At 62.2% G+C, this 53153-nt stretch carries 65 protein-coding genes (1 of these 65 running past the window's edge); 31 read left to right on the top strand and 34 right to left on the bottom strand.

The window, feature by feature from the left end:
* Nucleotides 1–32, top strand: the final stretch of a protein-coding gene (locus AC1DX6_RS21565; protein ID WP_477317026.1) for a DoxX family protein. The gene continues 391 nt to the left of window position 1, outside the view; 32 of the gene's 423 nt are visible here — the last part of the coding sequence; its start codon lies off the left edge, out of view; the stop codon is at nucleotides 30–32.
* On the opposite strand, the gene ppx is transcribed toward AC1DX6_RS21565, so the two are convergent.
* The gene (ppx, locus tag AC1DX6_RS21560) at nucleotides 25–1557 is read right to left on the bottom strand and encodes an exopolyphosphatase (protein ID WP_477317024.1); all 1533 of its coding nucleotides are present in this window, start codon (nucleotides 1555–1557) and stop codon (nucleotides 25–27) included. The two genes, AC1DX6_RS21565 and ppx, sit on opposite strands and share 8 nt — an antisense overlap.
* Nucleotides 1557–3758, bottom strand: coding sequence for an RNA degradosome polyphosphate kinase (locus AC1DX6_RS21555; protein WP_477317022.1), 2202 nt, complete (start codon nucleotides 3756–3758; stop codon nucleotides 1557–1559). Before AC1DX6_RS21555 ends, ppx begins: the two co-directional genes overlap by 1 nt.
* Nucleotides 3759–3902: 144 nt before the next feature.
* Between AC1DX6_RS21555 and AC1DX6_RS21550 the strand changes: the two genes are divergently transcribed.
* Together AC1DX6_RS21550 and AC1DX6_RS21545 are read left to right on the top strand one after the other, a co-directional pair.
* Nucleotides 3903–4148: a zinc-finger domain-containing protein gene (locus AC1DX6_RS21550; RefSeq protein ID WP_477317020.1), complete on the top strand. Its 246-nt coding sequence runs from the start codon at nucleotides 3903–3905 to the stop codon at nucleotides 4146–4148.
* A 19-nt stretch (nucleotides 4149–4167) separates the two neighbouring features.
* Entirely contained in the window at nucleotides 4168–5397 is a 1230-nt protein-coding gene (locus AC1DX6_RS21545; RefSeq protein ID WP_477317018.1) for an FAD-dependent monooxygenase, read from the top strand.
* Here AC1DX6_RS21545 and AC1DX6_RS21540 read toward each other — a convergent pair whose 3' ends face one another.
* The 7 genes from AC1DX6_RS21540 to AC1DX6_RS21510 form a co-directional block, all read right to left on the bottom strand.
* The gene (locus tag AC1DX6_RS21540) at nucleotides 5398–6066 is read right to left on the bottom strand and encodes a TIGR02117 family protein (RefSeq protein ID WP_477317016.1); all 669 of its coding nucleotides are present in this window, start codon (nucleotides 6064–6066) and stop codon (nucleotides 5398–5400) included.
* A 112-nt stretch (nucleotides 6067–6178) separates the two neighbouring features.
* Nucleotides 6179–6928, bottom strand: coding sequence for an amino acid ABC transporter ATP-binding protein (locus AC1DX6_RS21535; protein ID WP_031240865.1), 750 nt, complete (start codon nucleotides 6926–6928; stop codon nucleotides 6179–6181).
* 75 nt (nucleotides 6929–7003) lie between these two features.
* The gene (locus AC1DX6_RS21530; protein ID WP_477317014.1) at nucleotides 7004–8167 is read right to left on the bottom strand and encodes an amino acid ABC transporter permease; all 1164 of its coding nucleotides are present in this window, start codon (nucleotides 8165–8167) and stop codon (nucleotides 7004–7006) included.
* 4 nt (nucleotides 8168–8171) lie between these two features.
* Nucleotides 8172–9359, bottom strand: coding sequence for an amino acid ABC transporter permease (locus tag AC1DX6_RS21525; RefSeq protein ID WP_477317012.1), 1188 nt, complete (start codon nucleotides 9357–9359; stop codon nucleotides 8172–8174).
* Between the two features lie 64 nt (nucleotides 9360–9423).
* Entirely contained in the window at nucleotides 9424–10452 is a 1029-nt protein-coding gene (locus AC1DX6_RS21520) for an amino acid ABC transporter substrate-binding protein (RefSeq protein WP_477317010.1), read from the bottom strand.
* 379 nt (nucleotides 10453–10831) lie between these two features.
* Nucleotides 10832–11689, bottom strand: a complete 858-nt coding sequence (locus tag AC1DX6_RS21515; RefSeq protein ID WP_477317008.1) for a DUF2182 domain-containing protein — start codon at nucleotides 11687–11689, stop codon at nucleotides 10832–10834.
* A gap of 9 nt (nucleotides 11690–11698) precedes the next feature.
* Nucleotides 11699–12334 (bottom strand): DUF1326 domain-containing protein, encoded by a 636-nt coding sequence (locus AC1DX6_RS21510; RefSeq protein WP_477317006.1) that lies wholly within the window; start codon nucleotides 12332–12334, stop codon nucleotides 11699–11701.
* A gap of 368 nt (nucleotides 12335–12702) precedes the next feature.
* On the opposite strand from AC1DX6_RS21510, the gene AC1DX6_RS21505 reads away from it, so the two are divergent.
* The 5 genes from AC1DX6_RS21505 (at nucleotide 12703) to AC1DX6_RS21485 (ending at nucleotide 16944) form a co-directional block, all read left to right on the top strand.
* On the top strand, nucleotides 12703–13875 hold the full coding sequence (locus AC1DX6_RS21505) for a cystathionine beta-lyase (RefSeq protein ID WP_477317004.1): 1173 nt from the start codon (nucleotides 12703–12705) through the stop codon (nucleotides 13873–13875).
* Nucleotides 13876–14111: 236 nt separating this feature from the next.
* Nucleotides 14112–15200: an HPP family protein gene (locus AC1DX6_RS21500; protein WP_477317002.1), complete on the top strand. Its 1089-nt coding sequence runs from the start codon at nucleotides 14112–14114 to the stop codon at nucleotides 15198–15200.
* Between the two features lie 106 nt (nucleotides 15201–15306).
* Entirely contained in the window at nucleotides 15307–15981 is a 675-nt protein-coding gene (locus AC1DX6_RS21495) for an RNA polymerase sigma factor (protein WP_477317000.1), read from the top strand.
* 116 nt (nucleotides 15982–16097) lie between these two features.
* Nucleotides 16098–16625: a DUF4142 domain-containing protein gene (locus tag AC1DX6_RS21490; protein ID WP_477316998.1), complete on the top strand. Its 528-nt coding sequence runs from the start codon at nucleotides 16098–16100 to the stop codon at nucleotides 16623–16625.
* A 10-nt stretch (nucleotides 16626–16635) separates the two neighbouring features.
* Nucleotides 16636–16944 carry a cupredoxin domain-containing protein gene (locus tag AC1DX6_RS21485; protein WP_477316996.1) on the top strand — a complete coding sequence of 103 codons (309 nt, stop codon included), beginning with the start codon at nucleotides 16636–16638 and terminating at the stop codon, nucleotides 16942–16944.
* Here AC1DX6_RS21485 and AC1DX6_RS21480 read toward each other — a convergent pair.
* Complete coding sequence (locus AC1DX6_RS21480) at nucleotides 16905–17804, bottom strand: crotonase/enoyl-CoA hydratase family protein (protein WP_477316994.1); 900 nt, start codon at nucleotides 17802–17804, stop codon at nucleotides 16905–16907. The genes AC1DX6_RS21485 and AC1DX6_RS21480 overlap by 40 nt on opposite strands.
* Nucleotides 17805–17885: 81 nt before the next feature.
* Between AC1DX6_RS21480 and AC1DX6_RS21475 the strand changes: the two genes are divergently transcribed.
* The gene (locus AC1DX6_RS21475; protein ID WP_477316992.1) at nucleotides 17886–18470 is read left to right on the top strand and encodes a TetR/AcrR family transcriptional regulator; all 585 of its coding nucleotides are present in this window, start codon (nucleotides 17886–17888) and stop codon (nucleotides 18468–18470) included.
* Between the two features lie 13 nt (nucleotides 18471–18483).
* Here the strand turns inward: AC1DX6_RS21475 and AC1DX6_RS21470 are convergent, their stop codons facing one another.
* A complete protein-coding gene (locus AC1DX6_RS21470) occupies nucleotides 18484–19710 on the bottom strand; it encodes an anion transporter (protein ID WP_477316990.1) in 1227 nt (408 codons plus the stop codon).
* 591 nt (nucleotides 19711–20301) lie between these two features.
* Here AC1DX6_RS21470 and AC1DX6_RS21465 point away from each other — a divergent pair.
* Nucleotides 20302–21372: a sensor histidine kinase gene (locus AC1DX6_RS21465; RefSeq protein WP_477316988.1), complete on the top strand. Its 1071-nt coding sequence runs from the start codon at nucleotides 20302–20304 to the stop codon at nucleotides 21370–21372.
* A 32-nt stretch (nucleotides 21373–21404) separates the two neighbouring features.
* On the opposite strand, the gene AC1DX6_RS21460 is transcribed toward AC1DX6_RS21465, so the two are convergent.
* The 5 genes from AC1DX6_RS21460 to AC1DX6_RS21440 form a co-directional block, all read right to left on the bottom strand.
* Complete coding sequence (locus tag AC1DX6_RS21460) at nucleotides 21405–21848, bottom strand: pyridoxamine 5'-phosphate oxidase family protein (protein ID WP_477316986.1); 444 nt, start codon at nucleotides 21846–21848, stop codon at nucleotides 21405–21407.
* A gap of 97 nt (nucleotides 21849–21945) precedes the next feature.
* The gene (locus AC1DX6_RS21455) at nucleotides 21946–22119 is read right to left on the bottom strand and encodes a hypothetical protein (RefSeq protein ID WP_477316984.1); all 174 of its coding nucleotides are present in this window, start codon (nucleotides 22117–22119) and stop codon (nucleotides 21946–21948) included.
* Nucleotides 22120–22340: 221 nt separating this feature from the next.
* Nucleotides 22341–23738: a PAS domain S-box protein gene (locus AC1DX6_RS21450; RefSeq protein WP_477316982.1), complete on the bottom strand. Its 1398-nt coding sequence runs from the start codon at nucleotides 23736–23738 to the stop codon at nucleotides 22341–22343.
* Nucleotides 23739–23855: 117 nt separating this feature from the next.
* Nucleotides 23856–24020, bottom strand: coding sequence for a DUF3309 family protein (locus tag AC1DX6_RS21445; protein ID WP_258602338.1), 165 nt, complete (start codon nucleotides 24018–24020; stop codon nucleotides 23856–23858).
* 306 nt (nucleotides 24021–24326) lie between these two features.
* On the bottom strand, nucleotides 24327–24875 hold the full coding sequence (locus AC1DX6_RS21440; RefSeq protein ID WP_477316980.1) for a hypothetical protein: 549 nt from the start codon (nucleotides 24873–24875) through the stop codon (nucleotides 24327–24329).
* Nucleotides 24876–25081: 206 nt separating this feature from the next.
* Between AC1DX6_RS21440 and AC1DX6_RS21435 the strand changes: the two genes are divergently transcribed.
* The 5 genes from AC1DX6_RS21435 to AC1DX6_RS21415 all read left to right on the top strand — a co-directional run bounded on the left by AC1DX6_RS21435 (nucleotide 25082) and on the right by AC1DX6_RS21415 (nucleotide 26930).
* Nucleotides 25082–25249: a Thivi_2564 family membrane protein gene (locus tag AC1DX6_RS21435; protein WP_477242494.1), complete on the top strand. Its 168-nt coding sequence runs from the start codon at nucleotides 25082–25084 to the stop codon at nucleotides 25247–25249.
* Nucleotides 25250–25310: 61 nt separating this feature from the next.
* Nucleotides 25311–25652: a hypothetical protein gene (locus AC1DX6_RS21430; RefSeq protein ID WP_477316978.1), complete on the top strand. Its 342-nt coding sequence runs from the start codon at nucleotides 25311–25313 to the stop codon at nucleotides 25650–25652.
* 109 nt (nucleotides 25653–25761) lie between these two features.
* Nucleotides 25762–25941: a DUF3606 domain-containing protein gene (locus tag AC1DX6_RS21425; RefSeq protein ID WP_477316976.1), complete on the top strand. Its 180-nt coding sequence runs from the start codon at nucleotides 25762–25764 to the stop codon at nucleotides 25939–25941.
* 39 nt (nucleotides 25942–25980) lie between these two features.
* The gene (locus tag AC1DX6_RS21420; RefSeq protein WP_477316974.1) at nucleotides 25981–26274 is read left to right on the top strand and encodes a hypothetical protein; all 294 of its coding nucleotides are present in this window, start codon (nucleotides 25981–25983) and stop codon (nucleotides 26272–26274) included.
* A gap of 188 nt (nucleotides 26275–26462) precedes the next feature.
* Nucleotides 26463–26930, top strand: coding sequence for a GFA family protein (locus AC1DX6_RS21415; RefSeq protein ID WP_477316972.1), 468 nt, complete (start codon nucleotides 26463–26465; stop codon nucleotides 26928–26930).
* A 331-nt stretch (nucleotides 26931–27261) separates the two neighbouring features.
* Here AC1DX6_RS21415 and waaF read toward each other — a convergent pair whose 3' ends face one another.
* The 7 genes from waaF to AC1DX6_RS21380 all read right to left on the bottom strand — a co-directional run bounded on the left by waaF (nucleotide 27262) and on the right by AC1DX6_RS21380 (nucleotide 31211).
* Nucleotides 27262–28380, bottom strand: coding sequence for a lipopolysaccharide heptosyltransferase II (gene waaF, locus AC1DX6_RS21410; RefSeq protein ID WP_477316970.1), 1119 nt, complete (start codon nucleotides 28378–28380; stop codon nucleotides 27262–27264).
* 481 nt (nucleotides 28381–28861) lie between these two features.
* The gene (msrA, locus tag AC1DX6_RS21405) at nucleotides 28862–29380 is read right to left on the bottom strand and encodes a peptide-methionine (S)-S-oxide reductase MsrA (RefSeq protein WP_477316968.1); all 519 of its coding nucleotides are present in this window, start codon (nucleotides 29378–29380) and stop codon (nucleotides 28862–28864) included.
* Nucleotides 29381–29452: 72 nt separating this feature from the next.
* On the bottom strand, nucleotides 29453–29776 hold the full coding sequence (locus AC1DX6_RS21400) for a hypothetical protein (RefSeq protein WP_477317164.1): 324 nt from the start codon (nucleotides 29774–29776) through the stop codon (nucleotides 29453–29455).
* Entirely contained in the window at nucleotides 29776–29979 is a 204-nt protein-coding gene (locus AC1DX6_RS21395; protein WP_477316966.1) for a hypothetical protein, read from the bottom strand. Before AC1DX6_RS21395 ends, AC1DX6_RS21400 begins: the two co-directional genes overlap by 1 nt.
* Nucleotides 29964–30203 carry an ABC transporter permease gene (locus tag AC1DX6_RS21390; RefSeq protein ID WP_477316964.1) on the bottom strand — a complete coding sequence of 80 codons (240 nt, stop codon included), beginning with the start codon at nucleotides 30201–30203 and terminating at the stop codon, nucleotides 29964–29966. The genes AC1DX6_RS21395 and AC1DX6_RS21390 overlap by 16 nt, the downstream gene beginning before the upstream one ends.
* 118 nt (nucleotides 30204–30321) lie before the next feature.
* Nucleotides 30322–30525 (bottom strand): hypothetical protein, encoded by a 204-nt coding sequence (locus tag AC1DX6_RS21385; protein ID WP_477316962.1) that lies wholly within the window; start codon nucleotides 30523–30525, stop codon nucleotides 30322–30324.
* A complete protein-coding gene (locus AC1DX6_RS21380) occupies nucleotides 30522–31211 on the bottom strand; it encodes a glycoside hydrolase family 108 protein (RefSeq protein ID WP_477316960.1) in 690 nt (229 codons plus the stop codon). The genes AC1DX6_RS21385 and AC1DX6_RS21380 overlap by 4 nt, the downstream gene beginning before the upstream one ends.
* A 776-nt stretch (nucleotides 31212–31987) precedes the next feature.
* On the opposite strand from AC1DX6_RS21380, the gene AC1DX6_RS21375 reads away from it, so the two are divergent.
* From AC1DX6_RS21375 to AC1DX6_RS21365, 3 genes are all read left to right on the top strand, one after another.
* Nucleotides 31988–32647, top strand: coding sequence for an FkbM family methyltransferase (locus AC1DX6_RS21375; protein ID WP_477316958.1), 660 nt, complete (start codon nucleotides 31988–31990; stop codon nucleotides 32645–32647).
* 61 nt (nucleotides 32648–32708) lie between these two features.
* The gene (locus tag AC1DX6_RS21370; RefSeq protein ID WP_477316956.1) at nucleotides 32709–33692 is read left to right on the top strand and encodes a glycosyltransferase family 8 protein; all 984 of its coding nucleotides are present in this window, start codon (nucleotides 32709–32711) and stop codon (nucleotides 33690–33692) included.
* Between the two features lie 88 nt (nucleotides 33693–33780).
* On the top strand, nucleotides 33781–34356 hold the full coding sequence (locus AC1DX6_RS21365) for a CatB-related O-acetyltransferase (RefSeq protein WP_477316954.1): 576 nt from the start codon (nucleotides 33781–33783) through the stop codon (nucleotides 34354–34356).
* Nucleotides 34357–34421: 65 nt separating this feature from the next.
* Here the strand turns inward: AC1DX6_RS21365 and AC1DX6_RS21360 are convergent, their stop codons facing one another.
* Nucleotides 34422–36137, bottom strand: coding sequence for a hypothetical protein (locus tag AC1DX6_RS21360; RefSeq protein WP_477316952.1), 1716 nt, complete (start codon nucleotides 36135–36137; stop codon nucleotides 34422–34424).
* Nucleotides 36138–36349: 212 nt separating this feature from the next.
* On the opposite strand from AC1DX6_RS21360, the gene AC1DX6_RS21355 reads away from it, so the two are divergent.
* The 3 genes from AC1DX6_RS21355 (at nucleotide 36350) to AC1DX6_RS21345 (ending at nucleotide 39291) form a co-directional block, all read left to right on the top strand.
* Nucleotides 36350–36736 carry an ester cyclase gene (locus tag AC1DX6_RS21355; protein ID WP_477317162.1) on the top strand — a complete coding sequence of 129 codons (387 nt, stop codon included), beginning with the start codon at nucleotides 36350–36352 and terminating at the stop codon, nucleotides 36734–36736.
* 541 nt (nucleotides 36737–37277) lie between these two features.
* A complete protein-coding gene (locus AC1DX6_RS21350) occupies nucleotides 37278–38177 on the top strand; it encodes an ankyrin repeat domain-containing protein (protein WP_477316950.1) in 900 nt (299 codons plus the stop codon).
* A gap of 289 nt (nucleotides 38178–38466) precedes the next feature.
* Nucleotides 38467–39291 carry a HEAT repeat domain-containing protein gene (locus tag AC1DX6_RS21345; RefSeq protein WP_477316948.1) on the top strand — a complete coding sequence of 275 codons (825 nt, stop codon included), beginning with the start codon at nucleotides 38467–38469 and terminating at the stop codon, nucleotides 39289–39291.
* A 251-nt stretch (nucleotides 39292–39542) separates the two neighbouring features.
* Here AC1DX6_RS21345 and AC1DX6_RS21340 read toward each other — a convergent pair whose 3' ends face one another.
* The 3 genes from AC1DX6_RS21340 to AC1DX6_RS21330 form a co-directional block, all read right to left on the bottom strand.
* Nucleotides 39543–40094 (bottom strand): terminase large subunit domain-containing protein, encoded by a 552-nt coding sequence (locus AC1DX6_RS21340; protein ID WP_477316946.1) that lies wholly within the window; start codon nucleotides 40092–40094, stop codon nucleotides 39543–39545.
* A 79-nt stretch (nucleotides 40095–40173) separates the two neighbouring features.
* On the bottom strand, nucleotides 40174–40467 hold the full coding sequence (locus tag AC1DX6_RS21335) for a hypothetical protein (RefSeq protein WP_477316944.1): 294 nt from the start codon (nucleotides 40465–40467) through the stop codon (nucleotides 40174–40176).
* 61 nt (nucleotides 40468–40528) lie between these two features.
* Nucleotides 40529–40957 (bottom strand): hypothetical protein, encoded by a 429-nt coding sequence (locus AC1DX6_RS21330; protein ID WP_477316942.1) that lies wholly within the window; start codon nucleotides 40955–40957, stop codon nucleotides 40529–40531.
* Between the two features lie 618 nt (nucleotides 40958–41575).
* On the opposite strand from AC1DX6_RS21330, the gene AC1DX6_RS21325 reads away from it, so the two are divergent.
* The 4 genes from AC1DX6_RS21325 to AC1DX6_RS21310 all read left to right on the top strand — a co-directional run bounded on the left by AC1DX6_RS21325 (nucleotide 41576) and on the right by AC1DX6_RS21310 (nucleotide 43043).
* Nucleotides 41576–42022: a Ros/MucR family transcriptional regulator gene (locus AC1DX6_RS21325; protein ID WP_477316940.1), complete on the top strand. Its 447-nt coding sequence runs from the start codon at nucleotides 41576–41578 to the stop codon at nucleotides 42020–42022.
* A 45-nt stretch (nucleotides 42023–42067) separates the two neighbouring features.
* Nucleotides 42068–42262, top strand: a complete 195-nt coding sequence (locus AC1DX6_RS21320) for a hypothetical protein (protein ID WP_477242444.1) — start codon at nucleotides 42068–42070, stop codon at nucleotides 42260–42262.
* A 111-nt stretch (nucleotides 42263–42373) separates the two neighbouring features.
* The gene (locus AC1DX6_RS21315; RefSeq protein WP_477316938.1) at nucleotides 42374–42643 is read left to right on the top strand and encodes a hypothetical protein; all 270 of its coding nucleotides are present in this window, start codon (nucleotides 42374–42376) and stop codon (nucleotides 42641–42643) included.
* A gap of 94 nt (nucleotides 42644–42737) precedes the next feature.
* The gene (locus AC1DX6_RS21310) at nucleotides 42738–43043 is read left to right on the top strand and encodes a hypothetical protein (RefSeq protein ID WP_477316936.1); all 306 of its coding nucleotides are present in this window, start codon (nucleotides 42738–42740) and stop codon (nucleotides 43041–43043) included.
* 86 nt (nucleotides 43044–43129) lie between these two features.
* Here the strand turns inward: AC1DX6_RS21310 and AC1DX6_RS21305 are convergent, their stop codons facing one another.
* Together AC1DX6_RS21305 and AC1DX6_RS21300 are read right to left on the bottom strand one after the other, a co-directional pair.
* Nucleotides 43130–43552 (bottom strand): DoxX family protein, encoded by a 423-nt coding sequence (locus AC1DX6_RS21305; protein WP_477316934.1) that lies wholly within the window; start codon nucleotides 43550–43552, stop codon nucleotides 43130–43132.
* Between the two features lie 316 nt (nucleotides 43553–43868).
* A complete protein-coding gene (locus tag AC1DX6_RS21300; RefSeq protein ID WP_477316932.1) occupies nucleotides 43869–44618 on the bottom strand; it encodes a tryptophan 2,3-dioxygenase family protein in 750 nt (249 codons plus the stop codon).
* Between the two features lie 149 nt (nucleotides 44619–44767).
* Here AC1DX6_RS21300 and AC1DX6_RS21295 point away from each other — a divergent pair, with 149 nt between their 5' ends.
* Complete coding sequence (locus AC1DX6_RS21295; protein ID WP_258602394.1) at nucleotides 44768–45238, top strand: Lrp/AsnC family transcriptional regulator; 471 nt, start codon at nucleotides 44768–44770, stop codon at nucleotides 45236–45238.
* A gap of 483 nt (nucleotides 45239–45721) precedes the next feature.
* Entirely contained in the window at nucleotides 45722–46174 is a 453-nt protein-coding gene (locus tag AC1DX6_RS21290) for a hypothetical protein (protein WP_477316930.1), read from the top strand.
* A gap of 164 nt (nucleotides 46175–46338) precedes the next feature.
* Here the strand turns inward: AC1DX6_RS21290 and AC1DX6_RS21285 are convergent, their stop codons facing one another.
* From AC1DX6_RS21285 to AC1DX6_RS21275, 3 genes are read right to left on the bottom strand one after another with little or no spacing between them, the layout of a single operon-like run.
* Nucleotides 46339–47508: an SdrD B-like domain-containing protein gene (locus AC1DX6_RS21285; protein ID WP_477316928.1), complete on the bottom strand. Its 1170-nt coding sequence runs from the start codon at nucleotides 47506–47508 to the stop codon at nucleotides 46339–46341.
* Nucleotides 47505–48410 (bottom strand): HTTM domain-containing protein, encoded by a 906-nt coding sequence (locus AC1DX6_RS21280; protein WP_477316926.1) that lies wholly within the window; start codon nucleotides 48408–48410, stop codon nucleotides 47505–47507. The genes AC1DX6_RS21285 and AC1DX6_RS21280 overlap by 4 nt, the downstream gene beginning before the upstream one ends.
* Nucleotides 48394–48753: a hypothetical protein gene (locus AC1DX6_RS21275; protein ID WP_477316924.1), complete on the bottom strand. Its 360-nt coding sequence runs from the start codon at nucleotides 48751–48753 to the stop codon at nucleotides 48394–48396. The genes AC1DX6_RS21280 and AC1DX6_RS21275 overlap by 17 nt, the downstream gene beginning before the upstream one ends.
* A gap of 700 nt (nucleotides 48754–49453) precedes the next feature.
* On the opposite strand from AC1DX6_RS21275, the gene AC1DX6_RS21270 reads away from it, so the two are divergent.
* The gene (locus AC1DX6_RS21270) at nucleotides 49454–49798 is read left to right on the top strand and encodes a DUF4238 domain-containing protein (RefSeq protein WP_477316922.1); all 345 of its coding nucleotides are present in this window, start codon (nucleotides 49454–49456) and stop codon (nucleotides 49796–49798) included.
* 69 nt (nucleotides 49799–49867) lie between these two features.
* Nucleotides 49868–50434 (top strand): DUF4238 domain-containing protein, encoded by a 567-nt coding sequence (locus AC1DX6_RS21265; protein WP_477317160.1) that lies wholly within the window; start codon nucleotides 49868–49870, stop codon nucleotides 50432–50434.
* A 10-nt stretch (nucleotides 50435–50444) separates the two neighbouring features.
* On the opposite strand, the gene AC1DX6_RS21260 is transcribed toward AC1DX6_RS21265, so the two are convergent.
* Nucleotides 50445–50918 (bottom strand): Lrp/AsnC family transcriptional regulator, encoded by a 474-nt coding sequence (locus tag AC1DX6_RS21260; protein ID WP_477316920.1) that lies wholly within the window; start codon nucleotides 50916–50918, stop codon nucleotides 50445–50447.
* A 113-nt stretch (nucleotides 50919–51031) separates the two neighbouring features.
* Here AC1DX6_RS21260 and AC1DX6_RS21255 point away from each other — a divergent pair, with 113 nt between their 5' ends.
* Together AC1DX6_RS21255 and AC1DX6_RS21250 are read left to right on the top strand one after the other, a co-directional pair.
* Nucleotides 51032–51598, top strand: coding sequence for an RBBP9/YdeN family alpha/beta hydrolase (locus tag AC1DX6_RS21255; RefSeq protein ID WP_477316918.1), 567 nt, complete (start codon nucleotides 51032–51034; stop codon nucleotides 51596–51598).
* A gap of 86 nt (nucleotides 51599–51684) precedes the next feature.
* Nucleotides 51685–52050, top strand: a complete 366-nt coding sequence (locus AC1DX6_RS21250) for a VOC family protein (protein ID WP_477316916.1) — start codon at nucleotides 51685–51687, stop codon at nucleotides 52048–52050.
* 14 nt (nucleotides 52051–52064) lie between these two features.
* On the opposite strand, the gene AC1DX6_RS21245 is transcribed toward AC1DX6_RS21250, so the two are convergent.
* Entirely contained in the window at nucleotides 52065–53027 is a 963-nt protein-coding gene (locus AC1DX6_RS21245) for a prohibitin family protein (protein ID WP_477316914.1), read from the bottom strand.
* Nucleotides 53028–53153: the final 126 nt, after the last annotated feature.

Raw genomic sequence — 53153 nt, 5'->3', positions numbered from 1 at the left:
GGACCTTCGGGATCGGGTCTGAGGCTACTTGACCGAAATGCTCGGCCCGCCCTCGACCGCCAGCACCAGCCGGCGGTTGGTGATTTTCGCCAGCTGCGCCAGCCGGCCTGCGGGCCGCTCGCCGTAGAGATCGACCAGCGCCGCGGGCAGCACCAGCGCCAGCGCGCCATTGGGGCGGGGTTCCCATTTCAGCCTGGGCATGATGCCCGGCATCGCCGCCGTCAGCAGGTAGACGACGCGCAGCAGCGCCGCCAGCAGGCGCGCGCGCTCGAGATAGCGCGGCGTTGCCAGCCCGCGGATTTCGGGCGCGGCTTCGTTGAACACGCCCTCGTGGCGAAACAGGCCGACAAGCGCCAGGAAGGCGCGGCCGGGGTGATCGACGCCGATGAAAGAGGCGTGAGCGATGATGTTGAGCGACTGCTTGCCGCGATATTCGGGGTGTGCGCGCCAGCCGATGTCGGCGAGCAGACAGGCGGCCTGGCGATAGCGGACTTCGTCCTCGGTTTCGTCGATGCCGAAGGCGGCGAAAGCCTTTCCCGTCCATTCGACAAGCTCATGCGCGTGGGTGACCGAGCGCGAGCGCAGCTGGGCCAGTTCCTCCGCCGCGGAAATCAGTGGATCGGCCTTCTGCTCGGCTTCATCAAGCAGCGAATAGAGAAAGCCCTCGCGCACGCCGAGCGCCGAGACGATGATCTTCGACGGCTGCATCGCCGCCATGATTTCCTGCAGCACGATGGCACCATACGGCAGCAACGAGCGGCGGTTCTTGGAGACGCCCTCGATACCCTTGACCTTCTCGATCTCGCCCCTCGCCACCTGCTTGAGGAAATTCGAGGCACTTTCGGCCGGGATTTCGTAGTGGTGCATGACGCCGAGCGGATAGTTGCTCATTTCCATGTGCAGCCGGGCGAGATTTCGCCAGGTGCCACCAACCGAATAAAAGGCCCTGCCCTGCCCGCCCTTCAACAGCTTTGCCCGCGCCAGTTCCTCGCGCGCGATCTTTGCCGCCTGGGCGAGCGAATTCTTGGCCATGTCCTGCAGGCGCAGGCCGCCAAGCGGCAGCGTGATGCCGTCGCCGATCGCCTCGCCGTTGACGTCGATCAGTTCAAGGCTGCCACCGCCGAGATCGCCGGCAATGCCGTTGGCCGGATGGAAACCGGAAATGACGCCGAGCGCCGAATAGTGCGCTTCCTGGCGGCCGCTCAGCACCCGGATCTCGGTCTTGAGCACATCCTCGGCACGGTGGATGAAGTCGGGCCCGTTGACCGCCTCGCGCGCGGCGGCGGTTGCCAGCACATACATGTGCTCGGCGCCGGCCTGGTCCGAAAGGGCGCGGAAACGCCGGAATTCCTCCATCGAGCGCGTTACCGCCTCGGGATCGAGCTTTCCGGTCGAAACGATGCCGCGGCCGAGGCCGGCCAGCATCTTCTCGTTGAACAGCGTGGTCGGCGACCGCGCCAGTCCCTCATAGATGACTAGGCGGATCGAGTTCGATCCGATGTCGATGATGGACAGCGGTCGGCGGCCCTGAAGCCGGCCCTGGGACGTTGCAATCATCAGCCGGACGCTGCGGCGTTTTTCTTGCGGCGCTTGAACTGCGCGATGCGCTTGGGCGCATGCGACTTCAGCGCATCGCCCCGTCCGGACAGGCTCGGATTGGTCATGAAATATTCCTGCGCGTTGAACGGTTCCTCACCCTCCTCCAGCATCACACGCCGGGAGGTTCCGTCAGCCAATACGTCGAAACTTTGCTGGTTGTCCATGATGTTGCCCAGCATGATCTGGCCAAGGATCTGTTCATGCACAGTTGGATTGGTGATCGGCACCATAGTCTCGACGCGGCGGTCGAGATTGCGCGGCATCAGGTCGGCCGAGGCGATGTAGACGATCGCCTCGTCGGACGGCAGGCCGTGACCGTTGCCGAAGCAAAAGATGCGGCTGTGTTCGAGGAAACGTCCGACGATCGACTTGACCCTGATGTTTTCCGACAGGCCCGGCACCTGTGGCCTCAGGCAGCAGATGCCGCGCACGACGAGGTCGATCTCGACGCCGGCGCGGCTGGCATCATAGAGCGCGTCGATGATGATCGGGTCGACGAGAGCGTTCATCTTCATCCAGATGCGCGCTGGCCTGCCCTCGAGCGCATGGGCAGCCTCGTCGGCGATGTGCTTCAGGATGCGGCTTCTCAGCGTGAAGGGCGAGATGGCCAGCCGCATCTCATCGGTCGGCTCGGCATAGCCGGTGATGAAGTTGAACAGCTGGGCGACATCGCGCGCGATGGTCGGATCGGTGGTGAAGAAGGACAGGTCGGTGTAGATGCGCGCGGTGACGGGATGGTAGTTGCCGGTGCCGAGATGCACGTAGTTGCGCAGCTTGCCATCCTCGCGCCGCACCACCAGCGACATTTTGGCGTGGGTCTTCAATTCGAGGAAGCCAAAGACGACCTGGACGCCGGCGCGCTCGAGATCGCGCGCCCAGCGGATGTTGGCTTCCTCGTCGAAGCGCGCCTTGAGCTCGACCAGCGCCGTGACCGACTTGCCGGCCTCGGCGGCGTCGACCAGCGCGCGCACGATCGGGCTGTCGTTGGAAGTGCGGTAGAGCGTCTGCTTGATCGCCACCACTTCCGGGTCGGCCATCGCCTGACGGAGGAACTGCACCACCACGTCGAAGGATTCGTAAGGGTGGTGAACGACGATGTCCTTCTCGCGGATGGCGGCGAAACAATCGCCGCCATGTTCGCGGATGCGCTCGGGAAAGCGCGGATTGTAAGGCGTGAATTTGAGGTCGTCGCGGGCAACCGCAACGATTTCGGAGATCTGGCTGAGCGCCAGCGGACCGGTAAGCACGCTGATGCGGCTCGACGACACGCCAAGCTCGCCGGCGACGAAGTCGCGCAATTCATCCGGCATCAGCCTGTCGAACTCGATGCGGATGACCGAACCGCGGCGGCGGCGTTTCAGCGCCGTCTCGAACAGCCGCACCAGATCCTCGGATTCCTCCTCGACCTCGATATCACTGTCGCGGATGATGCGGAACGTGCCGGAGCCCTTGACCTCGTAGCCGGGGAACAGCTTGCCGATATAGAGGCCAACCGCCTCTTCCAGCGGAATGAAGCGGACATGATGCTTGCGGTCCGGCAGACGGATGAAGCGCTTCAGCGCCACCGGCAGGCGCAACAGCGCACTCATCTCCTCGCCGTTCTTGCGATGGCGCAGTTGCAGCGCCATCGAGAAACCGAGATTGGGAATGAACGGGAACGGATGCGCCGGATCGATCGACAGCGGGGTCAGTACCGGAAACACCTGTTCCTGGAAATGGTCTTCCAGCCAGACCTTCTCGTCCTTGGTCAGGGCGTCACGGGCGATGCTCTCGATGCCTTCCTTGTTGAGCAGCAGCATCAGCGCCGAAAGGCTCTTCTGCTGGTCCTCCTGCAGCCGCTCGACCTCGCGCAGCAATTGTTCGAGCTGCTGCTCCGGCGTGCGGCCATCCGGGCTCTTCAGCGTGATGCCCTCGCGCACCTGGCCAGCGAGACCGGCGACCCGGACCATGAAGAACTCGTCGAGATTTCCGGCCGAGATCGAGAGGAAGCGGACGCGCTCGAGCAGCGGGTGGTTGTCGTTGAGCGATTCCTCGAGCACGCGCCGGTTGAATTGCAGCCAGGAAAACTCGCGGTTGACGAAGCGATCGGGGTTGCCGCCCTCGGACCTCGCCTTTTCCACGGTGGTGAATTCGCTCTGCACCGGCTTCAGTTCGTTCATGATTCCTGCTCTTCCCGCACCGCTCGCCGGTTAACCGGCTTAACTTATCCTCTGACAGGCTTTTGCGACAGTTTCATTTCATCGATCTTGCAAAGAGACTTGATATGATCCAGATGCAATTCCTGAGAGAGCAAGGAGACGACGATGGCAGGCGGTTCCATTCCCCATTTCCAGAACGATGCGGGCCACGCGGCGATCGACATCGGCGTCAAGGAATTCATGTGCACCGGCGCCAATCCGCCTTTCGACCATCCGCATGTGTTTCTCGACATGGGCGACGACAACGAAAAAGTCTGCCCCTATTGCTCGACGCTCTATCGCTATTCGCCCAAGCTGAAGGCGACGGAAACGGCGCCGGCCGGGTGCCTGTACATCGACCAGGCCGCCTGATTCCCTCGCGACAATCCCAATGAGCGACACGCAGTCCCGGCAGATCGTTATCGCTGGGGCGGGTGTTGCCGGGCTGACCGCTGCCCTTGCGTTCGCCGAACGCGGCTATCCGATAAAGCTGTTCGAACAGGCGCCGCGCCTTGAAGCGGCTGGCGCCGGCATCCAGCTTTCCCCCAACGCGACGCGCATCCTTCGCCAGCTCGGCGTGCTCGATCGGCTGCTGCCGGCGGCGGTGCGGCCTGAGGCGGTCGTGCTTCGGGATGCAAGAACCTTGCGCGAGCTGGCGCGCGTACCGCTTGGCGACATGGTCGAAAAACGCTGGCAGGCCCCCTATCTCGTTGCTCACCGCGCCGATCTGCAAGGCGCGCTGACGGCGCGCGTGGCGGAATTGCCTGCTATCGAGCTTGTCACCGGCGCGCGCGTCAGCAGCGTCGGCACAGGGCCGCATGGCCCCACCGCAACGGCCGACATTGCCGAGAGGACCGTCGTGGCCGAGGGGGCCCTGCTGATCGGCGCCGATGGCGTCTGGTCGGCGACCCGCGCTCTCGGCGGATTTTCGTCCAGAAGCCGATTTTCGGGCGAACTGGCCTGGCGCGCCACGGTTGGTGCCGACAGCGCCGCCGGAAAAGCCTTCGCGGCGGTCGGTGCAACCGACTGCGTCACCACCTTCCTGCATCCCGGCTTCCACCTCGTCGCCTATCCGGTTAGCAAAGGCACCGCCTTCAACCTCGCAGCCTTCACCAAGGGCGAAAGCATCGCCGAGACCTGGTCCGGCAACGCCGATGCCAAGATCCTCGCCAGTGCCATGCGCGGCACGGCTTCGGCACTAATCCGCCTTGTCGAGGATGCCGGGCCGTGGACGGCATGGCCGATCCATACGGTGGACCAGAAGCAACCTTGGACGACGCCTGACGGCATCGCACTGATCGGCGATGCGGCGCATGCGATGACGCCGTTTGCCGCACAGGGAGCGGCAATGGCGATCGAGGATGCCGCAACGCTTGCCGGCTTTGTGGCCGCTTCGCCTGCCGATCTCAGGGCTGCGCTTGCCGCGTGGGAACAGGAACGGCGTCCGCGTGTGGCAAAGGCTGCCCGCCGTGGCGCCGTCAATCGCCTCGCCTGGCACGCTGCGGGGCCGGTGGCGGTGGCCCGCAACCTGTTCCTGGCGATGCGTTCATCCGAAAAGCTCGCCGCCGATCTTGACTGGCTCTACGGCTGGCGTGCGCCCGAAACCGGCGGACGTCGATAGCTAGTTATAAAGCCGCATCGACAGGCCGAGGGAGACCGGCAACGGGTTCCACCAGCCGGTGCGCAGGCCGGCGGTGCGCAAGGCCGCCGCTGTCCAGGTGTTGCAGCCGACCAGCGCATTGAAATGGCCGTTGGCTTCATAAAAGCCGTCATACCTGGAATAGGCCGCGTCCGGGACAAGGATCGGGCCGTTCGGTCCTTGCTGGAAGCTCGCATCGATGAAATCGAGCAGCGCGGCAAACCGCTCCTCGCCAATATCGAAGCCGGTCACGTCTGGGCGCGGTTCGGTGATGTCGCCGGCGACATCGACATGCATCACCGATGCATCGAGGGTCAGCGCCTTGACCACCGGCACCGCTTTCAGCTGCGACCAGGTCGGCGTCTCCAGATAGAAAGCGCGGCCGCCCCAGCCGAAGACGATGTAGCGAACCTCGGGACTATCGGCGGGAATGCCCGCATCGACCAGGAAATGAAAGCGCTGACGCAGGGCGTCGTCGACCGGAATGGCGATATCGGTGTGGATCGGATTTTTCAGCACGAGGATATGCCGCGGAGCGGCGGTGCTGGCGTTGGCCGCCCGCCAAAGCGGGCGCGGCACCAGCGTGCCCAGCGCCACCGCAAGCAGCGCCACGACGATGAGCAGGCCAAGGATGCGCCAGAGCTTCTTCATCGATGGCACCCTTGCACTCTGCCGCTACACAACGAGCCCGGCATCTACCGATCCATACGAAAAAGAGCCCGGCCGGGTTTCGGCCGGGCTCTTCCGTTTGGCATGAGAAGTCTCAGTGCAGGATCTGCGACAGGAACAGCTTCGTGCGCTCATGGCGCGGATGGTCGAAGAATTCGGCCGGCGTGTTCTGCTCGACGATCTGGCCCTGATCCATGAAGATCACCCGGTTGGCGACCTTGCGGGCAAAGCCCATCTCGTGGGTGACGCACAGCATGGTCATGCCCTCTTCGGCCAGACCGACCATCGTCTCCAGCACTTCCTTGATCATTTCCGGGTCGAGCGCCGAGGTCGGCTCATCGAACAGCATGATGCGTGGGTTCATGCACAGCGAGCGGGCAATCGCCACGCGCTGCTGCTGGCCGCCGGACAGCTGGCCGGGGTATTTGTTGGCCTGTTCCGGGATTTTCACGCGCTTGAGGAAATGCATGGCGATTTCCTCGGCCTGCTTCTTCGGCGTCTTGCGCACCCAGATCGGCGCCAGCGTGCAGTTCTCCAGAATGGTCAGATGCGGGAACAGGTTGAAGTGCTGGAACACCATGCCGACTTCGCGGCGCACCTCGTCGATCTTCTTCAGATCGTTGGTCAGTTCCTTGCCGTCGACAATGATCTTGCCCTTCTGGTGCTCTTCCAGCCGGTTGATGCAGCGGATCATCGTCGACTTGCCGGAGCCCGAAGGACCGCAAATGACGATGCGCTCGCCGCGCATCACCTTCAGATTGATGTCCTTCAGCACATGGAACTCGCCGTACCATTTGTGCATGGCGATGATGTCGATGGCGACATCGGTGGTGGAGATATGCATCTTGGCGGCGTTGACCTTGATCTCTTCCGCGCTGACCGCATTTTCTATGACCATGGCAGGGTCCCCTTTTTGTTTTTAGCGTTTGTGGCCGGTGTCAAGCCGGCGTTCCGTGTACATTGAATAGCGCGACATGCCGAAGCAGAACAGCCAGAACACGAAGGCCGCGAACACCAGCCCGGACTTGGCCGTCACGGGCGTCGCCCAGTTGGGGTCGGAGAAGTTCTGTTTGACGATGCCGAGCAGGTCGAACATCGAAATGATCGAGACCAGGCTGGAGTCCTTGAACATGCCGATGAAGGTGTTGACGATGCCTGGAATGACCAGCTTCAGCGCCTGCGGCATGACGACGAAATACATCTTCTGCCAGTAGCCGAGGCCGAGCGAATCGGCGCCTTCATACTGGCCTTTCGGAATGGCCTGCAGGCCGCCGCGCACCACCTCGGCCATATAGGCGGCCGAGAACAGCGAGACGCCGATCAGCGCGCGCAGGAACTTGTCGAAGGTGACGCCGGCCGGCAGGAAAAGCGGCAGCATGACGCTGGCCATGAACAGCACTGTGATGAGCGGCACGCCGCGCACGGTCTCGATGAAGATCACGCACAGTGTCTTGACGATGGGCATCCTCGAACGTCGGCCGAGCGCCAGCACAATGCCGAGCGGCAGTGACACGACGATCGCGACGAAGGAGAGCGACAGTGTCACCATGAGCCCGCCCCAGCGCGACGTCTCGACCAAGGGCAGCCCGAACACCCCGCCGGAGAGCAGGATGAAGGACACGATCGGCAGGACGATGAGCAGAAGGATGGCGTTGAGACCCTTGCGCGGCGCGCGGGGCATCAGCATCGGTACGAGCAGCGCGACCAGCAATATGCCGACAAGGATCGGCCGCCAGCGCTCCTCGATCGGATAGGTGCCGAAAAGGATCTGGCCGAACTTGGCATTGACGAAGGCCCAACAGGCGCCGGACCAGCCATCGGGCTGAATGCCGCCCTGCGCCTGCGCCGCCGTGAGACAGACGGTGCGGTCGGCGCCGGTCCATTGCGCGTTGATGAAGGCCCAATTGATGATTTGCGGCAGGATCAGTGCCACCAGGGCGATACCGATGATGGTCAGGATGGTATCGCTGACCGAACCGATCAGGTTCTTGCGAACCCAGGCGCCCATACCGGTTACCCCGGCCGGCGCGGGCTGCGCCAGCACCATTTCCGTACGGACCCAAGACATGTCGTGTTCTTGCATGGCCCTACCTCTCCACCAGCGCCATCTTGGCGTTGAACCAGTTCATGAACAGCGAGGTGAGCAGGCTGATCGACAGGTAGACCGTCATCATGATCAGCACGCACTCGATCGCCTGGCCGGTCTGGTTGAGCACGGTGCCAGCGGTTGCCGTCAGATCGGGATAGCCGATGGCGATGGCGAGCGAGGAGTTCTTGGTCAGGTTGAGGTATTGGCTCGCCAGCGGCGGGATGACGATACGCATCGCCTGCGGCACCACGACTAGGCGCAACGCCTGCCCCGACCGAAGGCCGAGCGCCTCCGAGGCCTCGCTTTGACCCCTTGCCACGCCGCGAATGCCAGCGCGCACGATCTCGGCGATGAACGCGGCCGTATAGAAAGACAGGGCCAGATAGAGCGACAGGAACTCCGGCTTCACGACGAAGCCGCCGGTCAGGTTGAAGGTCGATTGTTTTGGAAAATCGAAGCTCAGCGGGAAGCCGCTCAGCGCGAAAGCGAGCAGTGGCAGTCCGACGATCAACGCCAGCGACGTCCAGAACACCGGGAATTGCTGGCCGGTCGCCATCTGCCGCTGGTGTGCCTTGCGGGCGACGAACCACGCCATGGCGATGCCGACCAGAAAAGCGACGAAGATCAGCCAGGAGCCGTCGCCCCACACGGCGCGCGGAAAGTAGACGCCGCGCTGGTTTAGAAGGGAACCAAACGGCAGATGAATGCTTTCCTTGGGCGTCGGCAGCACGGCCAGTACGCCGGAATACCAAAAGAAGATGACCAGCAGCGGCGGGATGTTGCGGAAAGTCTCGACATAGACCGTGCAAATCTTCTGGATCAGCCAGTTGCGCGACAGTCGGCCAATACCGACAAAGAAACCGACGATGCTGGCTGTGACAATGCCGACAGCGGCGACAATCAGCGTGTTGATGATGCCAACGATGATGGCCCGGCCATAGGTCGAATCGGACGTATAGGCGATCGCACTGTCGCTGATGTCAAAGCCGGCGCGCCCTTTCAGAAAGCCGAACCCCGATGCGATATGAAGTCGCGTCAAATTGTCGATGACGTTGTTGACGATCCACCAGACGCCCCCCACCAGCAAGACGACGACCACAGTCTGGAAGACAAAACTGCGGACTTTTGGATCGTTGATGAAGGAACCGCGGCTCGGCTCCTCGCGAAGAACTTCCTGCGATGCCATTCGACCTGTCCCCTGGAAAGAGAAACCGGAAGGCAGAGAATCTGCCTTCCGGATCACATTTCGATCAGCGGATCGGCGGAGCGTATTGCAGGCCGCCCTTGGTCCACAACGCGTTGATGCCGCGCGCGATCTTCAGCGGGCTGCCCGAACCGACATTGCGCTCGAACATTTCGCCATAGTTACCGACCGCCTTGACGATGTTGACGACCCAGTCGTTGGAGACGCCGAGATCGGTACCGATCTTGGTGTCTGCTTCCTGGCCGAGCACGCGCTTGATCTCGGGGCTTTCCGAGGTCTTCATCTCGTCGACATTGGCCTTGGTGATGCCGAGCTCCTCGGCGTCGAGCAGCGCGAAATAGGTCCACTTGACGATGTGGTACCACTGGTCGTCGCCCTGGCGCACGGCCGGTCCGAGCGGTTCCTTGGAGATGATCTCGGGCAGCACGACATGGTCGGCCGGCGCACCCAGCGTCAGGCGGATGCCATAGAGGCCCGACTGGTCGGTGGTGTAGACGTCGCAACGGCCGGCGTCATAGGCGGCGTTAACCTCTTCCAGCTTTTCGAAGACGACCGGGTTGTACTCCATCTTGTTCGCCTTGAAGTAGTCGGCGAGGTTGAGCTCGGTGGTGGTGCCGCTCTGCACGCAGACGGCGGCGCCCGAAAGCTGCAGCGCGGAATTCACGCCCGGCAGTTTCTTGGCGTTGATCATGAAGCCCTGGCCGTCATAGTAGGTGACGCCGATGAAGTTCAGGCCAAGTGCGGTGTCGCGGTTGATGGTCCAGGTGGTGTTACGCGACAGGATGTCGACTTCGCCAGACTGCAGCGCGGTGAACCGCTCCTTGGCGCTGAGCGGCGTGAACTTGACCTTGGTGCCGTCGCCGAAGACGGCGGCCGCGACAGCGCGGCAGAAATCCGCATCGATGCCTTGCCATTCACCCTTGTCGTCGGGCGCCGAGAAACCGGCCAGACCGGTCGAGACGCCGCATTGAATGAAGCCCTTCGCCTTGACTGTATCCAGCGTGCCTGCCGAAGCGGCCGAAGCCATCAATCCGAGCGCGGCGGCTCCAAAAATGCCAATTGCAATATGTTTCATAACCCACAGACCCTTCTCTGTTTTTCAGGCAAACCCTGATCATTGTTCCCGTGCGTGAACGTAGCCCCCTTCCGATCTATTCCCGAAACCCGCATCGTAATCGACGCGCTGCCTCCCATTCACGAACTGCATCGAAGGCGATTATTCCTGTGAGGTCAAGGGAAATGACCGAATCCCAATGCGTTTGAAAACCAATTGCCGGAAATGCCCGAATTGCAGACAAGAGCGTCAGGAAATTAGCAAGCCGCGCAAACAAAGTCGGCAAAATCCGATCACGCAAGTTCGTGTGGCGCCAGGTCGAACTTGTCCTTCGGCATTGCTCCGCACGACCGCATTTTGTCGTGATCAATTGGCGTGGTCTGTCCCTGCGCCGGCGCGCTCAAACCGCTCCCGCAAGGAGCCAGAGGCCGGCACCCGCCATCAGCACCCCGGAGATGCGGGGGATCAGTTGGCCGGTCGGAATTGTCTTCTCCAGGAGGATGAGGATGGCGATGCCGGCGATCCACAGGACGTTCATGACACCGCCGACGAACAGCAGGGCCATCAGCGCCCAGCAGCAGCCAAGGCAATAGGTGCCGTGCTCAGCCCCGAACCGCAGTGCGCCAAGCGGATTGGACCGGAACCCGCCGTGACTGGCCAGGAACGCGATCGGCGCCTGGCATTGCCGCAGGCACACCGCCTTCAACGGCGTCCATTGATAGAGGCCGGCAACGACCAGAACGAGGCCGGCCAGAATCCTGCTGTTGGTTGCCATCGTCGGGCTCAGCAAGGTGAGACCAGCCAGCAGCCATTGCGCGCCGGTCGCCACGACGCTGAAGGCAATCCAGACCAGCAGATAGCCAGAGAAAAACCATGCCGTCGATGCGATGGGCCGGCCGCTCGCGCGCGCCTTGCGACCAACGCCGGCATAGAGCAGCACCATCGGCGCAACCGATGGCGTCATCATGCCGACCATCATCACCGCCCACATGGCGAAGATGAAAGCGAAGTCGGTGGGCGCCCAGGCGCGGAAACCCGGCGCAACCGTGGCGCCCATATCCATGTCGGACATATCCATGCCTGACATGTCCATGCCGGCCATGTCGCCGCCCGCGGCCGGCGCGGTCGCGGCAGGCATGGCCATATCGGCGGCAAGCCACAGAACATAGGCCCAGGCGAGCACGGCAATGATGACGAGAGCGACCGTCACGACCGCGCGGTCGCGCCGCAGCACCGCCTCCAGGGCCGTATCCGTCATCGGATCAGGTCAATGCACGATGCCGCTTTGCGAGAGATGCAACTTGGCGAAATGACTGTGCGAGTCCGCCAGTTCGAATTTGATCGGCCCCGAGGCCTTGGTCCAGCCGCGCCCGACCTCAGCGAGCGCATATTCGAAACCGTGCGGGAGATCGATGCGCGCCAAATGCTCGGCGCCGGTGACCGGATTCTTGATCGGCTCGCCGTGGCCCGAGGTCACGCCCGTCACGTCGAGACGAGCCGTTCGGGCATCGATGTCTACCTCGAAGTCTATTGCCGCGAAGATCGGATCGTGGACCGTCTCCAGTGTGGTCGAAAAGACCTGGAATATGGTCGCGCCGGGTTCGGTGTCCTCACCGCTGAGAATGCGCAGCAGCGCTCCACGCTGCGCCTCGGTCGCCCGCTCGTCGATGACCACCGCCGCCTCGCCCTTGCCCTGGTGGATCGCGCCAGGCCAGCGGAAGACTCCGGCAAAGCGCAAGCCATCCAGCTTGGTGTCGCCGTGATAGCCGCTTTCGATTTCCACGCCGACCACCGCCCGGCAGGATCCGTGCGTCGGCAGGGCGTTGAACTGGCAGGGGCAGCCATAGGCGCAGTTGCAGTTGACGAACTCGCGCGCGTTGATCATCCATTTGACGTCGGCCATGACAGTCCTCCCCTGTTGCCGCGCCCATGCTCTGTGAGCGCGATGTCCGGAATGAGGACCAGGAATGCAACCGGCAACGACCGTCCGGCAGCTCTGATCGAAGCAATCCGGCGATAAATATTAGAATTCAAGTATATGCCTTTGGCGGCCACCGACAATAGGCCGATCGGCGGAGGCCGGTGCAGCAACCCGCCAGGCACTGACCGGCACCCTAGCGGAATCCCGCAACAGACCTGCCTCGCCACTGTAGCCGCCGTGAATTGGCATATCCGAAGACTGCCGGCTGGCGGGTCTCGGCCGGTTGCACGGCCGGTGCTGCCGCACTATGGCTAGCGCCCTCCTCACGTGACCAAGAACGGCAAAGAACAATGGCAAAAAAAGACGGCAGCGAAATGGGCATCAACACGCGGCTTGCCCATTCAGGCAACAATCCGCACGACTATTTCGGCTTCGTCAATCCGCCGGTCGTGCACGCCTCGACCGTGCTTTATCGCGACGCGGCCTCAATGGCGGCGCGCAGCCAGAAATACACCTATGGCACGCGCGGCACGCCAACCACGGATGCGCTTGCCCAGGCCATCGATGCGCTGGAAGGCTCGGCCGGCACCATCCTGGTGCCCTCGGGGCTGGCGGCGGTGACGATACCGCTGCTGGCCTTCGTGTCAGCGGGCGATCATCTGCTGATCGTCGATTCCGTCTATCATCCGACGCGCAATTTCGCCGACACGGTGCTGAAGCGGCTCGGCGTCGAGGTCGAGTATTACGATCCGCATGTCGGCGCCGAAATCGCCAAGCTGATCAAGCCCAACACCAGGGTCGTGTTCACCGAGTCGCCAGCCTCCAACAGCTTCGAGGTGCAGGACATTCCGGCCATCGTCAAGGCGGCGCATGCCGCAGGCGCGCTGGTCATGATGGACAACACCTGGGCGACGCCCCTCTATTTCCGCCCGCTCGACCACGGCGTCGACATTTCGATCCATGCGGCAACGAAATATCCGGCCGGCCATTCCGACGTGCTGCTCGGCACCGCGTCGGCCAACGAGGCCTGCTGGAAACAGCTCTATGAGAGCTTCTGCACGATGGGCTGCTGCGCCGGACCAGACGATGTCTACCAGGTGCTGCGCGGCCTGCGCACCATGGGCGTGCGGCTGGAGCACCATCAGAAAAGCGCGCTTGATATCGCCGGCTGGCTGGAGGGGCAGAAGGGCGTGGCACAGGTGCTGCACCCGGCGCTCCCCAGCCATCCGGACCACCCTTTGTGGAAGCGCGATTTCTGCGGCTCGAGCGGCATCTTTTCCATCGTGCTCAAAGGCGGCGGCCAGAAACAGCAGCACGCCTTCCTCGACGCGCTGAAAATCTTCGGGCTCGGCTATTCCTGGGGTGGCTATGAGAGCCTCGCCGTGCCGGTCTGGCTCGGCGACCGCGTCGTTGCCAAGGGCCCTTATGACGGTCCGCTGATCCGCCTGCAGATTGGGCTCGAGGATGTCGAGGATCTGAAAGCCGATCTGACGCGCGGCCTCACCGCGGCAGAAGCTGCCTGACCGGGCGGAGCCTGCCGGAATGAATCCGCAGACTGGCGCACGGTGCTGAAAGGACTGGCCAGACGGCTCTCGCGAGACGCCGGATGTCGCAAAGACGGCCTGCAACGGCTACGCGCAATGTTATTTCCCCAATGCGCGTTTTTCCGGATTGATTTGACTTTCCAATCGAGCAGCGCCGCCCCATTGCAGGGCGCTTCGAGCAGCAAACCCTAGCCGGACCCGTTCCAGAGCTTGCCATGGCCTTCCGCCTCTTTGTTCCCATCCTTGCCGGCGCGACGCTGCGCGAGCGTATCATTGCGTGTATCGGCGCGACGATCGGCATTGCACTGACCGGCGCGATCGGCGGCCTGGTGCTGGGCAACGGCCCACATGTGCCGCTGCTGGTGGCGCCGATGGGGGCATCGGCCGTGCTCCTGTTCGCGGTGCCGGCAAGCCCGCTGGCGCAACCCTGGTCGATCATCGGCGGCAACACGATATCGGCGCTGATCGGCGTGATCGTGGCGCATTTCATCCACGAACCGGCGTTCGCCACCGGCATTGCTGTGGCGCTGGCGATCGCGGCGATGTCGTTCGCGCGCTGCCTGCATCCGCCGGGCGGAGCGGCCGCGCTGACCGCGGTCTTCGGTGGCCCGGCCGTCATCAGCGCAGGCTTCCTGTTTCCCTTCGTGCCGGTGGCACTGAACTCGATCGTGCTGGTCGCGCTCGGCTACGGCTTCCACAGGCTGTCGCGGCGCAGCTATCCGCACGTGCCGATCCCTGCCCTGAAAAGCACGCACGGAACCATCGATCCGCCGGCACAGGAGCGTATCGGCTTCCGGCCCGAGGATATCGATGCGGCGCTAGGCGCGCTCCACGAGACCTTCGACATCGACCGCAACGATCTCGAGCGGCTGCTGCGACAGGTCGAGTTGCAAGCGACGATGCGCACGCACCGAACCTTGTTGTGCGAGGACATCATGTCGCGCGATGTGATTGCGGTCGACGAACACGCGCCCGCCGATCAGGCGCGTCATCTGCTGCTCGACCACAATATCCGCACGCTGCCGGTTGTCGACAAGGACGCCAAGCTGGTCGGCACTGTGGGATTGAGGGAATTGGCGCGAGCCGACGAAGCCGTCGCAAGCGTGACCTCGACAGCGTCGACCGCCGCCGCCGGCTCGCCCGCCATGGGCTTGTTGCCGGTGCTCACCGATGGCCGCACTCACGCAGTCATCATCGTCGACGACGACAGCCGCATTCTTGGCCTGATCACGCAGACCGATTTGCTTGCGGCGACGGCGCGCGCGCAGGCTGCTGACAAGCCGCCAGCGGAAGCGGTACTCTAGCCGCCGTCGGACCCCGCGGCGAAAATAGCTGGGAACCTTTTGCCGGCGATGTCATCCAATGTCTTGATCGAGGTTTCGGTCAGGGGTTGGATACGAGGAACTGGCCATGCCTGCTATGTCGATGGCAATGCCCGCTGCTGCTTCCAGCGAGATGCAGCTGGTACGGCGTGCGCTGGCGCGTGAGGGCAACGCCTTCCGCACCATCATGAAGACCCACAATCAGCGGCTCTATCGCATCGCCCGTGGCGTGGTGCGCAACGACGCCGAGGCCGAGGACATCGTCCAGGAGGCCTATGTCAGGGCGTTTGCCCATCTCGATGCCTTTCGCGGCGAGTCCTCGCTGGCCACCTGGCTGTCGCGCATCGTAATCAACGAGGCGCTCGGCCGTCTGCGCAAAAAACGCCGGATGGTAGCGATGCCGGCAAACCCGCAAGCCGAAATCATCCAGTTTCCCCTCAACCCGAGCGACGATCCGGAGCGGACGATGGCGCAACGACAGATCCTCGGTCTTGTCGAACGGGCGACCGATAGCCTTCCCGATGTCTACCGGTCGGTGTTCGTGGCGCGGGTGATCGAAGGGCTCAGCATCGAGGAGACCGCCGACCTTCTCGGCGTGCGGCCGGAAACCGTCAAGACAAGGCTGCACCGCGCCCGCGCTTTGGTGCGCAAGGCACTGGACGACCAGATCGGCCCGGTGCTGCTCGACGCCTTCCCCTTCGCCGGCCGGCGTTGCGACAGGCTGACCAGCGCTGTGATGCAGCGGCTCGGCCTGGAAAGCTGATCATCGGCTGATCTGGCTGATTTTCGCGGGAACGTTTGCCGCCGCCCCGCATCCAATGACCGTCAACTGAAAAACATGGCCCGGCGCGATCACCGCGTCCGGGCGAAGGAGATGCCATGCTTACTCGTCGTCACACCGCCGCCCTCGCCGCCTTGCTGCTGCTCGGCACGGCCCCGCTCGCACAAGCCGGGGACAAACCGACCGACCCGCAAATCGCCCACATCGCCTACACGGCCGGCGTCATCGATGTGGAAGCCGCCAAGCTGGCTATCGAGAAATCGAAGACCAAGGAAGTCGTGGACTTCGCCAACGACATGGTGCGCGATCATGAAGCCGTGAACGTGCAAGCGCTCGATCTGGTCAAGAAGCTCAATGTGACACCGGAGGACAACGCCACCAGCCAGGCGTTGAGCAAGGCTGCAGAGGAAGAACGCGCCAAGCTCGCCAAGCTCGACGGCGCTGCCTTCGACAAGGCCTATGTCGACAACGAGGTTGCCTACCACAAGCAGGTCAACGGCGCGCTCGAAACCCTGCTGATCCCGTCAGCGCAGAATGCCGAGCTGAAGAGCCTGCTGGAAACCGGCCTAAAGATTTTCCAGGGCCATGAACAGCATGCCGAACATGTTGCCGGCATGCTGAAGTAGGAATGGGATCATGTCGAAGCGACATCTGTGGTTTGCGCTGGCGCTGGTCTTCGGTGCCTCACCCGTGCGGGCCGAAACCATCCAGGTCACCATCGACAAGCTGGTCTTTTCGCCAGCCGCCGTCGAGGCGAAGGTTGGCGACACGATCGAGTGGGTGAACAAGGACGTGTTTGCCCACACGGCCACGGTCAAGGGCGGCTGGGAGGTGATGATCCCGCCGAAGGCAACAGCGAGCCTGACACTGAAGACAGCGGAGGCGGTCGACTATTTCTGTCGCTTTCATCCCAACATGAAAGGGCGCCTGGCGGTGACACCTTGATCCTGTTCGGCTAGCCGGTCCTGCTCCAGCGAGGCTCGCCTTGCTTCATCCGGCCGAGTGATGTGCGTCCATGAGCCGTCATAAACCGCGTCTCTCCGTCCGATCCAGGCATCCAACCCTTCGCGCAGATCGGCGGTCGGGGCCATGCGGGCGAACTGCTCGGCCTCGACAGCCAAGCCTTCGGCGATGCTGTGGTTGAGGCCGCGCGCCACCGCGGTGAGGATGCTGGCGACGGCCAATTGCGAATGCCTGGAAATACGCCGGGCGAGGTCAAAGGCTGCCGGCATCAGCTCGTCATGCGGCACCACCTGGTTGATGAGGCCGAGCTCAAGGGCGCGTGGTGGCGGAAACCAATCGCCGGTCAAGAGCAGTTCGAGCGCCCGCTTGCGCCCGGCCAGCCTGGGCAGGCGCTGCGTGCCGCCGAAGGTCGGCGGCATTGCGAGATTGATTTCCGGCTTGGCGAACAGCGCGCGGTCGCTGGCGATGGCGAGCGGCACGGCCTCGGTGATTTCGCAGCCGCCGCCGAAGGCAATGCCGTTGACGGCGGCAATGATGGGTTTGCGAAATGCCTCCAGCCGCGCCGTCAGCCGCTGGCCGCGCATGACGAAATCGCGCAGCGCGACATCGGCGCCACGTGCCACGCTTCCGGAGAATTCATGGATGTCGCCACCGGCCGAAAACGCCCTTTCGCCAGCGCCGGTCAGGATTACGGCGCGGACGGAACCATCGACCTCGACGGCATCGAGGATCGCCAGCAACCGGTCGATCAGTGCGTAATTCAGCGCGTTGAGTTTTTCGGGACGATTGAGGGTGAGCACGGCGACCCCTTCGCGGGTCTCGCTCAGGACAAGATCGGCCATTATTGTTCCTTTCCAGATTGCCCCGGAAAAGGATCAGGCTTTCGATTGCATGTATATTCACTAGTCGGTATACATGACGCCATGCCTGAAGCGTCGAGCCCCACCCGCAAACGCATTGTCGACGCCGCGACCAGGCTCTTCTATGCCGAGGGAATCGGCCGCGTCAGCGTCGATGCGATCGCTGAGAAAGCGGGGCTGACCAAGCGGACGCTCTACTATCACTTCAAGAGCAAGGACGACCTGATCGCCGCCTATCTCGACAGCCGCGATCAGCCCAACCTGAAACAGATGGCCGGCTGGTTCGAGGCCGCCGAAGGTGATGCCGACCGCAAGGTCGAGGCGATCTTCAGCAATCTGGCGCAGGCGGCACGCCACCCAAAGTGGAAGGGCTGCGGTTTCCTGCGCACGGCGGCCGAACTCGCCTCGATGCCCGGCCACCCCGCGGTCAAGGCGGGATCGCGCCATAAGGCAAATTTCGAAAGATGGCTGGCGGCGGAACTGTCAGGCCGTGGCATCGCCGAGCCGCAGATGCTGGCGCGCGAGATTGTGCTTTTGATGGACGGCGCTTTTTCGATCATGCTGGTCCATCGCAACCCCGACTATATCGAGGCGGCCGGGCATGCCGCCGCGACGCTGGTTCGGGCGAGATCGCAAGGCAGGAATTGACGGTGCCGACCGCCTAGAATTCGTACGCCAGCCACGCCGTGCCCACTGCTAGGGTGATCAGCGTCAACGGCAGGCCTACCCTGAAGAAGGCGCCGAAACTGAGAACCGTGCCGGCGCGCCGCGCCTGCTCGGCGACAATCAGATTGGCGACGGAGCCGAGCAGCGTGAAATTGCCGGCCAGCGTCGAGCTCATGGCGACGACCAGCCAGGCGCGCTCCGGGTTTTCCAAACCGGGAATGAACGGCCGCAGCGCCAGCACGGCCGGCACGTTGCTCATGATGTTGGAGAGCACGGCGGTGAAGCCGGAGAGACGCCAGACATCGTCCAGCCCAAGGTTCTTGGCCGAGGCGATCATATCTGGCGTCAGCAGCGTCTTTTCGGCGCCGGCGACGACCACGAACAGGCCGGCGAACATGAACAGCAGCGGCCCGTCGATCTCGTGGTAGATGCGCGCCGGCTTGATGGCGCGGGTGAGCAGCAGGATGGCGCCACCGATGAGTGCTGCCTTGGCGACGGGAACGCCGGCGAAAAAGGCGACCGCCAGGCCGATGCAGACAACCACCGCCTTCAGCACCTGCCCCGGCAACATGCGGCCGCGATACACTTCCGGGCTCAACTCGGCCGTGCGCGCGAATTCAGCCCGGTAGACGATGCGGACGAGGACGATGACCGCGACGAGGCCGAACAGGGCGACCGGCGCCAGCGCGGCCGAGAAGGCCGGATAGGAAATCCCCGACAGCGCGCCGATGACCATGTTCTGCGGGTTGCCGGTGATGGTGGCGACGCTGCCGCAGTTGGACGCCGTGGCGGTGGCGATCAGATAGGGGATCGGGTTGCGGTTGATGACGCGGGTGACGTGAACGACGATCGGCGCCATCACCAAGCAGATGGCGTCATTGACCAGGAACGCCGACAGCACGCCGGTCAACAGCGTCACCATCACCAGAAGCATGAAGGGCGCATGCGCGTGCTCGATGGCGTAGGCGCCAAGTGCGCGGAAGGCGCCCGATACTTTCAGATGCGCCACTACGATCATCATGCCAAGCAGCAGCGTGATGGTGTCGAAATTGATGGCGCGGTAGGCGTCTTCCATGCTGAGCGCGCCAATTGCGATCATCGCCGCGCCGCCGAGCAGCGCGATCCCTGCCCTGTCGAGGCGCAGCCCAGGTATCCTGCCGATGGCGACACCGGCATAGGTCAGGATCAGGATCAGCAAGGCCGCCGCGCCCATCAATGTCATTGGCAGAACATCCCGTTCAAATCGGCCCGGCTCCCCGCGAGGTCCCTCCCCGCCCGGTCGTTTCGTCTATGCAGCTTTAGCAAGGCCCCCGCAAAGTGAAAGCGCCGATGGCGTCTGATTGTGAAAATCGGGAGCCAAACCTCCGTATCGGGCGAGCGCGCCGACGGGACCAATTGCGCCTGTGAAGCTTCCCGGCCGTCAGCCTCGCGACTCAATATTCAGCATAGCTAATATAGCTGGCTTAGAAATGTTTTCTGCCGGTCGGATGTTTCAGATGGGTCACAACGTTGAGAGGGAGTACCAGATCTCGGAGAGGGAGGAATGGATGCACCCGACGGAATGCCCGCGCTGCCATGGCGCCCGCAAAGTCTTCATTTGTGCGCGATGGCTCGATTCGAACGGACATTGCTGCCCTAGCGGGACACACCGGCTCAGTTGCCCCGGCCGCACCGTTGCCTGCCGGGAATGCGCCGGGCGGTGATGCTGAGCCGACAACCACAAAGGTGGATTCAATTCGCGACTCCGGCCCGGCAATGGTGTAGTAGAACAGGTTGAGCGGAGGCAAAAATGCCTCCAGATCGGCTTTGAGCCTTGTTCCACCCCATTGCGAATATCGAGGATGCGCAGACGCTGGCGCAGGCGATCGTCAATACGATCGTCGAGCCCTTCCTCGTGCTCGACGAAAAGTTTCATGTGCTGGCGGCCAGCCGCTCCTTCTACCAGACCTTCAAGGTCGACCCCGAGGAGACACATGGCGCCCTGCTCTATGCGCTGGGCGACGGCCAGTGGGATATTCCGGCACTGCGCCTGCTCTTGGAAACTATCATCCCCGAGAAGACCGCGATGGACGGCTTCGAGGTCGACTATGATTTTCCCAATATCGGCCGGCGCACGATGCTGCTCAACGCGCGCAAGGTGCTTTACGACCACAGTTCGGCCGTCACCATCCTGCTCGCCTTCAACGACATCACGGCGCGGCGTGTCATCGAGCGGGAGAAGGAAGAGCTTCTCGGCCGCACCGAGGATCTGCTGCGGCAAAAGGATGTGCTGCTGCGCGAGATGGAGCACCGGGTTGCCAACAGCCTGCAGATCATCGCCAGCATTCTGTTGCTCAAGGCCCGCTCGGTCACCTCCGAGGAAACCCGCCAGCATCTGAGAGATGCCCACCAGCGGGTGATGTCGGTGGCCGAAGTGCAGCGCCATCTCCACACCTCCGCCGGCATCGACGAAATCGACGTCGGTTCCTATCTACCGAAACTGTGCAGCAGCCTGGCCGCGTCAATGGTCGGGGATGCCCAGCCGATCGCCGTCCAAGTCATCGCGCAAGGTGGCAGGATCGACTCGCAGAAGGCGGTGAGCCTCGGGCTGATCGTCACCGAACTTGTCCTCAACGCGATCAAATATGCCTTCCCAAGGGAGAAGGCCGCAGCCCTGATCCAGGTGTCTTACGAGACCAACGGCAGCGACTGGAAACTGACGGTCTCGGATAATGGCACCGGCAAGCCTGCCGGCCGCGCGCCGACCACCGGCCTGGGAACAGCCATCGTCGAAGCGCTGGTCAAGCAGCTTGAGGCCCGGGTGGATGTCGTCAGCGACTCCAACGGCACCAGCGTGTCGGTGACCAGGGCGACGTTCACCTCGCGGGTGCCGCGCGCGGCGTAGCGTCAGGTTGTCGAACGCCTGTTCGAGATCGCCTAGCGATAGGCCTGTCGCCCCGAGATTGTCTCGATCCTGATCTGGTAAAACAAATGGCTGCCGGTGCCAGCCTGCGCCTCGCCAGGCTTCAGCGCACCCGGCTCCCACCAATTGGCGTGCTTCTGCAGCAGCGACCAGGCAAATTGCCGGTCATGGTCTGACGCGGGAACCTGCTGGTCCCTGGCGGGAATCGTGCGGTCGAGAGCGGGCGCCTTGGGCAGGTCTTCGAACAGGCCATCGACGACGACGCTCTTCCAGCCGTGGACGCCGCCGACATCGTCGACCTGCAGGCAGACGTGAGGATTCTGGCGCATCCACTCGACCTTCTTGCCGGGCAGCGAGAAGCTGAAGATGAAGTTGTCGCCGAAGGCAAAATGGATCGGCACCACGTAGGGCCGGTTATCCCTGACGCAAGCCAGGCGGCCGAGCCTGGCCGACTTCAACGCCGAGCCTGGCCGACTTCAACAGGGAAATGCATTCGGGCCGCGTCATCTCTGAGATGTTCATCGCCATTGTTCTTTCCGTTGGGGTCCGTCGAAGTCAGGCACCACGATCGATGCGCCGGATGGCGCGTATCGCCTCCCCTTCGGCAACGCCGATCAGTGCGTCGATGGCCTGGATCGCCTCGATCTGGCCGCGCGCCGCCACCGTCCTGCGCAAGGCGTGCAGGTCGTCGCGAATTTCGCAGAGTGTTGCTCGGATCGTGAGGGGCATGGGCCGCCTTCCACGGACACAACCGCCTGAGGTGGTGATCGGTTCCGTCGCGAGCGGATTGACTCGCCAAAGTCCTGAATGGCGTACAGTGCCAAAGTCGCCGGCCATATCTCGGGCACCAGCCCGAGAGACTGTACATGGTACTCCCGCCCTGCGGGACGCCGTGCTTGAAGATCGGGCTGCATCGCGCTGCGATGCAAGATGTTGCAGGCGATTTCGGTTCAATCGATCGAAATATCGAGTGACGTCTGGACGAAGCGCAATGGCGCTTCGAGCGTCCAGACAACGCCTTGCCTGTGGAACTCCAGCCGTCCGGTGCCGCTGAGCGCCTGCGGCGCGACGCGCTTGAGAACAACTGATCCAAAGCCGCGACGGGTCACCTCATCCAGCATCGGCCCGCCGAGCTCGCGCCAGATCAGCCGGAAGGTGTCGGCGCCATCGGCGGCTGTCTTTACATCCCATTCAACCTCTACCTGTCCGCCATGGCGCGACAGTGCGCCGTGCTTTGCCGAATTGGTGGCGAGTTCGTGGAAGGCAATGCCGAGATACTGCACGGCGTTCGGCTGCAGCATGATCACCGGTCCGGCCAGGGACAGACGCGCCTGCGCGGCGAAAGGCTTGATCTGCGCCTCGACCAGCTCGCTGACCGATGCGCCGCGCCATTCGGCATTGACAAGGAGGTCATGGGATTGTGAAAGCGCCATGATGCGCTCGCGCACCTGTCCGAGGAAAGCCTCCGGCGTGCTCATCGATTTGCTGGTTTCGCGGATCATCGAGATGATGACCGAATATTGGTTTTTCACGCGATGGTTGACCTCGCGCATGAGCAGGCGGATGCGCCGTTCGCTCTCCTTGTGCGAACTGATATCGCGCGCGATCTTGGAGGCGCCAATGACCCGGCCGATGCCGTCGCGGATCGGCGAGACGGTCAGCGAAACCGGGATGAGCCTGCCGTCCTTGCGCTGGCGGATTGTTTCATAAGACGGTACGCGCTCGCCAGCGCGTATGCGGCTGATGATCAGGGCTTCCTCGTCGATACGGTCAGCGGGAATGAGCATCGTCACCGGCCGGCCGATCGCCTCCGCAGGCGTATAGCCAAACAGGCGTTCGGCCGCGTCGTTCCAGCTGGTGATAGTGCTGTTGAGGTCCTTCGAGATGATGGCGTCCGCCGTCGATTCGATGATCGCGGCGAGCCGAATGCGGGCCTCGTCGGCCTGCGTCTGGCTGCGCAAATCAAGCAAAGTGTTGATGGCGCCGATAACGCGGCCCGCTTCATCGCGAAGCAAAACCGGATAGGCCCTGAAGGGAATCAGTTCGCCATTCGGTCGCTCAGCGATAGCCTGGCCCCAGCGGACATCGCGCTCTTCCAGCAAGGCAACCGCCATCGGACATTCGTCGTGCGCCATTGTCCGTCCATCGAGATGACGCAGCTTCCAGGACCCGCACCACTGATCCTCGCCAATGACGGGTCGATGCCCCCAAAGTTCGGCCGCAGCTTCATTGAAGAAGGTGATGCGGCCTTGACCGTCGGTGGTGTAGACGGCGACGGGCATCGCCTGCAGCAAATCGACCGAGGGCACCGCTGGAATCCCGAAGCCCGCCTGTTGGATAATGTTCACCTATTCCCCGCCCGTTCGTTTCTAACGGATTGCTACGACTGTTAAATGCACGTGAGGGGTTTCGGTTCCCGCCGGCCCGCTAGCGAGCGGCGGGTCACTAAATCGCTGCGAGCGATGCTAGATGCGCCCGAGAACGACCAGAATGATAACGATCAGCAGCACCAGGCCGAGGCCACCGCCGCCATAATAGCCGGTGCCGTAGAAGGGCCCGCCGCCAAAGCCGCTGAAGCCGCCCAGCAGCGCAATGACCAGAATGATGATGAGAATTGTGCCGAGACCCATGGTGTTTTCCTCTGCCAGTTGGCGCTGTCGCGCTGTTTGCAACAGGTACGTTCCTCCGCCTGTTGATCAGCATAGGAACTCGCAAAGGGCCTTCCTGTTCCACCTGACGACCACGGGCACGCCCTGGCCAGAAAAAGGAACAAAAAAACGCCCGCTGGCCGGGAGCCAGCGGGCGACAGGCTTTTCAGCCCCTTGACCACCTGGAGGGAACCAGCGGTCAGAGAAATAATGCACGGGGCGGGATGAAGTTGCGTCAGCCAGACAAGGAATTTGCCAGACACCATCCCTAACGTGGAAAATTCGGAGTCAAAAAGCGATCGACGCTTTTGCGGATTTCTTCCTTGCTTCGGCGGCCAAGGGAATTTCCGCGTCCCTTGACCAGCCGGCGGAATCAGAGCCGCGACGAGCGTCAGCGCCCGATCGTTTCAATATCGCGGTTGCCGCATCCTCCTGCGCCTGGTCGACCCTTGCCATGACCATGGTTCCACCGCGCCTGACATGCTCGGCATAGACATAGGCATCGGCTTCATCGATGCCTGCTTCGGCAAAGACCTCCAGCACGCCGCCGGCCATACCGCCTGCCGCAGCGCCCGTCAGGGTCGATACCAGCCACCCGGCGCCGACAACAGGCCCAAGGCCCGGAACTGTAATCGCGCCGATACCAGCCAGAAAACCGCCGACGCCACCGACCGCAGCTCCGATGCTGGCCCCTGTGGCGGTCAGGCTGCCACTGCGCTGCGACCCGTCCGGGGCCATGATGCTGATCTCATCTCGCGAGATGCCGGCACCCTCAAGCTCGCGAACCACGACTTCGGCGTCGCCATAGGTGTCGTACAGTCCAGCTATCGTTTTCATGTCGATTTCTCCCGGAGCGCGCAAGATCGGTGCGGATCCACGGATTCAAGCAAAATACGGGCGAATTGTTCCATGAGGACTATGAGAGGGGAGCGAACGGGAGCCATCCCGTGGCTGCGCCAGCGGCTTGAGGAACCAATCCGACACTGCACCGTTTGCTGCAGCGTACTTCATGTTTTTTCAAAATGGCCAACGGAGTGAGGGACATGGCTTCATCGGTTCTCATCAGCATCCTGATCACCTTTCTGGTGATCATCCTTGTGCTCTATCTCGTTCAGCGCCTGCCGCTCGACGGCCGCACGAGACAGATCGCCCAGATCGTCGTCATCATCATCGGCATTATCTCGATGCTGAAATACCTGGCTGTCTTCTAGGAACCGAGCGGGGCTGCGAGCGTTTCCTCCTTACATCACCTTACATCACAAGGAGAAACCAATGGCCGACACCCAAGCAGGCGCCGCGAAGGCGTCCGACGATATGCAGGATGCGATGAAGAAGCAGATCGCCGAGCTTCGCCGCGAAATCACCAAGATCAATCGCACGCTGTCCGAGCAGGCCGAAGAGGCTGCCGAGACCGCGCAAGGCTGGTATGAAAGTGCGGCCGACAAAGCCTCGCGCGCAACCCAGCAATTGCGCAGCCAGGCGCAGACGGTGTCGGATACGGTCCAGCAAAATCCCGGCACAATATCGTCGGCGATGGCACTTGGCGGCATGCTGGGTGTTCTCCTCGGCATCGCCATCGCCAAGAGTTCGGAGCCCGAGCGCCGCTGGTTCTAGGCGTGATTGAAGGGCGCCGATGGCGGTTCCGGCTATGGACTTCGACCGCGGATCGGCGTCCATAGCGAATTGACCGACAAACCTGCAATCTATCAGTGCGAGAGCTTCCATGACCGACGACAAATCAAAGACCAAAGCGGACCGAAGACTGGTATCCGGCGAGGAACCCTACGAGGTTGCTGCCTTTGCTAAAAAGTATGGCATTCCGCCGAGCGAGGCCAAGACAATCATCAAGCGCTACGGGCCGTCGAGGCGGAAACTCGACGCCTATATGGCGACGAGGACCTAGCCGGCCCTCTATGCGTCTCGAACACTGCAGGTGATTGTCATGCCATTTCGATCGATCGCGTTGACAGCCGGAGCGATCCTGCTTGCTGCAACGACCACGGTCTGCGCCCGGCCGGATACGCGCAAGATGACCTGCGAACAGACGCAAACCCTGATCCAGAGCCATCGCTCGGCGGTGCTGACCACCGGGCCGAACACCTATGATCGCTATGTCCGCCAGTTCGGTAATGAATGCGACTGGCCGGAGGTGCCGATCGCCGCCGCCGTCCCGACACGCGACGGTCAATGCCGGGTCTATCGATGCGAGGAGCCGGTCTTCGATTTCCCCAACTGACGGATCGCGGGTGCAGCCGGTTGTTGCGTGCTCGGCGGCCGGCGCACTGAAATCGGCTGCCGGCGTGTCATCGACGCCTTTTGAGATCTTACGTGGAACCGTTGCGCCTCGAGCGAATTGATTCTGCGCGAGGCTGGCGTGGCGCGGCGACAACTTGACCGCGTGAGCCAGGCAAGGAGGGAGCAGCTATGTCCAACGACATCCGCAGAAGTGGCAGCTGCCTTTGTGGCGGCGTGCAATTCGTGGTGACTGGAGATCCATTGCGGGCCGGCCTTTGCCATTGCAAGGACTGCCGTAAGACCAGCGGGTCAGCCTACTCGGCTTTCGCGGTCTGGCCGCTGGCAGCATTTGAAACGACCGGTATCGTCAACAGTTACGGCGGCAGGTGTTTTTGCCCGACTTGCGGCGGCCGCGTCAGTTCAGTCGGTGACGATGAGGTCGAAGTGATGGTCGGCAGTCTCGATCTGGCGCCGACCGAAGGACTGAAACCTAGCTATGAGCTGTGGATTGGGCGCCGCGAGCACTGGCTGCAGCCTTTGCCCGAGGCGCAGCAGTTCGAGCACGACCGCGTCGACGGCGATCAGAAGGACGCGCGAGATTCCACCGCGGACAGCGAGACGTCTTCCGGCGGTGAGCCGTTGCGCAAATCGGCCTAGGGAGAGCGAAAACCTATTGAACGCATGGCCTTGAAACGCAAAAGCCCGCCGCACCTTTCGGCACGGCGGGCTTCCCGATCTGATTAGACGACTACGAGCACTTCGATACGCAAACCGCGACAACCGCGGACAGCTTCTCGCGCTTGATCAATATCGGTTTTTCGTATGTTTTCTTCATAGTTACCCCCTTTCCCTCAAGGAACGAAACGCCTTGGAGGACTATCGGTGTCAAAGCTTATCTCAAAAGGTAAACAAAGCCGCCCCGTTTCCGAGGCAGGCGCCATGATCAGGTGGAGCCCCCCTGACGCCGCGCGTCTGCTGTACCGGTCGTTCAGGTGCGGACTTCGGTTGAAAGGCCGGCCAAGGTCTCCCGCACACGGTCTTCGCTGACGCCGAGTGTGTCCGTGATCCAACTGGGTGTCGACAGCGGTGGCTCAAGAAAGCGGACGTGGCTGTTTACCGGCCCATGCACATAGGGACGGTTCATTCCGTAGATAAGCGCGCACGGGACATTCAGGGCGGCGGCCGCGTGCGAGATGCCGCCGTCGACGCCAAGGAACATGGTCGAGGCAGCGATTTGGCACATTGCTTCGGCAATCGACGGGGTCGCGGTGAAATCGACCGCCTCGGGAATGGCTGTACGGATCTGCGCGGCGCCGGCGCGCTCTCGCGATCCACCGACGATCCAGATCGCCCAACCGCGATCATGATAATCCTTGGCGATCGAGATGAATCGCTCGACAGGCCATGACCGAAAATTGTCAACATCGGCAGTGTAGAGCGAGAGCGCCGGCCGGTCGGCATCGATTTTCTGGCGCTGGCGCCAATCATCCAGTTCTGCTGGGTCGACCACAAGCCGCGGTGCCGGCCATAGCGTGTCTGCAGCCGGCTTTTCGCCAAGCGAGGCAATCGAGCAGACCTCTTCAAAGATCCGCGTCTTGCGCGGGCCGAAGGCCCACAAATGCGGGAGCCAATCGACCGGGAAACGATTCAGCAGCCCGAACTGCCACTCCTGCGGATAGCCGATGCGTTCGGGTATGCCGGCCATCAACGTCATCAGCGCCGCCTTGGTGGTGCTGGTCATCAGATAGGCCGTGCGGTAATTCTCCTTGCGCAGCTCGCTGACCAATCGGCGGCGCTCCCCAATGCCTAGTCGCAGGTGACGCTTGTCGAGTGCCCAGCCTTTCCTGACATGAGGCATCAGGCCTGCCAGAGGCAGCGCCACGGACGACGTGATCACATCGATAGGGCGGCCCGGAAATCTTTGGGCAATGATCTGAACGGCAGAGTGGCAACGGACGAAGTCGCCAACCGCCGAAAAGCCGACCAGAAGAATTGGATCGCTGGTTGTCAAGGAAGCGCTTCGCCATCGAGGATTCGGGCGTAGAGGTCCAGATAACCCCGTGCCGTCTTTTGAATTGGAAACCTCGTAGCAGCAGATTCGCGGCATTGTCGAGGCGCAAGCTCCCTGACGGCCTCAAGTGCGGTCACGAATTCTTCATCGGCCTCAAAGAAGCGCCCGCTATCGGCATCCACTGTCTCGGGCAACGCCCCGCGCGGCGGCGTCAACACCGGCGTGCCGCACAGCAGCAAGGCGCCTGGGCACGGGTTACGGAATCGTTAATCAGCAGCTGCTACTATGCCCAATGACCAAGAATCTCGGAAACGCACCCAGGAACACCCCCGCAGCTGCCAAGAGCTTTGCCCTGGGTTGGCTGGCGCCCGCTCTGTTTCCGCTGGCGGTTGTCGCGCTTGGATATTTGATCGGCAAGCAATTCTTCGGCTTCTAGAGCATACGTCCGTCAGGGCGCGAGAAGGAGCCAGCCAGTCACCGGGGGACGCGGGCTGGTCTGAATGCGAGCCTCGATCAAACGCAAAAAACCGCCGCACCTTTCGGCGCGACGGTTCTAATCCAGGTCGATCCGGCTGCGCTATGAAACAGCCTTTTCGCGAACCGGAAGCTTCCAGCCCGGCCTGACAAAGTGGCAGGTGTAGCCGTTGGGATATTTTTCCAGATAGTCCTGATGCTCGGGCTCCGCCTCCCAGAAGGCACCTGCCGGAGCAAGCTCGGTGACGACCTTGCCTGGCCAGAGGCCTGAGGCATTCACATCGGCGATGGTGTCTTCGGCAATCTGTTTCTGTTCGTCGCTGGTATAGAAGATCGCCGAGCGATAACTCATCCCGGCATCGTTGCCCTGGCGGTTGCGCGTCGTCGGATCATGGATCTGGAAGAAGGATTCAAGCAGCGTGCGAAAGCTGATCCTGGCAGGATCGAAGTTGATCTCGATGGCTTCGGCATGGGTGCCGTGGTTGCGGTAGGTGGCATTGGGCACGTCGCCGCCGCTATAGCCGACGCGGGTCGAGATCACGCCTGGGTAGCGCCGTATCAAATCCTGCATGCCCCAGAAGCAGCCGCCGGCAAGGACTGCGCGTTCGGTGGAAGTCGCCATATCACATCTCCTTCGGATTTCTCCTAAGGTAGGCATTGTTGCTGCTTTCGACCAGTTGCCGGAGGCGATACGTCACTCTTTTTCGATCGATCTGAACCGCCGCACGATCATCTCGAACAGGATATCCGCAATCCACATCGCCGAGACGCCGATCAGGAAGGCGGCGGCGAGCGTTGTGGTGTCGTCGGCCGGATTGGGGATCGGCAGGCCCGTCGCCTTGAAATAGGACACGGCAGGCAGCGTCAGATATGCGGCAGCCAGCGCGCCGCAGATCGGCGAGGCCACCATTTCGCGCAGCTTGTAGTGATGGCGCGACAATGCCCGCAGCACGCCGCCGGCGAGCCCGGCGGCGACGACGGGTCCCTTGATGCCGAGCAGGTCGAAGAAATCGTGCATCATGGCCTCCACCCGCAAAGTCGTTCACCCTTGCGATTGTGCGCCAGCAGCGCCCTCGCCTCGGCGTCCGACAGCGCGTCGACTGCCTTGGCCGACAAGTGAAGCGGCGACGAGACCGCGCAAAAGCTGCCCTTGGCGGTCGTACAGCCAGCCAGCGCAACGACAAGAGCTGCGACAAGCGCGAGGCTCAATCCTTTGCCCATGATTTCAACTCCTTTCGGGCAGCGTCGGCGGGCAGCGCGCCGATATCGTTCTGGATCTGGTTGGCAATGTCGCGCGCTGCCGTTTCGGTGGCGGCCTGCCGGGTGCGCTCGGCGCTGGCGCCGGCGAGCCGCTGGTGAAAGCCCCAGCCAAGCGCGGCAATGATTGACGCCAGCATGCCGAGGAGCGCCGGGTTGCCGACGAAGAAAGACAGGAGCGCGGTCACTGCCAGCACCACACGAGCGCAACGCCGATCGCGGCTGCCAGAAGGAGCGCGCCAACCGCCCAGGGCAGCGCCTGGCGGATGATTTCGGTGACAATCTCGAGCATCGCGGCGTCTCCTGTCACTTCGGCCAGTGGAATTTGTGGGCAAGCAGATACCAGCCCTCCGTGGCGGCGCTGATCGCCAGACCAACGCCGGTTTCCAGAGCCATCTGAACGTCGGGATCGCCGGACAGCGCCGCGGCATCGCCGGCGCCGAGCAGGCCGCGCGCGACGAGGACGCCGGCGCCGTAGCGCAGCGCAATGCGGATGAGGACAGCGGTCATTTCGGGCTCCTTCCGAAAACGGATTTGAGGATTTGAAAAAGCACACTCCAGAACGGATTGAGCTCGGCCGGAGTGGCGGCAGGCGACGACTCAGCACCAGGCGGTGCAGGTGGTTCGGCTTGCTGTTGGGTTGGCTGCGGGGCCGTCGAAGCTGCCGGAGCCAGCTGGACGAAGCCCGCCGACATCGACAGTGCCCGCGACCTCACCGAGCCGACCCGATCGCTCCAGCCCTTGCCAAAAATTGGCCAGGTCGGCAGCCGCTTCAGGAAGGCCAGGCGGGCGTCGCAGAGATCGTCGATTATCGTCCCCGCCGGCCTGGCGCGGACGGCCCGCAGCGTGGCCGGGCCAATCCTGGCATCCTGCGCTGTGCCGACGGCGGCCTGAAGGTATTTCGTCGCCCTGCCCGGCCCGCTGTTGACGGCGAAGTCGAACACGGCATAGTCGACCCCGTCTGGAAGCTCGGCGCCGGCAATGGCGTCCCAATAGAAGCGGCGATAGACGGTCGCCAGCTGCTCGTCGGTGATCTCTCGCAGTTCGGCTTTGGTCGCGTCGGGCTTCACGAAGCGGCGGAAATTGGCGAGGGTGACGCCCTTCATGGTGGCGCCGCCGGGATCGGCCGGATTGTCGGACCAACCGCCTTCGGATTTGAGGACGAGCGCAAGCGCCCGCGCAAAATTGCGGTCCATGGGGTTTTCCTTTCGGACGGGATTTGAATGAAGATCGGCACGAGCTAGCCGGCATGGTCAGCGCGCCGCGGCGGGTCGAACGCATGCCTTTCCGCGATCTGTCGGACCGGCAACTAGTGTTTTAGAAAAAACTTAATTACCTTCCATTAAACTCTGAATGCGAGCGGGGGCTCGCTGGTCGATAGAGTAATGGCGTTGCCAGACAACGCCTGGGGTTTGGGCAAGATGGGTTCGTCGTTTTCAGAAATGGTCGAGTGCCAGTGCTGCGGCGGCACCGGCAGGACTTTCGAATGTCCGAGATGGCGCAGTTCGAACGGGAACTGCTGCCCTGCCGGGACGCATCGCGACAGGTGTCCGGGCACGACGGTTCACTGTGAGGAATGCGCAGGGACGGGTGGGATGGAGCCGGCGGAACCGCGGCTGAGAGTTCTGGCAACAACCCGATAGACGCAGCGATCCATACGAACGATGTGATCGAATGCCAGATCGCCGCGCCGATGGCCGCGACGAACGGTGCCCTCTTTACAGTTGGTAGGCCTACAGCCTTGGCTGAGACCTCCCTTCGTTTGCACGTCCGGGCGCGACGCCATGGGTGAATGGCCGCTCTTTCCGCGCCCTCGCAGTCGCCTCTGGCACCTAGGTTTTCCAGCTGGCTACGCAGCACGAGCAGCAGAGTGCGACACCGGCGAAAATGGGAGTCGCTTGATTTTGTCGCGCCAAACTGAAATTGCTCGCCGGAGCGGAGCTGTGCGCTCCAGTCAAGCGGCAGGCCAATCATGTTGAAGGAAAGCTATTTCGAGTTCACGCTTCGATGGCACCTGTATCGAAGGTGGCATCGCCCCCCGCGACCCAAGCGGTTGGCTGAGTACAACTTCCACAAAATAATGAAAACAATTCCACCGGGCGGCCTATTTATCGACCTCGGCGCCAATGTTGGTGATGTTACGAGGCATGCCCTCGGCTATGGCATGAAAGTGATAGCCTTCGAACCCGACCCTGTCGCCCGTTTGGCTTTGACTGAAAGGTTTGGCGATGACGAGCGCGTAACGATTATCCCGAAAGCGGTCGGAGGAGCGGCAGGAAAAGCCAACCTCCACCAGGTGCCGAACACCGAAGACATAGGCATGACCGAGTGGTCGTCTCTTTTCCGGTCACCGGCGCACGCGAGTGGGAAAAGTTTTGAAGTTGAGGTGGTCGATCTGGTGCAGTTTCTACGAGATCTGCGCGAGCCTGTGGTCGTCGTCAAAATGGACATAGAAGGAGCCGAGGCAGAATGTATCGAGCGCATCCTGGATGACGGCATATATCGTTCGATCGGCCAGATTTTGGTTGAGACGCACGAGAGATTCTCGCCGGAGCTGGCCGAAAGGATCAGAACACTACGCGACCGGATCAGGCTAGAAGACATCCGCAACATCGACATGGACTGGGGCTGAGCCAAGCCGGCACGTCAGCACATTGGCTCGCGAATGACGGCCGGCCCCAGCGGAGGAAACCTTGACGACATCATGCTATTTTTTGGCTGCCGACGCCAATTACTTCCCGTATGCGTGCCTAGCAGCGCGCCGAATTTTGGACGTCTCCGGTGAGGCAACGCCAGGCTTCATCCTGCATGTCGGGGCAGTTGATGCTGATATGCGGGTTGCCGACCGCTTGCTACAGGGCCGGCTGAAAATCATAGACGTGTCGGCCTTTATGGCGGGATCTGGCTACACCTTCCGCCCCGGCAGCGCTGCCACTTTCATCCGGCTTTTTGCCGATAAACTGCCCGAGTTCGCAGCCTATGACCGCATCGCCCATGTCGACTGCGATGTTCTCTTTAGTCGAGATATTGGCGATCTGGTCGGGCAAGCGCTCAACGCTCCACTTTTAGCGGCTCACGACGATTACATGTACTTCCGGACGGGTTATCGCAACGAATTTTCGATGCAGCCTGGCGCGCCCTACTTCAACGCAGGGATTATCGTCTTCAACATGCCACGAGTGCGCGAACAGGGCCTGTTGGTTAGGGCTCGCCAACTCGCCGTCGAAGGACAAATGAACGACCAGAACGCGCTCAACATCGTCTTTGAAGGCAAGTGGCAAACGATGCATCCGAATTGGAATTTGATGTCGAACGGCACCAACGAACATCGCTTCGCCCAAGCCTACGCCCGGCATTTCGCAGGCGGCAAGCCTTGGGGGAACCAGGTCGGTGTCGAGGTGGAGGCGCTGGAGGTCTGGCGCGAACTAGCAAGGAGCACCCCGTGGGGCGCACCGTTCCGGCAGGGCATCCCATTCGAGCGTGGAGTGACCAAGCGATTCATCCGCAAGTTCGACGCGATCGTTGGGCGGCTCCCGGGCAAAGACGTGTACAGACGCCGGGCACGCTACGATGGCAGCAAGATGCACGATATCTATGCGAGGCATGCAGTTGCTGGGGAGATGGCCGTCAGCTTTCCCGAAGTGCTGGGCGGCTTCAGTCTGCAACCCAACGCCTGACGCCGGCAATCGCGTCGCTTGAGGCGGCGACAAACAGTCGACCGCCCCGGCGGCTATGTCTTTCCATTGCCGCAAACGGGGGTTTCGGATGGGTAAATTTTCCAACTGGCTGAAAGACTGGCGTAACGAGCTGCCGGATTTCGTAACCGTCGGCCGTCACACCTATGGAGTGAAGCGGCGTAAGATCCTTTTCCCGACCAAAGATGCGCCGTTGAACGTTGGAGCCTTTTGCTCGATCGCTGGAGAAGTTCTTCTTATGTGCACCGGCCAACACCAGACCGGCAGCGCAACTTCATTTCCGATCTACAGCCGCATGCTGAATATGCCTGAGCCAGTCGAGAACGGGGGCAGGCCTGGCGGGGTAAGCATCGGGAACGATGTCTGGATAGGCCACGCCGCGATCATCCTGCCAGGAGTGAGCATCGGCCATGGCGCGGTCGTCGGCGCCGGGGCGGTCGTTACCAGGGATGTGCCGGCCTACACGATAGTCGGCGGAACCCCGGCAAAGACGATCCGACATCGCTTCTCACAGGACGTCGTCGACAAACTGCTGGCGATCCGCTGGTGGGATTGGGATGACGAGAAAATCAAACGCGAGGCCGCCAGCCTGACAGGCTCGATTGAGGCTTTCGTCGAACGACATTTCAAGACTGTTACGCTTTAGCTGGCGAGAACGACGGCCGGGTCGAACCCAAGAGCCTTGACGAGCGCAGCATCGTCCAGATGCTCTCAGGCCCAGGCCCTTATAACCAGCTTCCAGTTGGCGTTTGTGATGGAAGCTGTAACACCTGTATCTTTCCGTATTATGTCATAAGTACTTGCGGCAGAACCGTAGCGAATATTGGCATTTGTTGAATCTGTGACTATTGATTGGCCTTTTTCAAAAACACCGTTGGTAGTATTGCTGTGCGGATTAACTATCACTTCGTCGCCGATCGAATAGCCGAGATTGGCAGTCGTACACTGAAGAACAGCCATGTAGAGCTTCGGCTTGGCGCCAAGGCCATGAACCAAAATCAAAGCGCCGGCCGCAGTAATGGTCTGCTGCGCACTTTCAAAGGATAGGGTGAAGGGCAACGTCGACCATTGTGGGGCCGTCGCACCGGCATTCATCAGCAGCGCCTGCCCGGCCGTGCCCTTGGGGAGCCTGACTAGAGCTTTGGCGCTTGACGCATAGAAGAGGTCGCCAGCGACCACCGATGCAGGGAACGGCACAAAGGTCTGTGCGGCAGCGCCATCGCCGATGAGCAGGATATTGTCGTCGGTATCCCATTGGATATCGCCCTCCGCCGTAGGCGTGGGTGCTGCGCTCTGCTTCAGGGTGAGTGTAGGCGTTGTGATCGTGGGGCTGGCCTTCGGTGCAAAGGTCGTGTCGACATATGCGGTAGTCGCCAGCTTGGTGCTGTTGTCGCCCGGCGCCTGGGTTGGCGCGGCCGGCGTCCCCGTGAACGTCGGGCTGGCCTTCGGCGCCAGGCTCGACACTGCGACACCGCTGTCCTTGGCGAGCTTGCCCGTGGTGCCGTTGAACGTGGCGATGTTGTCGGCGACGGCTGACGCCGGGCCGGCGATCAGGTCGGACGCCTTGATGCCGCTGTCCTTGCCGAGCTTGCCGGTCGTGCCATTGAAGGTGACGATATTGTCGGTCACCGAAGAGGCCGGCCCGCTGAAGTCGCCCGCTCCCGTTCCGTCCGCTCCCTTGTCCCCTGCCCGGGCAAACATCAGCCAGATGCCGTCGGCCGTCGTCGGCAAGGTGCCGGAGCCGCTGACATAGGCAAGCGTCAGCTTGCGGTAGCGCGTCGCGGCCATCAGGTCGTCTCGCAGCTTCACAACCTTGCCGTCCTTTCTATGGAACAGGCGAAACTCCTCGAACCAGGGCAGCAGGGTTGAAAATACCTTGAAGCGGCCGGATTGCATGCGGTCGAGCATGTCCATCAGCCCGGCCTCGACCGAGACCGAGCCGTCGGCGAAGCGGGCGTGGCCCGAAAGCATGTTCAGCCCGTGCGCGGCATATTGTTTGGCGAGCGCGGCGCCTGCCCCTTCCAGCGTCTCGCGGCGGCCGTCGCGCGGCCACGCCCATGGTAGCCAATCGCCCCAGGGTTTCAGCGCCAGCACCTGCATCGCCGGCGTCTGCTGCGAAGCGCGGGCCGCCTTGGAGATATAGACGACATCGGCCTCGGTATCCCAGGCGAGCTCGACAGCGGCCGACGGATGGTCCCAGCCGAAATCGAGCGCGCCGAGGCGCGGCCAATAGCGCGGCAGCCGGAACGGCTCGCAGGCGATCAGTTGTTCGGCGATCGGAAAGATACGACCGGAACCCAGCACCGGAATGCCCTTTGCGCGCGCTTCGCGCTCATGCTCCGGATAGGCGGCGACAATCGCGGCGCGCTGCTCAAGCGTGTAATGCTCGGCATCGTCGATGGTCATGAAGGTGACGTGGCGGGTCATGGCTCACCTTCCCGGATTGATTCAGGATGCCGCTGTAGGGCGTTGTTTCGGCGCGGATTTCGGAAGGCAGGAACAATCGGCCGTTCTGCATCGATGCGCTCTTCGGTCGACGTCGCGGCATGGATCCCGCCGCTGCGTCGCTTCGCTCCTTGCTCCGCCCTGGGATGACGAAGGCGGGCCTGATCGCTACCTTGCAGCAGAAGACAGGGGCAATCGCCGTGACCGACCTCGCCGACATCTACCGCGCCTACGTCGCCTGCCTGAACCGGCAGGACTGGTCTGATCTCAAGCAGTTCGTCGATGACGGCGCGATCCACAATGGCCAGCGGCTCGGGCTAGCGGGTTATCGCGCCATGCTGGAGCGGGATTTCGACGATATCACCGACCTGCAATTCATCATCCAGATGCTGATTTGCGAACCGCCCTATATCGCCAGCCGGCTGGCCTTCGACTGCACGCCAAAGGGAATTTTCCTCGACCTCCCCGTCAACGGCAAGCGCGTGTCGTTCGCCGAGAATGTGATCTATGCATTTCGCGACGGGAAGATCGTCGAAGTGTGGTCTATCATCGACAAGGCGGCGATCGAAGTGCAGCTTTAGGGTCAAACCCCGGTCACTTCGAACCACCGAGCCCGACCCATGAGGTCTCTCAGTTGCGAGCGTCGCTTGCCGATGCTGCGTTGGTCAATGGTGTTTTCAAGGGAATGCTAATAACATGGACCCTCGAACCAGCAGCGCCTGCCAAATGCATTGGGAATGCCATGCGAAGGTTCATTTTCACCGCAGTGTGTATCGCCGCCTCGGCATCGGCGAACGCCCATGACTGGTACCAGGACAAGGTTGACCCACAGACGGGATTGAAGTGTTGCGGTGGTTCAGATTGCCACCCCATACCTCGGTCCTCGGTGCAGTCCAGGATCGACGGGGGCTACATTTACTTGCCGCAGAACTACAACATCTCACGCAGCCGCACACAGGAATCCCCTGACGACCAATACCACATCTGCGAGGGCACCTACGTCGTAACCAATCAGCTGTATTTGCGTTGCTTTTTCGCACCCCGCGTCAAGATCTCTCTAGATCAAACACGCATGTCTGCTTCCGACAACACAAGTCAAGAACTCTCATCAGGGAGGATACAATGACCAAGCCGGGACGCATGTGGGCGATAAGGGTTTTGTGGGTCCTTTGGCTTTTTGCACTGCCGGCCCATGCAAGCAACTTGGGTGATCTAGTCAGGAAGGGCGACGTCGCAGCGGTGACTTCCGCCTTGGACAAAGGCGCCGCTATTAACGAAATTGACGGTGTGACGGCGCTCTATATCGCCTGCGAAAAAGGAAATGTCGAACTGGCAAAACTTCTGATCAATCGTGGGGCGGACGTTAACCTGCCCGTCAGTTGGCAAAGAACGCCACTCTATGCCGCCAACAAGGGTGGGTACGCCGACATCGTGAAACTGTTGCTCGATAGTGGGGCCAATCCAAATCAGCTGGCGAAAGCGCAGACCCCGCTGCACGTGGCTGCCGAGAGTGGCTGCCTTCAGTGCGTCATCTATCTTGTGGACGCGGGAGCAGAGGTCAATGCACTGACATCGAATGGAAGTCCGCCCATACATTTGGCCAAGCTCGCTGGTCACGACGACGTCGTGGCCTACTTGCACAGTCATGGCGCCGAACGACCGGCCCTTGCGCCGATTTCGCCACGGCTTGCATCGGCAAACGCTGAATCGGGCAAAGAGATTTTCGGCAGAACGTGCGGGGCTTGTCATCTTGTAGTGCTGGGGGTCAAGAATCCCAAGCCCAATCTGTGGGGGATCGTAGGACGGCGGAAGGCTTCGCAACGCGATATCGAGTATTCGGCAAGTCTAAAGGACGCTGGCGGCGATTGGACCTTTGAGGAACTCAATTTTTTTATCTCAAACCCCGCACTCACTTTGCCTGGAACCGATATGAGTTTCCCGGGTCTGCCGGACGAGAAGCAGCGAGCAGACCTCATCGCTTACCTCAGGACCTTGAGTGACGCACCGTTGCCGCTTCCCTAGAATTGATTGCTGCTCTCTGGCGGTACTGTGAGGTGGCAACGCTCGTCAGCCTGATGCGGCGGCTGAATGAAAATCTCGACCGGCTTGTGGCGCAGGAGACGGAGTGAGGGCCATAGAACTCGGTTTTCACGCCAGAGATATCGGAAGGGACAGCAAAGCTGCGCACTCATCTTTTCGTTTGCGGTTTTATGCGGTAGGTCTTGCCCTGCATCGACGACATCGATGCATCTTGGGCTGGTGCATTCTGCGCGGCCTGTACTCTACGCGGGTGGGAAAGCCACTCTTTGCCATGACAGATCTATTCGAGGCGATGCGCCTGTCCGCCGAGGACAGCGAGGTTGCTCATCTTTTTTTCAGCGACGGCGGCAAGATCCTGCTGCCGCTCGGCAAATCGACAAATACCATGACAGGTCAGGAGATGCTGGAGCGGTTGCTGTCGCCTTCCGATGACGACGACGAGGGCACGCTTGCCAACGACCTTCTTGGCGAGCTCGGCAAGACGGTTCCGTTGGAAAGCCTGCGTCTCCTGCTCACATCGGTCAATGCCCAGACGCGAGCGGCGGGCGCGTTTCTTGCCACGTTTCAAAACCAGAACATAAGTTCGATGGTGGGCGAACTGGCTGCGTTGCTGGGGGATGACAACCCGCGCACGCGCTTCGATGCCATAGAGTGTATCTTGCGATGCAGCACGCGTGACGATGGCGACTATCTGGCGCAGGCGTTGTTTGCTCTTGAAGATCAGCACGACGGTGTACGCACAGGAGCCGTCAAATTCGTGCGCTTTGCAAAAGACTGGCAGTTGAAGCTTGCACGCCAGCACGCGGCATTGCTCAGGCCGCAAACGGCGTTTTCGGCGATAGCCGATATTTCCGGGCAATGGCAAGACGATGCATCCGGCATGATCCGCGCGATGCTCGACCATTCCGAGCCGGTGGTGCGGCGTTACGGTATTGGGTTGGCCGGGCGGGCGAGGTTGGTGGTGGTTGACGCTTTCGTCGAATGGGCGAAGGCGTCGGCCGATCCTGAAATCAGCAAACTGGCAACGGATTGCCGCAAGCACAACCAGATATCGCACCATGCGGTCTGGCATTCATCACTGCCGGCAATCGCCTGAAGTATCGCTGACCGAGAGGTCTCGAGAGGTGATGGAGTGAGGCCGTCTGGAACCTGGGTTCCTCGCCCCCACGAATGTGGGGGAGGTGGCGCGGCGAAGCCGCGACGGAGAGGGGGATGGCGCCGAGGTAGCAGGATGAAGCGCAGTTGAACCGGCCTCCAAGCCAGCGCTCTACGAAGCCCCCTCTCCGTCCGCTTCGCGGCCACCTCTCCCCCGCTTTGCGGAGGCGAGGAACCCAAGTCCTGAGAGGTTCACTTCGCCATGCCCTCCACCTGCTCGGCCGACAAAAACAACAGCACCACATCGGACATACCAAGCAGCGGCGTAAAGGTGACGATGGTGATGCCGCCCGTCGCATTGGTGCGGGTCAGGCCTTCGGAATAGATGTCGAGCGGCGGCTCTTCGTCGAACCACACACCGTGCAGCGTTTCGCCCTGCCACTTCTCACGGCCTTTTTCAAAACTCTTGAACGACAGCACGGATTCATCGGCCTGGACATCGCCACCGCCGCCATGGCGCACGACGACGCTGTCGAGCGCACCGGGCGCACCGCGCCCCATGGTGGTGTGGACGATGGCGTCGCCCGGGATCATGCCGGTGCCCCACGCCGCCTGTTGCTGCGGCGGGCCTACCAGGATGCGCTGCGGGTTGTCGCGCGTGCCTTCGCCGGTGACGCCTGCCGCCCATAGCCGCACCGCGGTGTCGAAAACCTTGCCTTGCCACCACGCGGGATAGCGGCCGGTGAGGTGCATGGCCCATTCGGCGCCGCCGGCCCTTGTCTTGCCGAGCTGGTTGCCGGCCATGAACAGCCGCTCGCGGTTTTGCGCCCCGGCGGCGTGAAATTCGCCCTGGCGTAAATAGGGCTGGTAGGCGGCGAGCTGGTTAGTCCGACGTCGGCGATCCAGTTCGGCCAGGAGGCTCAGATACTCCTTCCGCGCCAGTGCCTGGCTTGGCGAGGAACGGCCTGAGGACGGCTTCGAGGCCACGGATGCGATTGCGGATCTCGTCATCGCTCAACGCGTCCAGATGGTTGATTTCGACATGCAAATCCTTCGGCAGCACCGACAGCACGATTTTCAGATACTGGTCGGGCTTGTCGGCCCGCACCGCGGCGATGACGCCGGCGCCGTGGCTGCGAAAATCGGCGCGCACCGCCTCGACGAAATCATCGCCCAACGTTTTCTTCGGCCGCTTCGGCCTGCCAGCGGTTTTCCGCGCGGGCTTGCGGGACGGGTTTTCAGCCATGCGGCGAAACCCCGGCGGGCTCGGCAGCCCGCCTCGCCGGCCTGGCCGCCTTGCCGTTGCGGGATTTCCGGCGTGCCGGCTTTGCCTTCTTGCGCACCGTCTTGGCCGCATCGGGTTTTACCGCCGCTTTGGCTGGCGTGGCGTCGCCCTGCCCGGACTTTGCCGTCGTTTCAGGCGGGGATTTCAGGTTCGCCCTGGCGATGCCGACCGCCCGGCCGTTGACGCCTTGCGACCCCGGGGCAAAACCGAAGCCGCCGACCGCATCGACCGAGCCGCCCTTGACCATGCCGATCAGCACACCCGGTGCGACCGTCTCGAAACGGCCGGCGCGCGCCTGCGGCGCACTTTCGAACTCGCCGATGGCGCTGACGACCTCGCGGCCGTCATCGTCGGTGATGATGGTGGCGTAGCGTGTGGGCATGGGTTTCTCGCAAGTGTCGCGTTCCTTCGCGCCCCCCTCTGGCCTGCCGGCCATCTCCCCCACAAGGAGGGAGATTGGCAGCTTCAGCGCCTCGCCCAGCCTTGCAACGTTGGCATTTGGCGAAAGCGACGGGGACAACCGATCTCCCCCCGTGTGGGGGAGATGTCCGGCAGGACAGAGGGGGGCGCTGTCCCGCCAACAGTCCTACCGGCGTTCAAAACAAAAAACCCGCCTTGGCGGCGGGTCGTTGGCGCAAATCAGCACCATGGATAAATATGTAGCATAGCTGCCGTCACCCGGTCAAGGAAATAATTCCTAGCCCATGGTTCCGCCCGCGCGTGCGGAACAGATGCTTCGATGGGATGCTGCGTTTCGAAACCGGCCAGAAAACAAAAACCCGCCTCGGCGGCGGGTCGGTGGCGCAAATCAACACCATGTCCAAATATTAGCATAGATGCCGTCACCGGGCAATCGCGGCACGGCATGGAATCCGTCGGAGTCATAGTTGATAGCGCTACCATGGCGATAGTCAAGTCATATGCATATGTCCTAAAGTGCCATGCCACAGCGTAACCCTGCCTGATATTCTTGCCCTGGTGGGAACAGGGGAGCAACGCTATGTCTGGAGAAAGCATTCAGCGAAATATAGGTTTGACCGTCGACATCGTCGCGGCCTTTGTCAGCAACAATTCAGTGCCGGTGGAAGATTTGCCGGCGCTGATCGCCAGCGTCAATGCTGCCCTGGGCGGCCTGGAGCAGCCTGACGTTCCGGCGCAAGCCGCGCCTGAACCCGCCGTCAATCCGAAGCGGTCGGTCACGCCGAACTTCATCTTCTGCCTCGAAGACGGCAAGAAATTCAGGTCGCTGCGGCGTCACCTTGGTTCGCGCCATGGCATCACGCCGGAGGCCTATCGCGCCAAATGGGGACTGCCGGCGGATTATCCGATGACGGCGCCCAACTACGCCGCCAAGCGGTCGGAACTGGCCAAGCAGTTCGGCCTCGGCGTCAGGTCGGTTGAGGCACCCACCGGAAAAGCCGCCGCCAAGCGGAGCCCCAAGGCGTAGCAGCGCGGCGCCATTGCGCCGCCCCTTTGCCTGTGGAGGACGACCATGGTGATTGGAGAGCCCGATGACGTCCGCGTCGAACGGATCGACCGCCGGTGGGCGGTGCTGGTGACCGAGCAGGGCAAGCTGACCCGGCACCCGTTCGACACCCAGGCCGAGGCCGAGGCCTTCGCCGACGAGCAGCGAACAAGGCTTGGCCTTCCCGCCAGGCCGCCGGTCGATGATCCCAGGACCCCGTAAACCTGTGGAAATGCCTCGATCATCGACATATCGGCTGCTCAGGCAGTTGCGACCGGCTGGTCATTAGCCAGCGCTTATGGAATCATTTTGCCCGGGACTTGGGAGGGCAGGATGGACAAACCAGCCATGGCATCCATGTTCAGGATGCGGCATGCACCAGCAAAGGTATCGGGCGTTCGCAGCATAGGCGCAGGCCAGGCCGATCCGGTCATCGGCACAAGGCCGCTGGGCGAGGCAATCCGGTTCGTCATCAACGCCGAACCGCACTATGACATCAGCAGCGTCGTCATCAGTTATGGCGAGCCGTCTACCCCGCACCTGGGCAGCAGGGACGTGAAGGCGCTGTGGCTCGAATACGGCAATCGCTGGATGGAAGAATAGGCGATCGCCAAATTTGACAACCGGACGCTGAAGTACCGTGTGGGATCGGAACGGGCGTTCGCGCGTTTGGTCCTTACCCAATGGGAGCAAAACAATGAACGTCGCCAATCTGCAACTCGAAGGCCTGCTGATGGCCGTCGCCTCGATCAACCAGGTGCTGGTGCGCAAGGGGGTGTTATCGGTCGAGGAAATCGACATAGCGCTGCGCCGCGCCGAGGCCTCCGAGACCGGCGAGGAGCGCTCGGGCGGCATGTCGGCGTCGAGCCGCGACGCCGTCAACTTCCCGATCCGGCTGCTGGAGCTGGCCAACCAGTGCCAGCCGGAGACGGATATGCCGTCCTTCTCCAAACTAGCGCGGATGGTCGGCCAGATGAAGGAACCCAACAACGGCCAGATGTGAGGTGGCTTTTGGCGTGTCGTCGCAGCGGAGGTCGACGTCGGCGCCGCCCCTCAGCCACCTGCGGGCACGATGGCCCTTGGGCGATGTCACGCCCTGCCCGGCCAGCCCTGGCGCAGCGACAGCACGCTGCCCGGCCCATGGACCGCGGCGAAGAGCAGGCCGGCGGCGAACGGGAAGTGGGACATGAAGGCGCCAAACTCGGCCTGGTTCGCGGCCCAGTTCGAAGGACCGTGGAAGGCAAAGCCAAGGAAGACCACGTAAACCGCTCCGATCACCGCCGCCGGGGTCAGGAACGCACCGGTCAGGAAGGCAATCACCAGCAGCGTTTCGAGGATCGCGGCGCACCAGGCCAGAAACAGCGGGAACGGGAAGCCGGCGGCGGCGATGTAGCCGGCGGTCATGCCCATATCCATGAGTTTGAAGGCCACCCCCATCGCGAACATGGAAGCGAAGATCAGGCGGGCGATGAGAATGGCGACGGTCTGCCAGGTCGATTGGGTGGTTTCCACGATGTCCTCCGGGTTGAAGCTGTTGATGCTCCAAGGACGGAGGAAGGGCGGCGGTTCCGACAGGGGCGGTGAAAAAGTTTTAGGTTAGGCGAGGCGAACAGATCGGGGCCGGCGGGACAGCGCCCCCCTCTGGTCTGCCGGCCATCTCCCCCACGAGGAGGGAGATCGGATGTCATGCCGGCTTTCGCCAATCATCGACGTTGGAGGAAGAGCGCAGTCGACGAAACTGCCAATCTCCCCCCAAGTGGGGGAGATGTCTGGCAGGACAGAGGGGGGCGCGAAGGATCGCAGCTTCGCTTGACCAGCTTCTGGCCCCCTACCCCACCTTCTCCGGATGGCTGATCGAGTCTCGCACCACGCCATACTCGCCGCCCCAGCGGTCGGTCATGTCGCAGCGTATGTCCCACAGTTCCGGGAAGAAGCGATGGCGGGCGCCGGCGGCCAGCAGTTCGACCGGGCGGCCCTTCAGCGATTTCGAGCCGAGGCCGATCGAGCGGTGGATGAGATAGAGATGGTTGGCGCGGAATTTCTGGAACAGCTCGTCGAACTCGATCAGCGCCTCGGCGACGACGTAAGAGTCACCGTGATCATACTTGGCATCGTAGACATCCTCGACGGTCAGCCCGCGGCCATCGAGATAGGCGGCCTTGAAGGCCCGCCACAGATCCGGCGGCATGCGCAGCAAAAGCTTGAAGCCCGGCGATTCCTGGCCGCTGCCATTGCCGAGCTGCAGCCTTATCTGCTGATACTCCTTGGGCGACATGGTCTCGAGCAAATCGAGCTGCGCCGTCATCATGCGCATCAGCCGGTGCACGCGACCCATCAGCGTGACGATGCGGTGGGTGTTCTGCTGTTCGAGGAAATCAATGACATCGACCAGCGTGTAGGTGATGAGCTTCATCCACAGCTCCTCGACCTGATGCACGATCTGGAACTGCAACTCGTCGGCATTGACCATCTCGGCCAGCGGCTTCTGGCATTGCAGAAGCGTGTCGCATTTGAGGTAGACGCCGTAGTCGCGCATCTCCGGGGTTTCGATGCGGGCATAGTAATCCGGCTTGTCCATGCAGTTGCTCCTCGCCCGGCCCATCGCCGCAGGCTCTGTCTGGCGACAGTGTAGCCGCTTTGCGCTTGAACATTGTTCCTTTCTGTTATTCAAATGGCCGGAATTGAAGGACGAATGTCGGGCTATGTAGCAATTTCAGGGAACGATCCATGCTGGATGCCCTCGACCGGAAGATCGTCGCCGCGCTTGAGCGCGATGCGCGAATCTCCTTTGCCGTGCTCGCCGACGAGGTCGGCCTGAGCAAGACGCCGTGCTGGAAGCGGGTCAAGGCGCTCGAGGATGCCGGCATCATCCGCGGCTACACCACGCAGATCGACCCGGCAAAACTCGGCTTCGGCATCGAGGCCTTCATCCAGGTGTCGATCGATTTCGAGGTGTCGGACGCCTTCGAGGCGGCGGTGCAAAAGCATCCGCTGATCCGGCGCTGCCACGCCACCACCGGCGAGGCCGACTATCTCCTGCAGATCGTCACCGTCGACATGATGGCGCTCGACCGGATGCTGCGCGAGGAGCTCAGCCGCCTGCCCGGCGTGCGGCGCACGATCACCTCGATGGCGATGCGCGAGATCAAGAGCGACATTTCCTTTGCCAATGCGGCTGCGCATGCGCTGAGGGGGTGAGGCGCGCAAACCAGATGGTTTGAGACGTTGGCGCAGCAGCTCTACCCACCGAGATTGGCTGTCTGGGCGTCGTGCTTCTCCGGCAATGTTGGAGATTGGCGAAGGCGCGGCGGCGAGCCCTGACTTTTTTTGGGGTGGTCGAAAAACAGGCTCCGAAGCGGTTTATAGACCGGGACGGGGGTGCGCGGATGATGGATGTGGTCTCAATCAGAATCGGTGCGGAACCTGCCGGCTCGGCAGGACGCTCAGGGTTTTTCGCAACCATGGCGAATGCCAATATCGGGTGCCGTTCCTTCCCGCAGTTCAGGAGCATACTGGCGGCGGCGCTGCTTGCCTCGACCATGCTGCTGCCGATGGCAACCCGCGCGGCGTCGGTCCTGCCGGAGCCGCGAGACGGATTCCACCGGCCGATGGATCCAAAAGCCCAACTGCAAGAGGCCAAGCGCGCTCTTCTGGCGCTAGCCGTAGGCGGAAATGGTGGGAATGGCGGTAATGGTGGCGGCGCCGGTGGAAACGGCGGCAACGGTGGAAACGGCGGTAACGGTGGCGATGCCGGTGGAAATGGCGGCGGCGCTGGAAACGGCGGTAATGGTGGCGACGCCGGTGGAAATGGCGGCGGCGCTGGAAACGGCGGCAATGGTGGCGACGCCGGTGGAAATGGCGGCGATGGCGGTGCCGGAAATGGCGGCAATGGTGGAGCCGGTGGAAATGGCGGCGACGGCGGTGCCGGAAACGGCGGCAATGGTGGCGCCGGCGGGAATGGCGGCGCCGGTGGGAATGGCGGCGACGGCGGTGCCGGAAATGGCAGCTCCGGCGGCAACGGCAGCTCAGGCGGGAATGGAAGCTTCGGCGGAAATGGCGGCTCCGGCGGCAATGGCGGCGGCCACCCCTGCGGAACTTCACAGAGAACGTCTTGCTGACGCGGCTTGGGCCTAAAGCGCGTCGCGCTGAAGCGGATTCAGGTGACGCGCTTTAAGTCTTTGTTTTTGTGCATGTCGTCCCCCCAAAACCGCTGCGCACTTTTGGGCGACAAGCACTGGGCCGCCTCAAAACCACCAGCGACGGCGGGAATGCAGCGTCAGGGTGCTGCGTAGACCGCGCTACGGACCGGTGCGATAGGCGAAATCGTCGATCGCGGCCTGCCAGTAATGCTGTGTCCGGATCTCGAGCCGCGTGATGTGCCTATAGTCGGCCGCGAAGTAGACCAGCCCGTTGGCCGACAGCACCAGTTGATCCTCATATGCGGGCTCATTGCCCCGCCAGGCCTTCAGGATAAGCGTCTCGCCCTCCGCGCCGTCCCAGCCGGCGCCGAAATAGGCGCCCGTGAAATCGAACGGCTTGTCGCTGAACACCTGCGCGGGGTGGCCAGAGCTGTTGTAGGCGATGAATTCGCCCGACATGGTGGTGTTGATGTAGCCCGGGCCGTCGGTGAAGCGCTGGTGCATGGCAACGAGATTGTACCAGTCGAGCCCGCCATAGCCGGAGGGAACCTCAAACACGCCCGGCGTCGTCATGAGGTCGTCGAAACCGACGACATGCTGGTTGGGCAGCGGCTCCTCGGCAGGTCCGCCTTTGCCCGAAAACGCGGAGAGCACCACTGGCGCCGCGCCGACCACCACGTGCCGCCGCTGCGTGGCTCCATCGACCGAGACGTCGACCAGCCATTCGCCTGATGTCGCGGGTGCACTGAACCGCCCGTCCGGGCCGACCTTGGCGGCGGCAGTGGCTCCGTCCGGCCCTGTGAGGGAAATGCGCGACCCGGCGGCGACCGCGCCGCTGATCGTCAGATCTGCCGCAAGCCCGACCGGGTGCGTCGTGCGCCGTGCGATCATATCGCCCGGCGATCCGGGTGAAACGACATAGTCGCTCTCCTGCGACGCGTTGCCGGTGGTGACGGAATAGCCTGGCGGAGGCACGACCCGGAACGCGTAGTGGCCGGGATCGACGACTTCGCGATCGCGCTGGATGACCGACATCCGGAAGTTGGCGAAGCCGCTGACATTGGTCAATCGCATGATGGTGTCGCCCTTCGGCTTGTCGAGTTCGACGGCCACACGCGACATCGGCCGGTCGCCCAGATCGTAGACGCCGTTCCGGTTGAGGTCGCGGAACACCAGCAGCGACGTGTTCATCTGGCCACCGTTGAAGGAACCCCATGCACGCGCGGGATAATAGTCGTCCTGCGCACTGCCGGCATGCGCCGCGCCGCAGACCATGGCCAAACCGATTGCCGCCGCTGCGACCGGGGAAAACAACAAACCACGCTTCACGAAACTTCCTCTCCGGCAGTCCCTGCCAATTCGATTCCCTCGAGCCGCGCGATGACCTTATCGACGGCATCCGCATCGAAATAGGCAAGATAGAGCAACGCCATGGTGGCGCTGAACGTATAGACCGGCAGCGTCAGATAGATGATGGCGTGGAAGGTCAGGCCCGGCAGCAGCAGATAGCGCCTCGTCGCGCGAAACGGCAGCCCGAAGGCAAGGCAATATTCGAGCGCGACCACGGCGACGGACACGATCGTGGCGAGCCAGGCAAGGCCGGCTGGATAGTCCGAACCCGCATAGTACCAGAGGAATATCGCCTCGATCCGCGCGCCGCTTAGAAAGGCGTAGGTCGACTTGTCGAAGGCGGCGAAGAAATAAAGCACCGAGAGCTGCACCACGATCAGCCGCAGCCCCCACAGATTGCCGCGCTCCGCCGGCGGCGCAACGCCGGTGCGCTCGGCGCGCATCACCGAGAGGTAGCGGTCCAGCGAATAGGAGCGGCCGCAGGGGGTGAGCACGATCAGCAGCGCTGCGACGGCAAGCAGATAGGCATGATGGTGAGTCCAGGGTTCGCGACCGAGCTGGAAGCCGAAATAGTAATACATCGCCAGCCCGACCAAGCCCGCCCAGACGGCAGCGATGCGGCTGTGATAGCCGACGAAGAGCAGCGCCGTGGCGACGAAGAAGTTGACGGCCAGAAACAGACCGACCGGCGATTGGTCCCTATAAAGCAGCAACTCGCCCGCCCAACGCGACCAGAACAGCATTGCCAGGCCGATGCGGATCAACGCGGACGAACGCGACGAGCCCTCCGAATAGGCCGCCCAGTCGACGAAGCGTGCGGCCATAGCGTGCATCAGACGCCAGCCGGGCCAGTCAGCCATGGCGTCAGTTGGCGCAGGCATTTTCGGCATCGGTATGGATGATCTGCCAGCCGCTGCGCGTGGCCTGCCGCGCGCGCACACGGATGTCGGCGCCCTGCCCGGCGGCCGTGCAGAGCCGCTTGATGACGGAAGCCAGTTCGTCGCGGCTTTCGATCCGCTTCAGCTTGCCGTCGCGGGCAGCGCCGAGCATCTCGAAGCGGTCGAGCGGGAGAAGAGCGCCGTCAGGTCCGCGCTTTTCGAAGGAAGCGTCGATCACGCCCATCCCGATCGCACTGAACATGGTCCAGGAGCGCAGCCATGCCGTTTGCACCCCGAAAACCTGCTCCGCGACCGGACCGGCGATCATGAACGCGGCGATCGCCATGAATGCGAAAACCCGAAGGCGTCCTGCCGACCCGACAGACCCCGCACCAATTCTGATTGAGACGACATCCGCCACTGCTGATTGAGACGACATCCGCCACCCGCGCAACCCGTCCCGACCATAGACCGATTCAACACCCGTTTTTCAACCCATCCCAGAAAAAGTCACGACTCGACGAGCGACGCGAAGGAGCGCACATCAAACATCACGCGCTCGAGCATTTGGCTGTAAGTCGCGCATCGCCGGGGTTTCGGTGCGGGCATACTAGTCCGGCCTGTCCATACTCCACGCCCTGATGCTGCGCGAAGAACTCAGCCGCCTGCCCGGCGTGCGCCGCACGATCACCTCGATGGCGATGCGCGAGATCGAGTGCGATATTCGTTCGCCAATGCGGTGGGGCACGCGCGGAAGAAAGTGTAGTGATTAGGTGTTGCCTGCGGTATCATCTGGTGGGTGAACTTCTTTAAAGGAATAAGTAGATGTCGGACAACGGAAACAAGGAAGCCTATTTCGCAAAGTGTGAGAAATAACTTCAAGTTCTACGCGATCAACTTGAGCCATTGGAACATAAAGGGATGAGACTGGGATCGCGTTCGGCTGAACAGCCATCTTGGGTCGACATAACCGAAAATTGGATTGCTCATTTGAAACGGACAATCGGGCTCTATGAGCAAATATTAGAACGCCTCAAGGCTAAATAATGTCGATGCCATCGTCTAGATACAATCAGCAATGGGTTCCAAAACTACTTCTGAAGAAGTTTTCTGACACTGATGGGAGAGTATTTCGGCTCGACCTAAGGACCGACAAGATAAGCAAGCCGCCGCCGAAAAATGCCGCCTCTAGCCCCGGTTTTAATAACTTTGAAATAGACGGCGAAATCGTTTCCTTTGAGGAACGCTTGGGGAAAGTCGAAACCAAGGCAGCTCGGGTTCTACAGGAGATCATTGAGGCGCGATCACTGGCCAACCTTGGACCTGACGATAGGAGGCGGGTTGCGGACTTCGTAGCTGCGCAGAGTTTCCGCACAGAGGCCTTCTATTAAGGTCTTGAGACCAATCCATCGCGAGAGGAATTTGGCCCTGCCTTCAGTCGGCTTTGGGATAGCTCGTTCATCCTTTCCGCTCTGATCCAGAAGCGACATTGGGCGCTAATGGTGATCGACAGTGATGATGTGTTTTACGTTGGCGACCAACCTGTCGTGTTGCAGCGGACCCGTGACCCGAAGGATGGCAGCAACCTTGGTTTCGATGTTGAGGGTGTGGAGGCGTTCATGCCTATTTCCCCCAAATGCGCCCTCTATATGCCGCCCCGTTCCGTCAGCGATGAAATCATTGCTCGTTACAGTGCTGCGATGACTGTTCATCGCGAGGTGAGATCAGCAGTTTTTCGCGGTTTGCCTGGCGGTACAGCAGACCTGATTGAGGCTCAGGCTACTATCCGCAGAAGTCATGAGCTGTTTCAGGCTCTAACGACCGGGAGCGCGATCCGCGCGATAGAACCGCATGTCGAAAACCTGAACTACCTTCAATGCAGTTGGGCGCACGCTGGTATTTACAGTAACCGTCGCGACTTCAATTTCGCGCGAAAGGTCTTCCGGGAAAACCCACAATACCGCAATACGCCAAAGACACGCCTTCTCGATATGACGATCTTGGCCCCGGACACCGCAAAAACCTGACTTTTGACCCTCAGGCCCGCGCCATCAATTCGCGTCCCAGCCGCTTCGGCGGCTCGGCGCGCAGCACCACATTGGTCGTCACCGCGCCGTAGCGGCCGATGGCGTCGACGATGCTTTCAAGGTCGAGCGGCGACGGGACGACGACCTTGACCAGAAAACAATCCTCGCCGGTCACCCGCAGCACTTCGAGGACTTGCGGCATTTCGGCGAATTTCTTCAGGCAGGCCTGGATGTGCTCATGCGTGGTGCGCAAACGGATGATGGCCATGGTGCCGAGCCCGAGTGCGGCGGGATCGATCACCGCCCGGTAGCCGGAGATGATGCCGCGCTCCTCCAGCCGCTTCACCCGCTCTGATGTGGCGGGCTGGGACAGGCCGACCCGGCGGCCGAGTTCGGAAATGCCGATGCGGCCATCCTCCTGCATGATCTCGATGATCGCCATGTCGGTGGGGTCGAGCCGCGGCCGGTAATCGCCATTTGCCATACGCACCTTCAATCCATCGGAATTCTTCGTTGCTTTCCGATGATCTCTCATTCCGAGGATGAGGAGAAGACCTAGAATTGGCCGGCATCGTTCACCAGGAGACAGGACCTTTCATGACCGACTTCATCATCCTGCCGGGCAGCGGTGGCTCGGGCGAGGCCCATTGGCAGAGCCGCTGGCAGCGGGCCAACCCGGCAATGCGGCGCTTCAGCCCGGCGAGCTGGGACCTGCCGGATTTCGACGACTGGGTGGCAGCGCTGGAGCGTGCGGTGTCGCAGGCGACGTCGCCACCGATCCTCGTCGCCCACAGTCTCAGCTGCCTCCTGGTGGCGCACTGGCAGCGGATCTCAGATCTTGATGTCAAAGGGGCGTTCCTGGTCGCGGTTCCCGATCCGGCGTCGCCAGTCTTCCCTGCCTATGGGCGCCCGTTCGCCGACACGCCACGCGAGCGGCTCCGCTTTCCCTCGCTGATCGTCGCCAGCACCGACGATCCCTACGATCCCCGGGGCTGCGCGCAGGAAAAGGCCAGGCAATGGGGCAGTGAATTGCACAGCGCCGGAGCCCTCGGCCACATCAACAGCGACAGCGGGCTGGGCGACTGGCCGGCGGGAATGGAACTGCTGATGGGTTTCGAGCGAGAGAGCCAGGCCGCCGGCCAGAAACACGCGATCGCACCGTAGGCGCCCGCGAACCGTGCGCCGGCGCCTTGCCGCGACCTGTTCCGCCAGCTATTTCTCGCGAGGGGCGTTTGTGAGGGAGCCTGCGGATGGTGTCCGTCCGGTATCTGGTCCGCGATGTCGAAGCGTCCATCGCGTTTTATACGAGCCATCTTGGCTTCGCGCTGAAGCAGCAATTCGGTCCGGCGATGGCCATCCTGACGCGCGGTGACCTCTCGCTCTGGCTCGCCGGCCCCATGGCGTCGGCCGCAAGGCCGATGCCGGACGGCCGGACACCCGAGCCGGGCGGGTGGAACCGCATTGTCCTTGAAGTTCAGGACTTGCCGGCAATCGCGACTGGGATGCGCGAGGCCGGCGTGCAGTTCCGCAACGAGATCGTCGAAGGTCCGGGCGGGTGGCAGATTCTTTGCGAAGACCCATCCGGCAACGTTGTCGAGCTGTTCGAGCCAAGGTAGCTCGCGAGCCTCACTCAGTTCGGCGCAACGACCGGCGCGGTGAGTTCGAGGAACGGCACCGTCGAGCCCGGGATCATCGACGTCGGCAATTGCCCGTCCCATTTCTCGGCCTTGGTCAGCTCAACCAGTAGCGGATTGTTGGCAAGGGCGGCGGCACGCGCCTTGATGGCTTCCGCCGTCGCCTCGCCTTCGACCCTGGTCTTGTAGGCGCTGGCCTCGGCTTCGGCCTTGACGCTGTCGGCGCGGCCCTTGGCCTGGGTCACGGCGATGTCGGCCTTGATCTTTTCCTGCTGCAGATTCTGTTCCTGCTTCTGGACTTCGACCTGCGCCGTCATCCTGGCTTCCACCGCCTGTTCGTAGGCGTCGGAGAAGTCGATGTTTTCGACCTGGACGCTGTCGATCATCACCGGGCCGTCGGTCACCTTGGCGATGGCGTCAGCAACATCCTTGTTGAACTTCGCCCGGTTCTGGATCACCGACACCGCATCATACTGGCCGAACACGGTCTTGATCTCCTGCGGCGCCTTTCTGGCAATGACGCGGTCGGCCAGCGCTTCGATCGAGCCGTAATTGGTGTAGACGTTGCTGACTTCGGCGGCCGGCACGTGAAAATTCACGGTGACGCGCATGTCGGCGGGCTGCTGGTCGCGCGAATAGGCCTGCATGGCCGGCAGGCCGCTGCAATCATTCTCGTTTTCGCAGCCCCATTTGATGACCTGCTGGCGCAGGCTGATCTTCTCGACCCGCTGCAGCCACGGCAATTTGAAATGCAGGCCGGGATCGACGACCGAACTCAGCGCGCCATTGGTCAACAGCACGCCGCGGTCGCCCTGGTCGATCGTGTACCAAGACCCGAGAACTGCAAAGACGGCCAGCGCGATGACAACCAGCGCGATCAGGCCGGAGCCGATCGAGCGGGAAGCGACCGCCGCCACCTTGCCTGGCAAACGGTTTGAATTGCCTTGTGTGTCGCTCATTGCCCACCCCCGTTTGATTGCCCATAGCATGCATCGACCACGAGTGTGGCGGCAAGATTGCAATCATGTGGATATGGCGGACTTCTCGCGCCAGCTTTTGGCGTTGGGGATCAGCGGGACGGCTCT

The organism is Mesorhizobium sp. P2_C4 (assembly GCF_056404575.1).
Note: the sequence above shows the minus strand (reverse complement) of the source record. Positions and strands in the feature narration are given on the sequence as shown.

Bases quoted from the DNA above. Each gene is read 5' to 3' on its own strand.
- AC1DX6_RS21415 (WP_477316972.1), top strand. From the start codon at position 26,463: ATGTCCAACGACATCCGCAGAAGTGGCAGCTGCCTTTGTGGCGGCGTG.
- AC1DX6_RS21350 (WP_477316950.1), top strand. From the start codon at position 37,278: ATGACCAAGCCGGGACGCATGTGGGCGATAAGGGTTTTGTGGGTCCTT.
- AC1DX6_RS21360 (WP_477316952.1), bottom strand. From the start codon at position 36,137: ATGACCCGCCACGTCACCTTCATGACCATCGACGATGCCGAGCATTAC.
- AC1DX6_RS21395 (WP_477316966.1), bottom strand. From the start codon at position 29,979: ATGGGCAAAGGATTGAGCCTCGCGCTTGTCGCAGCTCTTGTCGTTGCG.
- AC1DX6_RS21540 (WP_477317016.1), bottom strand. From the start codon at position 6,066: ATGAAGAAGCTCTGGCGCATCCTTGGCCTGCTCATCGTCGTGGCGCTG.
- AC1DX6_RS21545 (WP_477317018.1), top strand. From the start codon at position 4,168: ATGAGCGACACGCAGTCCCGGCAGATCGTTATCGCTGGGGCGGGTGTT.
- AC1DX6_RS21245 (WP_477316914.1), bottom strand. From the start codon at position 53,027: ATGAGCGACACACAAGGCAATTCAAACCGTTTGCCAGGCAAGGTGGCG.
- AC1DX6_RS21445 (WP_258602338.1), bottom strand. From the start codon at position 24,020: ATGGGTCTCGGCACAATTCTCATCATCATTCTGGTCATTGCGCTGCTG.
- AC1DX6_RS21430 (WP_477316978.1), top strand. From the start codon at position 25,311: ATGGCCGACACCCAAGCAGGCGCCGCGAAGGCGTCCGACGATATGCAG.
- AC1DX6_RS21480 (WP_477316994.1), bottom strand. From the start codon at position 17,804: ATGGCCGATCTTGTCCTGAGCGAGACCCGCGAAGGGGTCGCCGTGCTC.
- AC1DX6_RS21340 (WP_477316946.1), bottom strand. From the start codon at position 40,094: ATGGCCGGCAACCAGCTCGGCAAGACAAGGGCCGGCGGCGCCGAATGG.
- AC1DX6_RS21385 (WP_477316962.1), bottom strand. From the start codon at position 30,525: ATGACCGCTGTCCTCATCCGCATTGCGCTGCGCTACGGCGCCGGCGTC.
- AC1DX6_RS21280 (WP_477316926.1), bottom strand. From the start codon at position 48,410: ATGCCTGCGCCAACTGACGCCATGGCTGACTGGCCCGGCTGGCGTCTG.
- AC1DX6_RS21455 (WP_477316984.1), bottom strand. From the start codon at position 22,119: ATGCCCCTCACGATCCGAGCAACACTCTGCGAAATTCGCGACGACCTG.
- AC1DX6_RS21520 (WP_477317010.1), bottom strand. From the start codon at position 10,452: ATGAAACATATTGCAATTGGCATTTTTGGAGCCGCCGCGCTCGGATTG.
- AC1DX6_RS21295 (WP_258602394.1), top strand. From the start codon at position 44,768: ATGCTGGATGCCCTCGACCGGAAGATCGTCGCCGCGCTTGAGCGCGAT.
- AC1DX6_RS21310 (WP_477316936.1), top strand. From the start codon at position 42,738: ATGAACGTCGCCAATCTGCAACTCGAAGGCCTGCTGATGGCCGTCGCC.
- AC1DX6_RS21270 (WP_477316922.1), top strand. From the start codon at position 49,454: ATGTCGATGCCATCGTCTAGATACAATCAGCAATGGGTTCCAAAACTA.
- AC1DX6_RS21550 (WP_477317020.1), top strand. From the start codon at position 3,903: ATGGCAGGCGGTTCCATTCCCCATTTCCAGAACGATGCGGGCCACGCG.
- AC1DX6_RS21365 (WP_477316954.1), top strand. From the start codon at position 33,781: ATGGGTAAATTTTCCAACTGGCTGAAAGACTGGCGTAACGAGCTGCCG.
- AC1DX6_RS21475 (WP_477316992.1), top strand. From the start codon at position 17,886: ATGCCTGAAGCGTCGAGCCCCACCCGCAAACGCATTGTCGACGCCGCG.
- AC1DX6_RS21515 (WP_477317008.1), bottom strand. From the start codon at position 11,689: ATGACGGATACGGCCCTGGAGGCGGTGCTGCGGCGCGACCGCGCGGTC.
- AC1DX6_RS21260 (WP_477316920.1), bottom strand. From the start codon at position 50,918: ATGGCAAATGGCGATTACCGGCCGCGGCTCGACCCCACCGACATGGCG.
- AC1DX6_RS21400 (WP_477317164.1), bottom strand. From the start codon at position 29,776: ATGCACGATTTCTTCGACCTGCTCGGCATCAAGGGACCCGTCGTCGCC.
- AC1DX6_RS21500 (WP_477317002.1), top strand. From the start codon at position 14,112: ATGGCCTTCCGCCTCTTTGTTCCCATCCTTGCCGGCGCGACGCTGCGC.
- AC1DX6_RS21330 (WP_477316942.1), bottom strand. From the start codon at position 40,957: ATGCCCACACGCTACGCCACCATCATCACCGACGATGACGGCCGCGAG.
- AC1DX6_RS21375 (WP_477316958.1), top strand. From the start codon at position 31,988: ATGTTGAAGGAAAGCTATTTCGAGTTCACGCTTCGATGGCACCTGTAT.
- msrA (WP_477316968.1), bottom strand. From the start codon at position 29,380: ATGGCGACTTCCACCGAACGCGCAGTCCTTGCCGGCGGCTGCTTCTGG.
- AC1DX6_RS21495 (WP_477317000.1), top strand. From the start codon at position 15,307: ATGCCTGCTATGTCGATGGCAATGCCCGCTGCTGCTTCCAGCGAGATG.
- AC1DX6_RS21530 (WP_477317014.1), bottom strand. From the start codon at position 8,167: ATGCAAGAACACGACATGTCTTGGGTCCGTACGGAAATGGTGCTGGCG.
- AC1DX6_RS21525 (WP_477317012.1), bottom strand. From the start codon at position 9,359: ATGGCATCGCAGGAAGTTCTTCGCGAGGAGCCGAGCCGCGGTTCCTTC.
- AC1DX6_RS21535 (WP_031240865.1), bottom strand. From the start codon at position 6,928: ATGCATATCTCCACCACCGATGTCGCCATCGACATCATCGCCATGCAC.
- AC1DX6_RS21315 (WP_477316938.1), top strand. From the start codon at position 42,374: ATGGACAAACCAGCCATGGCATCCATGTTCAGGATGCGGCATGCACCA.
- AC1DX6_RS21485 (WP_477316996.1), top strand. From the start codon at position 16,636: ATGTCGAAGCGACATCTGTGGTTTGCGCTGGCGCTGGTCTTCGGTGCC.
- AC1DX6_RS21440 (WP_477316980.1), bottom strand. From the start codon at position 24,875: ATGAAAACGATAGCTGGACTGTACGACACCTATGGCGACGCCGAAGTC.
- AC1DX6_RS21380 (WP_477316960.1), bottom strand. From the start codon at position 31,211: ATGGACCGCAATTTTGCGCGGGCGCTTGCGCTCGTCCTCAAATCCGAA.
- AC1DX6_RS21255 (WP_477316918.1), top strand. From the start codon at position 51,032: ATGACCGACTTCATCATCCTGCCGGGCAGCGGTGGCTCGGGCGAGGCC.
- AC1DX6_RS21435 (WP_477242494.1), top strand. From the start codon at position 25,082: ATGGCTTCATCGGTTCTCATCAGCATCCTGATCACCTTTCTGGTGATC.
- AC1DX6_RS21425 (WP_477316976.1), top strand. From the start codon at position 25,762: ATGACCGACGACAAATCAAAGACCAAAGCGGACCGAAGACTGGTATCC.
- AC1DX6_RS21555 (WP_477317022.1), bottom strand. From the start codon at position 3,758: ATGAACGAACTGAAGCCGGTGCAGAGCGAATTCACCACCGTGGAAAAG.
- AC1DX6_RS21300 (WP_477316932.1), bottom strand. From the start codon at position 44,618: ATGGACAAGCCGGATTACTATGCCCGCATCGAAACCCCGGAGATGCGC.
- AC1DX6_RS21420 (WP_477316974.1), top strand. From the start codon at position 25,981: ATGCCATTTCGATCGATCGCGTTGACAGCCGGAGCGATCCTGCTTGCT.
- ppx (WP_477317024.1), bottom strand. From the start codon at position 1,557: ATGATTGCAACGTCCCAGGGCCGGCTTCAGGGCCGCCGACCGCTGTCC.
- AC1DX6_RS21505 (WP_477317004.1), top strand. From the start codon at position 12,703: ATGGCAAAAAAAGACGGCAGCGAAATGGGCATCAACACGCGGCTTGCC.
- AC1DX6_RS21250 (WP_477316916.1), top strand. From the start codon at position 51,685: ATGGTGTCCGTCCGGTATCTGGTCCGCGATGTCGAAGCGTCCATCGCG.
- AC1DX6_RS21320 (WP_477242444.1), top strand. From the start codon at position 42,068: ATGGTGATTGGAGAGCCCGATGACGTCCGCGTCGAACGGATCGACCGC.
- AC1DX6_RS21345 (WP_477316948.1), top strand. From the start codon at position 38,467: ATGACAGATCTATTCGAGGCGATGCGCCTGTCCGCCGAGGACAGCGAG.
- AC1DX6_RS21510 (WP_477317006.1), bottom strand. From the start codon at position 12,334: ATGGCCGACGTCAAATGGATGATCAACGCGCGCGAGTTCGTCAACTGC.
- AC1DX6_RS21290 (WP_477316930.1), top strand. From the start codon at position 45,722: ATGGCGGTAATGGTGGCGGCGCCGGTGGAAACGGCGGCAACGGTGGAA.
- AC1DX6_RS21325 (WP_477316940.1), top strand. From the start codon at position 41,576: ATGTCTGGAGAAAGCATTCAGCGAAATATAGGTTTGACCGTCGACATC.
- AC1DX6_RS21470 (WP_477316990.1), bottom strand. From the start codon at position 19,710: ATGACATTGATGGGCGCGGCGGCCTTGCTGATCCTGATCCTGACCTAT.
- waaF (WP_477316970.1), bottom strand. From the start codon at position 28,380: ATGCCGCGAATCTGCTGCTACGAGGTTTCCAATTCAAAAGACGGCACG.
- AC1DX6_RS21275 (WP_477316924.1), bottom strand. From the start codon at position 48,753: ATGGCGATCGCCGCGTTCATGATCGCCGGTCCGGTCGCGGAGCAGGTT.
- AC1DX6_RS21490 (WP_477316998.1), top strand. From the start codon at position 16,098: ATGCTTACTCGTCGTCACACCGCCGCCCTCGCCGCCTTGCTGCTGCTC.